A 53,437-nucleotide genomic window follows, 5' to 3' on the forward strand; every position below is an offset into this window, starting at 1 on the left:
TGAGTTCGTCCAGGGTGAAGCGCTCCATATAGGCAGGTACCAGGGCATCCTTGTTGGCCTGGGCGACCTTGCCCGCGATGACTTTGGCCGCGTCATTGGCAAATTTGGAAAGTTCCGCATTGACTTCGTCCGCGGTTTTGGCCTGCTTGGCTTTCGGGACGGTCTCCAGCCGTGGTTCCCAGTTGGAGGCCAGATCACGGGTCGCGCTGGCTGCAATCTGTTCGACGAGGCCGTCAAGCTCCGGGCCTTGCTGCAAGGCCACGAGGCGGGTGGCCCATTCCAGTTTGGGGTCAGCCGGCTGGGCCTGACTGGTGGTTGAAAAAGCGCAGGCGGCCAGCAGTAGTGCTGTCAGTGTTTTATTCATCAAAGGGGTTCCGTATTGGAGGCAGGAGTGCCTGAATCGTTTTCAACATCATTGTCGTCCAGGCTGGCATCGTTTTCGACGATCCGCTGCAGGCCGCTGAGTTGTGAGCCCTCGTCGAGCCCGATCAATGTCACGCCCTGGGTGGCACGTCCCATTTCACGGATCTCGCTGACCCGGGTGCGCACCAACACACCCTTGTCGGTGATCAGCATGATTTCATCGTCGGTATGCACCAGGGTGGCGGCAACAACTTTGCCGTTGCGCTCGCTCTGCTGGATGGCAATCATGCCCTTGGTGCCACGGCCATGGCGCGTGTATTCCTGAATGGAAGTGCGCTTGCCGAAGCCGTGCTGGGTGGCGGTGAGCACGCTTTGCTGCTCGTCTTCTGCAACCAGCATGGCGATCACGCCCTGACCGTCGTCGAGCATCATGCCGCGGACTCCGCGGGCATTGCGCCCCATGGGGCGCACGTCGTTTTCATCAAAACGCACAGCTTTGCCGCCATCGGAGAACAGCATCACATCGTGCTTGCCATCAGTCAGAGCGGCGCCAATCAGGTAGTCGCCGTCATCAAGATCAACTGCGATGATGCCGGCCTTGCGCGGATTGCTGAAATCTTCCAGCGGGGTCTTTTTGACCGTGCCCATGCTCGTGGCCATGAACACGTACTGGTCTGCCGGAAAGCTCCGTTTTTCCCCCGTCAGCGGAAGGACCACGGTGATCTTTTCGCCTTCCTGCAACGGAAACATATTGACGATCGGCCGGCCGCGCGAGCCACGCGAACCCGCGGGGACCTCCCAGACCTTGAGCCAGTAGAGCCGGCCACGGTTGGAAAAACACAGGATGTAGTCGTGTGTATTGGCGATGAAGAGCTGGTCTACCCAGTCGTCTTCCTTGGTGGCTGTGGCCAGCTTGCCCCGGCCTCCGCGTTTTTGCGCACGGTATTCAGACAATGGCTGGCTTTTGATGTAGCCCGTGTGCGACAGCGTGACCACCATGTCGGTCGGCGTGATCAGGTCCTCGGTGCTTAGGTCGAACGAGCTGTGCTCGACCTGGCTACGGCGCAACCCCAGTTTGGTCTGGCCGAACTCCTGGCGGATGACTGCCAGCTCTTCGCCGATGATGGTCGAGACGCGTTCGGGACGCGCCAGGATGTCCAGCAAGTCATCGATTTCTGCCATGACTTCCTTGTACTCGGCGACGATCTTGTCTTGCTCGAGGCCGGTCAGGCGCTGCAGGCGCATCTGCAGGATTTCCTGGGCCTGGGTTTCGGACAGCCGGTACAGGCCGTCGTTGCCCATGCCGAACTCCTTCTCCAGCCCGTCCGGGCGGTAGTCGTCGGCATTGACCACGCCACCGTCGGCGCGGGTTCGCGTGAGCATTTCGCGCACCAGGCTGCTGTCCCAGGGCCTGAGCATCAACTCGGCCTTGGCGACCGGCGGGGTTGGGGCATTGCGAATGATGGCAATGAAGTCATCGATGTTGGCCAGGGCGACGGCCAAGCCCTCGAGCACATGACCGCGCTCGCGGGCCTTGCGCAAAGTGAATACGGTGCGGCGGGTTACCACTTCGCGGCGGTGCGACAAGAAGACCTGGATCAGATCCTTCAGGTTGCACAGCTTGGGCTGGCCATTGACCAACGCCACCATGTTGATGCCGAAGGTATCCTGCAACTGCGTTTGCTTGTACAGGTTGTTCAGTACCACCTCGGGCACTTCACCTCGCTTGAGTTCGATGACCAGGCGCATGCCGGATTTGTCACTCTCGTCCTGGATGTGGCTGATGCCTTCAATCTTCTTCTCGTGGACCAGTTCTGCCATGCGTTCCTGCAGGGTTTTCTTGTTGACCTGGTATGGAAGTTCATCGACGATGATGGACTGACGCTGACCCTTGTCGATGTCTTCGAAATGGCAGCGGGCGCGCATGACCACCTTGCCGCGGCCGGTACGGTAGCCGTCCTTGACGCCATTGATGCCATAGATGATGCCGCCCGTGGGAAAGTCGGGCGAGGGGATGATCTCCATGAGTTCGTCAATGCTGGCCTGCGGGTTTTTTAGCAGGTGCAGGCAGGCATCAACGACTTCGTTGATGTTGTGTGGAGGAATGTTGGTGGCCATGCCAACCGCAATGCCGCCGGAGCCATTGATCAGCAGATTCGGAATGCGCGATGGCAGGACCAGAGGTTCTTTTTCGCTGCCGTCGTAGTTGGGGCCAAAGTCGACGGTTTCCTTGTCGATATCTGCCAGCATTTCCTGGGCAATTTTGGCGAGGCGGACCTCGGTGTAACGCATGGCCGCTGCGCTGTCGCCATCGACCGAGCCGAAGTTTCCCTGACCATCCACCAGCATGTGGCGCATGGAAAAATCCTGGGCCATCCGGACGATCGCGTCGTAGACCGACTGATCGCCATGGGGGTGGTACTTGCCGATCACGTCGCCAACGATACGGGCCGACTTTTTGTAGGGCCGGTTCCAGTCGTTATTGAGCTCGTGCATGGCAAACAGCACGCGCCTGTGAACCGGCTTGAGACCGTCGCGAGCATCCGGCAAGGCGCGCCCTACGATCACGCTCATCGCGTAATCCAGGTAGCTGCGCCGCATTTCCTCTTCAAGACTGATGGGCAGGGTTTCTTTGGCAAACTGGGTCATGAGAGGCCTGAATTGGATATTGCGATGCGCGGGGAGATAAGCCTGCTGATTTTAAGGCCTGTGCAGGCCTTGTTCGGGGTGTGGCAAGTCCGCAACAAAAAACAAAGAATCTCGATTCTGTGTCAGACGAAGCCTCTACACGGCTTGAACGCCCAATGAGCTATGGCACAATAACTGTAACGCTTTGAGTGATGGTCACTCACGGCGTGTATTTAATCGCAGCGAGTCTGCGGCTTTTCTCTAGAGGAGAACCATGAAGAAACTCAACAAAGTGGCAATGTTGTTTGCTTCCGCAGCGCTTGCAACCGCCGCTGGTGCACAAACAATCGATAACTGGAAAAACGGCACCAATGAGCTGGTCTGGAAAAACGGTACCAACGAACTGTGCTGGCGTGATGCATTCTGGACCCCGGCTACTGCCGCTCCAGGTTGTGACGGCGCTATCGTTCCGGCCAAAGCCCCTATGGCTGGAGCGACTGCACCAACACCAGCTCGCCCTGGCGCTGCACCGGTAGCTCCTCCCGCAGCGACCAAAGTCACGTATGCCGCTGATGCTTTCTTCGACTTCGACAAGTCTGTGCTGAAGCCTGAAGGCAAAGCCAAGCTTGACGATCTGGTTGGCAAGATCAAGGGTATCAACCTCGAAGTCATCATTGCCGTGGGCCACACCGATGCTGTCGGTAGCGACTCTTACAACCAGAAGTTGTCTGTGAAACGCTCTGAAGCAGTCAAGGCTTATCTGGTGTCCAAAGGCATCGAGAAAAACCGCGTCTACACTGAAGGCAAGGGCGAGAAACAGCCAGTTGCTGACAACAAGACCAGCGAAGGCCGTGCGAAAAATCGTCGCGTGGAAATCGAAGTGGTTGGCACTCGCGCCAACAAGTAATCCTTCCGGGTCGCTTAAAAAACCGCGCTACGGCGCGGTTTTTTTATGTGCGGGCGATAATCGCAAACATGCATACAACTGAAAACGCAGACCCGGCCGAGCTGGCCAAATTTTCCGATCTGGCGCACCGCTGGTGGGATACCGAGAGTGAGTTTCGTCCCCTCCATCAGATCAATCCCTTGCGGCTTGGCTGGATTGAGGGCTTGATGCCGCTGAAAGGAAAGCGGGTCCTCGATATCGGCTGCGGCGGTGGCATTTTGGCCGATGCGATGGCACGCCAGGGCGCGCAGGTTTTGGGTATTGATCTGGCAACCAAGGCGCTCAAGGTCGCGCGGCTTCATGCGCTGGAGGCCAATACCCAGGGCGTCGAATACCGGGAAATCAGTGCGGAAGCGCTGGCGGCCGAGCAGCCGGGCAGTTTCGATGTGGTGACCTGCATGGAAATGTTGGAACACGTGCCGGATCCGTCATCGGTCGTGCGTGCCTGCGCGACGCTGGTCAGGCCGGGTGGCCAGGTGTTTTTCTCGACGATCAACCGCAACGCCAAGGCCTTTCTGTTCGCCATCGTTGGTGCGGAATACATGTTGAGCCTGCTGCCGCGCGGCACCCACGAGTACGCCAAATTCATCAAGCCCAGTGAACTGGCTGCCTATTGTCGGGACGCTGGGCTCAATTTGCATCAGACCAAAGGCATGGAATACAACCCCTTGAGCCGGAACTACTGGCTGAGCAGTAACACCAGCGTCAACTACATGCTGGCCACGCAGAAACCCTGAGGTAGTTTGGCCGATGTTTAACGATATTGAGGCGGTGCTGTTTGACCTTGACGGCACGTTGATTGACAGTGCCCCGGACTTGGGTGCTGCAGCTGACAAGATGCGCACCGACAGAGGCCTGATTTCCCTCCCGCTGGCCGAATACAGGCCCATGGCTGGCGCTGGCGCCAGGGGCATGATAGGCGTGGCTTTTGGCTTCACGCCAGACCACGCTGACTATGGCGCCTTGAAAGAAGAGTTTTTCACGAACTACGAGGCCTGTATGACCGAGCGGACATACGCCTTTGACGGTGTGGCCGAGTTGATCGCCCAAATAAACAGCGTCGGACTCAAATGGGGTGTCGTCACGAATAAATCGGAGCGCTTCACCTTGCCGCTGACCCGCCAGATGCCTTTGTTCGTTACGGCGCAAACCATTGTTAGTGGTGATACAACGCCTCATGCCAAACCGCACCCAGCCCCGCTTTTGGAGGCTGCCCGCCAACTCGGGCTTGTGCCGGGCCGTTGTGTCTACGTGGGAGACGACGAACGCGACATTGTTGCTGGCCGTGCAGCCGGCATGCCAACGGTGGCAGCTGCCTATGGCTATTTGGGAGCGCTGGCGGACACCGAGCGCTGGAACGCTGATGCCACCATTGTTTCTCCAGCTTCTCTCTTGAATTTTCTGCGAATGGCTTAAACTAGTCCGCTTGGGGCTGCATTGGTTTCGACGTGGGTTCGGACGCGGTGTGGTGCATGTCGAGCTGAGTGTGCTCGTAAAACTGATTCAAACAAACTAACTGCAAACGACGAACGTTTCGCACTCGCTGCTTAATTGCCAGTGAGCTTTACAACAGCAGGCCGATGGGCTGGGCAAGGGGTTTTTAGCGCAAGTTAAACGCTCCCGGCTGTAAAGATAATTTCATCGGCTGGCTCCTGGCTGGGTACCTTAACCCGGGGCGAGAAAATAGGGTGCTGGCGTCCTGTGTAGCGTGCGACTGCGCGACACAGGTGGCGAGACCTAAATCAGACCGCTAAACATGTAGATCTGCCCGAACAAGGCTTGCGGACGGGGGTTCAAATCCCCCCAGCTCCACCATATGCCAGTACAAAGGCCGCTAACTAGAGATAGTCAGCGGCCTTTTTTATGGAGAACTAACGGATTACAGTGTTGCAGCCTGCCCAGGCTCCTAGGCTGTTCTTGGTAGCCGAACGGCCAGAGTTCAGGTCGAGGGACAGATAGTGAGAACGATTTTTCACCTGTCCCCCATTTGGGTATCCCTGGCCGTTAACGCGTTAAAAATCCATCGGCTGCGGTTTTTGCCTAGCCGTTTATATGGTGGCAAGCTCGGCCACTGGCTTTTCGACGTTGAGAGCCGGCGCTGCTGCCGCATCAGCTGACATTTCTCCCCCCAAAGCCTCCAGAAGGTCAGGAATCAGGGCTGTCAACTCGCCGGTCAAGATGGCAGCATCGGCATCAAAGCCGTCGTCGTCCTTCCCTTTGTCCTGCACCCCATCCAGAACGACATCAAGCAGCTTCAGTTTGCGTACTTGGGCTGCATCAGTCAGTACAAACGATATCCGGTCATTCCATGTCATCGCCAGCTGTGTGGGTACCTTGCCCGCCGCAATGTGTTCGGCAACTTCGTCGATTTCGAGTGTGTGGCGCGAATAACGGACGGTCGATTTCTGATCGTCAGGCATTTTCAGTTCGCAGTCCCTGTCGATGGTGAAGTTGACGGGAGCTTCGCGGCTTGAGAGCCAGTGAGCCATGGCGGTGGCCGCCGCCATGGTGGTCTGCACCGGCCTTGCCATCAGGCCCGTGGTAGACCCAGGAATTTCGCTGAGCGCTTCAATCAACTGGCTCACCACTTTGTCGGCCCCGGTGAGGCTTCCTGAGTCCACAACCAGGAATTTGTTGACCGGATCTATCCATAGCGTGGTGGCGGAACGCTTGACGAAGGCACGCGGCAGTAGGTCGAGAATCACCTCTTCCTTGAACTCCTTCTTGATTTTCGAACCTACGCGTTCATGCCCGGTTTCCTGCTTGTATTGCTCAATGCGTTGCTCCACGGCGTCCTTGATGGCGGACGCCGGCAGAGGGCGTCGCTCGGTACCAAGGCGCAAGATCAGTTGCTGTCCAACGCTTTCAGCGAGCACCGTGCTCTTGTTGCCGCGTGGCGCGACCCAGCCGCTGGATTCCGCTTGCGTAGCGCCGCAGGGCAGGAAGCGGCTGGTCTGAAGGGCCTCTTCAAGCGCATCCAGTGGGGGCAGGGTGAAGTCGTCGGCAATTCGGAAAAAGGAAGCAGCTTTGAACATGAAATCCAGGGAGGTGAGGTGTCGGAAAGGAGGAGGGAAAAACCGCTGGTGAAGGCGGCGTTACGGGCAGGCCAGGCTGCAGAAATTCTAAGTGACGCACAGGCCAAATGCCGCACTTGCTTACCTTGCTGTCAGCTTCGCCCGCACACTCATTCGATGTCGATCACATGAATGCCGTAAGCGCCTTTGCGGCGATCAGAAAAATAGCAAACCAGGGTTTCTTTCACGGTTTTGAAGGCCAACTCATCCCAGGGGATTTCGGCCTCGGTAAACAGCCTGGCTTCTATCGTTTCATGCCCGGGATTGAATTTTTCGCTGAGCAAGCGGGCGCGGTAATAGAGGTGAACCTGGCCGACACGCTCGACGTTCATCACGCTGAACAGGTCTTCCATTTCGAACTGTGCACCGGCTTCCTCGTCAGTTTCCCGTGCGGCGCCCTGCGAGGTGGTTTCATCAAGCTCCATGAAACCCGCGGGCAATGTCCACTTTCCCCAGCGCGGCTCAATGTTGCGCTTGCACAGCAACACCCTGTCACCCCAATGCGGCACCGTACCGACCACATTGAGCGGGTTTTCGTAGTGGATGGTGCCGCAGGCGGGGCAGACGGCGCGTTCCCGCGTGTCGCCGTCATCCGGCAACCGGTAAAGCACGGTAGTGCCGCAATTTTTGCAGTGTTTGATGGGGCTGCGGTGCATCGCATGCAGTGTAAATTGAAAGCAAAAAGGCTCCCGAGAGAGCCTTTTTGCTTCATGCCCGTACTCAGGCTTTGGTGGTCTTGCTGTGCTTCTCGATCAGGCTGCGTGCGGTGTCGAGGAGCTTTTTGCCGTCGAACCCTTTTTTGTTCATGTCCTCGACCCATTCAACTTCCACGGTACGTGACTTGCGGCGGAAGTCCTGCGCCTCAGCGGCGCTGACGGTGTAGATGGTGTTGCCGCGGTCGCTGGCGGTTTTGCGGCCGGGGACGTCGTTGCCCTGCTGAACCTTGCCCAGCCAGGCAGACGTGGCCATGCCGGAGTTGTTGTCGATGACTTTTTTCAGGTCTGGTGCCAGCGAGTTGTATTTGGCCTTGTTCATGGCCATGACGAAGGTCGTGGTGTAGAGGCTGCCGCCCGCCGGGTCAAACTCGGCATGGAACTTTGTGAGTTCGTTGACCTTGACCGAAGGCACAACTTCCCAGGGAATCACGCAACCATTGATGGTGCCTTTGCTCAGCGCATCGGTGATGGCCGGCAAGGGCATGCCGACCGGGGTGGCGCCGAGCATGCCCATCAACTTGGTGACCTGGCGGGTGGGCGCGCGCATTTTGAGGCCACGCATGTCGGCGATGGACCTGACCGGTTTGTCCACGGTATGAATCACGCCAGGGCCGTGCACGTGAAGCGCGAGGACCTGGGTATCCTTGAACTCGTCCGGAGCCATGGTCTGCACGTATTCCCAATAGGCCTTGGAAGTGGCTTCGGCGTTGGACATCATGAACGGCAGTTCAAACGCCTCTATGCGGGGGAAGCGGCCCGCCGTGTTGCCAGGCAGGGTCCACACCACGTCAACAACACCGTCCTTGGCCTGGTCGTACAACTGCACCGGCGTGCCACCCAGCTGCATGGCCGGATAGGCCTCGAACTTGATGCGGCCACCCGATTCCTTTTCAATCTTTTCCATCCAGGGTTTGTGCATGCCCAGCCAGACATTTGATGCCGGAGACATGAAGGTATGAAATTTCAGGGTGACAGCCTGCTGGGCCAGGCTGGAGAGGGAAGGTGCGCCCAGCGCAGCCGCTGCGCCGGTTTTCAGAAGGGTACGTCGCTGAATCATGTGTTGTCTCCGGTGGGTATGGTTAGAAAGTAATGCACGATGAGTTGTTTGAGAACCGGTAATAGCCCTGATGAGAGGGGGTTAACTGACGTACGAGCAGGGTGGCATCTGTCCACAAGCGGTTTGTGGAACCCGCAACGGAGTTGGCTGAGCATGATCAAGAGAGTGCCTGCGCGGAAATTGCACAGGCGCCTCGGCGCGGGTTCAGGCCACTTTCACCGACAGGGTGCCCAGGCCTTTGACTTCGCCGACCATGGTGTCACCCGACACCACGGCCGCCACACCTTCGGGTGTGCCTGTGTAAATCAGGTCACCGGGCTGTAATTCCCACGCGGCCGACAGGTGCTCAATGGTTTCGGCTATGTTCCAGATCAGCTTGGAGACATGGCTGCGCTGGCGGTCCTTGCCATTGACCTGCAGATACAGCTCGGCATTGATCACATCGCCGGCCTGTGCTGCAGGAGTGATGGGCCCGATTGGGGCGGAGTGGTCATAGGCTTTGCCGATGCACCACGGGCGCCCCTGCTTTTTCATTTCTCCCTGCAGGTCGCGGCGCGTCATGTCCAGACCTACGGCGTAACCGTAGACGTGCTTGTAGGCGTCGGCGGCCTTGATGTTCTTGCCGCCCTTGCCAATGGCCGCCACGAGTTCGATTTCGTGGTGCAGGTTTTTGGTCAAGCTGGGATAGGGAATGGTGCCGGTCTGGCCGGCCTCCACCACCACCACCGCATCGGCGGGTTTCAGAAAGAAAAAAGGCGGCTCGCGGCCGGTGAACCCCATCTCCTTGGCGTGTTCTTCGTAGTTGCGTCCCACGCAATAGACGCGGTGAACGGGGAAGCGCTCGGTCGTGCCGACAACGGGCACGGAGACTGTTGCGGGTGGGGGAAATACAAAGCTCATGACAACCTCTCTTCTCTGTGTATGCCCAATGCCTGATGCACGGGACGGTCTGAAAAACTGAACAGCACGCAGCCCTGCGCAGAGCGCAGGCTGGCCGTGTGCCACGACGGAATCACAAAATGGTCGCGCGGACCGAACTCAAAGGCCTGCTGCTGGCCGGCTTCTCCGATCAGCACGGTACCGTGCCCTTCGACGACGCTGAACACCGCGCCATCGGTTTGCCGCCAGGCCTGACCATTAAAACCGGCCGGCAGGCGCTGCATGAAGGTGCCCATGGTCGGCATCGGCCAGCCGCCGGTGGCCGGGTTCACGTAGCGCAGCTTGACGCCGTCCCAGGCGTCGATGGGTGCCTGCTGTTCAAGCGTGTGCAAGGCTTCGCGCGTGCGTTCGTACGGGTAGCTGAAGATCGGCGACGTCTGGCCAAACGGTGCGTCATAGCGCACCGGCAGCATGTTGGCACCGTAGCGTTGATAGCTGGTGCCCTCGGTCCGGGTAACGGGCTGTGAGCGCTCGGTGTGATTCTCGGCAAAACCGGCATCGAAAAAACGCAGCATGGGAATGTCCAGACCATCGAGCCAGACCACCGGTTCACCGCCTTCCAGCGCCTCCCGGTTGCCATGGTCATGCCAGGTCCAACTGGGTGTGATGATGAAGTCGCCAGGCGTCATGGTGGTGCGTTCGCCGTCGACCGCGGTGTAGGCGCCGCGTCCTTCCACCACAAACCGCAGCGCGCTTTGGGTATGGCGGTGGCTGGGCGCAATTTCGCCCGGCAAGATCAGCTGCAGCCCGGCATACAGCGACTGTGTGATGCACGACTGGCCCTGCAATGCAGGGTTTTCAAGAATGAGTACGCGGCGGACTGCTTCTTCCGCTGTGATGAGTTCGCCCGACTGCATCAGGTAGGGCCGCACCTTGTTGTAGGCCCAGAAGGCCGGCACACAGGGCGTCGCTGGTTGCTGAGGCACCAAGGCGTGCAGCACCTCCCATAACGGTGCCATGTGCTGCGCGGCAATGGCGTCGTAAAAAGCCTTGCGTGGATGATCTGGAGGCGGGGTCATGTCCATGGATTGCTCCTGCTCGGGGGATCACCCCAAATAAACGCCATCATTCAACAGCACCTGCTGCAGGCGGGGCAAATCAGTGTTGGCGAAAGCTGTCCCGGCTGCCAGCGTCGCTGCCGCGGTGCCCGCCGCCTGGCCCATGACAAAACAACCACCACTGGCACGCGCTGCCGATTGCCCCTCATGCGTCATGGACGCGCAGCGTCCCGCCACCAGCAGGTTGTCCACTTCGTGCGTCACCAGCATGCGCCAGGGGAGATCGTTGTATGCCCGGTTTCCGTTGCGTGGAAAGCCCCAGCTGATGGCGCCGTCTACATGCATTTCCATCGGCCAGGCGTTGATGCCAATGACGTCATCAAAACGAGCAGACGAGAGGATGTCTTCTCCGCTGAGCGAATAGGCACCGCTGATACGCCGTGTTTCGCGAATGCCGACTTGGGGTGCGATGTCTATGATGGCCGACGCTTCAAACCCAGGCACCTCGTTTTTAAGGAAACGAAAGTACTCGGTGATCTGCCGTCGTCCTTCAAGTTCACCCTCGCTGAGCTGAGTGGCGTCGGTCGCGTCCATCGCATTGCCTTGGGCATTGCGGATTTGCGTGACGTTGGCGCGCCATTCAGCGGGATTTTTTTGCGGCCGGAGGATGGCCCCCTTGCGCGGAAATTTGTATTTCCCGGGGCTACGGGCCTCGCTTTGCTCCATCAGGTCGTTGATGGCCTTGAACTCACCGACGGCGGCGAGTGCACGCGGAGCATCGACATGGCCCACGCGAAACATGGTGGAGGGGAAAAGTGCGCTGCCATGCCCATCGCCCAGCTCAAAGGGAACACCGGCGAAGTGGGCGACGTCGGCATCGCCGGAGCAGTCAATAAACCTGCGCGCCCTGATCGCCTGGCGTCCGGACTTTGTTTCAACCACCAGGGCTTCGATCGCCTTGCCGTTCATCACGACCGCGGCCGCCCACGCGTGAAAGAGAATCTGCACGCCGGCAGACAGCAACAGCTGGTCGGCGGCGCATTTGTACGCAGACACGTCATAGGAGCGAACCCGGATGCGCCCCTGCATGCCGTCCTGCGGCTGGTTCAACCCCCCCAGCGCATCAATGCGTGCCAGCAAGTCGTCCACCACACCATGCACCAGCTGCTGCATCTCGCCATCCTTGCGGCCATACAGCCCTGCAAAGTTGGTGACGCCGCCAGCCGTGCCCATGCCTCCCAGAAAACCGTAGCGCTCGACCAGCAGAGTGCGCGCGCCATGCTGCGCGGCGCTGACGCTGGCAGCCAGACCAGCCGGTCCGCCACCGATCACGACCACGTCGAACTCACCGTACACCGGCAGTGTGCGGGCGGGCTCAGTAACGGTTCGCATGGTCATGAGGATTCTTTAGTCAAGCAGGGGCCGCGGGTCCGGCTCCGCCGGCCCGCAGGCGCAGCGGCCCCTTTCCCAGTGCAAGGGGCAGGGAGCCGCCGCAGGCTCGAAGTGAGCGACCGTGGGGGCTCATTCAATCTTTATGCCACGTATGGCGATGATGCCGCCCATGATGGATGTTTCATTGCGGATACGGCTGGTCAGGCCTTCGGGTGAAGTGCCCACGGCTTGCCAGCCCTGGTTGAACAGTTTCTGGCGGGTGTCGTTGTCGCGGATGATGCGCGGCACTTCCTGGGCGAGGCGGGTTTGCGCTGCTTTGGACAATTTGGCCGGGCCAACCAGCGCGGTCCAGACTTCAAGGTTGAAGTTGCGTATTTCCGCGTCGGCCAGTGACGGGATTTCACTCGCCAGTGCACTGCGCCCGCTGGTCAAGCCGATGGCCTTGAGTTTGCCGGCCTTGATTTGCGGCAGGGCGATGCCGGGTGGCACCAGGGCCATCTGGATCTGGCCGCCAAGCAGTGCGGTGACGACTTGCGGGTTGCCCTGATAGGGAACGTGCACCGCAGCGAGGTTGCCGGCGCTGGACTTCAGCAGCTCCATGCCCAGGTGGCCGACCGAGCCGTTACCGACAGAGCCGTAATTCCATTTGTCGCCGCCGTTGCGGGCCGCCAGGAAGAAGGCGTTGCCCGAAGGCTGGTTCACCGGAGCCACCAGTACCAGCGGCGCTGTGGTCAGCAGCGAGATCGGTGCGAAGTCCTTGGCGGGGTCGTAAGGCAGCTTGGAATACAGCATCTTGGCCGAAGTCAGGTTGCCGTTGATCACAACGCCCAGCGTGTGATCGTCGGTGGCTTTGGAAACCAGATCGGCGGCAATGTTGCCCGAGGCGCCGGGGCGGTTTTCAACAATGACCGGTTGGCCCAGTGCGCGGGACAGGGGCTCGGCCAGTATGCGGGCAGCCATGTCGGGCGTGGAGCCGCCAGGGAAACCCACAAGCAGTTTGACGGGCCGGGTGGGCCAGTTCGTGACCACCGGTGCGGCTTCCTTGGCAGCCGGTTTTTTCGGTGCATTTTGGGCTGTAGCCAGCATGGGTAATGCGAGTACAGCCATCAGAAGCGTAGCTCGTTTGAAAACTTTCATGCGAATCTCCAAAATTGAAAGGGCTTATTTGAACAGCTTTGAGGGCTCGATCCCGTCGTACATCCATTGAAGACCGGCAAAACCCGCGCTTTCGTTGCCGCCCTGAAACAGCTGGTTGCGCAGCTCGCGCTGAACGCCCGCAGCGTGGTAGATATCGCCGTAAAAACGTGCAGTCAATTGCACCCTGCCGGTGCGCAGATACCTGGCCCGCTGGTACTCCTGGAAAGCCAGCGGCACATCGCCGCGCGCAAAGCGCAAGGCTTCGCGCAGCACCACGGCGTCTTCAATCGCCTGTCCCGCGCCCTGGGCCAGGTACTGCAGCATCGGGTGGGCCGCATCGCCGAGCAGCGTGACGCGCCGGTCGGTCCAGTTCTTCACCGGCTCGCGGTCGCACAGCACCCACATTTTCCAGGTTTGTATCTTGTCCAGCAGTTCCCGCACCTGGGGGCAGGCATGGCTGAAACGTTCGGTCAGTTCGGCTGTATCCCCGAAGGTGTTCCAGCCCTCGTCGTACTTGCTGCTGTGAAATACCGCGACCAGGTTGAACAGCTCGCCGCGGCGCAACGGGTAATGCACCAGATGGGTTTTTTCGCCGCCCCAGAGCAGCACGTCATCACTCCACAAATGGGCCGGCACCTCTTCGCGCTTCAGAACGGCGCGATAGGCAATGTGGCCGGACACCCGCGGCTTGCCGTCGCCGACCACCGCCTCGCGCACCTTGCTCCACAGTCCGTCTGCACCAATCAGTGCAGAGCCTGGCAGCGTTTCACCGCCGGCCAGCTGGACGCGCACGCTGTCCGCCGTCTGCTCGAACGACTCGAGCTTGGCCTGGGTGCGCAGCGTGATGTTGGGCAGTGCCTGGCAGGCGTCGAGAAACACCTGGTGCAGGTCGGCGCGGTAAATCACGCCATAGGGGAATCCGTAGGTCGCGCGGGCCATGTCGCCCAGTGGCACACGTACTACTTTTTCTCCCGTGCGTACATCGTTCATGCCCATACCGGGCGGAAAAAACGAGACCTTGCTGACCACATCGGTCAGGCCCAGCCAGGCAAACATCCGGAAGATGTTCGGACCGAGCTGGATGCCGGCACCGATCTCGCCGAAGCTTGCGGCCTGCTCCAGCACCGTTACGGCGTGGCCGTCCCGCGCCAGAACCAGGGCGGTGGCCAGGCCGCCTATGCCGCCGCCGGCGATGAGGATGGGGTGGGGAGATGTCACGGTGATTCAGGGCTGCAGAAAGAGGGGGCTTCAACCAGATGATAAGTATACTTATCATCTGGCGCCATGGTGAATACCCTGAACCTGAGGAGCGCCGAACAAGTCCTCTGCGGCGTGTGGTCAGCGCTCCCTTAAACTCCGGCCATGCCAAAAAGCTTTAATTTCAGCGAAGCCCCCGGGCATCAGATCCGGCGCGCCCACCAGCTGTCGATTGCCCTCTTCATGGAGGAGACGGCCGGGTTTGATGTGACGCCGGTGCAGTTTGCCATCCTGAACGCCCTGATGGATGACCCCGGCGAAGACCAGATCACGCTGGCGGGACGGGTTGCCTTCGATGCCGCGACGTCCGGCTCGGTGATCGGCCGGCTCGAGGCCAAAGGCTGGGTGCGGCGCGAGGCCGATCCTGCGGACAGGCGCCGAAAACTGCTCTGGGTAACGCCTGAAGGGGAAAGGGTGGCCCTGGAGATGAAGCGGGCCGTCAGCACGGTTCAATCGCGTTTGTTAGAGCCGTTGAAGAAGGCCGAGCGCGAGCAACTTGGCTTTTTGCTGGGCAAGCTCATTGCCGGCCACGAGGATATGGCCTGACCGGCCATTGCCTCTCCTCTTGGGCTCAGGCCGACTTCGTCAGCAGGCTGAAGTGTTCGACCACCGGCGGGCTGGCAAAAAATGGCCCGACGATGGCGCGCCACTGCGCAAACGCCGGTGACTCGCGGAAACCCACCGTGTGGTCTTCCAGCGTTTCCCAGAAAATCTGCAGGATGTAGCGCTCGGGGTTTTCAATGCCCTTGTTGACCTTGAAGCCCTGGAATCCCTTGGCGTTCTGGATCACTGTCGTCAGGCCGCGCTGGATGGCCTCGTCAAAAGAGGCTTGCTGGCCGGGAGCAATGCGGATGTCGGCGAGTTCGAGAATCATGGTTGTCCTGTGCTTGATGGAATAGGTGTCAATACTGGCTGGCAGGCAACTCTACCGTCAAACCGTCCAGCGCGGCGGTCAGCTTGATCTGGCAGCTCAGCCGGCTGGCGGGCGAGGCAGGGGTAGCCGTAAAGGCCAGCATGGCGAGTTCCTCGCCGTCGGCGGCCGGCAACTGGCTCGAAAACGGCTCGCACACCATCACATGGCAGGTGGCGCAGGTCAACAGCCCGCCGCAGTCGGCTGCGATGCCTTCAATGCCTGCAGCCACGGCTGCCTCCATCAGGCTTTGGCCAATTTTGCCTTTAGCCCTTATCGGTTGTGCTTCAGTAGCTATGAAATTAATAGTAATCATTGTTCTTTTGAAAATCAGATGCGGCTGAAATATTCGCGCCGCTGCCAGTCATCCTTGTCTTCGGCCTGCTCGTGGCGCGAGATTTCTGTCTGCTTGATGCGCGTGAAATAGTTGATGAAGGTCTCGCCGAACGCCTGCACCAGCACCGGGTCGGCTTGCAACGTCGCCAGTGCTTCACCGAGGCTGGTTGGAATGCGGGTGCCGGCCTCGCCATAAGGTGCATCTGTGGCCACCGGAGCCTTGAGCTTGCGCCGGATGCCGTCCAGCCCGGCGTAAATCTGCGAGGCCAAATAAAGGTAAGGGTTGGCGGCCGGCTCACCAATGCGGTTTTCAATGCGTGTGGCCTTGTCCCGGCACTGGCCCACCACGCGCAGCATGGCGCCGCGGTTGTCACGCCCCCACAGCACCGACTGGGGCGCCAGCGCATTCGGCCGGAAGCGGCCAAAGCCGTTGATCGTCGGTGTGCAGAACACCGTCATGCCGCGTGCGTGTTCCAGCAGGCCGGCGAGGTAATGCTCGCCAAGCGCTGAGAGCGTGTATTGCGCGTCGGTTGGCTGCGTACCTTTGGCCGGCGTCTCGCGCTGGAACAGGTTGGCACCGGTTTGCAGGTCCACCAGCGACTGGTGCAAATGCCAGCCGCTGGACATGATGTTCGGAAAAGGCGGGCGGCACATGAAGGTGGCGTGGTAGCCGGCGCGGCGCAGCGCCTGCTTGACCGCGCTGCGAAACAGCACCATGTTGTCGGCGGCCGTCAAAGCGTCGGTGGCATCGAACACGGCTTCAACCTGGCTGGGGCCAAGCTCTATTTCCAGCGATTGCAGGGGTAGCCCCAGCGCCTGCGCGGTGTGCTGCACGATGCGCAGTGGCTCCTCCGCCATGTCGAACAGATTTTCCGCCAGCAGGTTGTAGCCGGGGTGAATCATGGCGACCTTGGGCGGCAAGCCAGGCCAGGCAGCCTGCTCCGGGTCAAGCTGGTCCTGCGCGCCTTCGTCGGTGATGCGGTAGATATGAAACTCGATTTCGAGCCCGCATTTCATGCCGTAACCGGCCTCGGCCAGCTGTGCAAGCGCACGCTGCAGAATGCGCCGTGTGTCCAGCTCGACTGCCGTGCCGTCCTGCATCCACGGCTGGGCCTGGACCCAGCCGGTACTCGGTGCCCACGGCAGTTGCCTGAAGCTGGCCGGGTCTGCCAGCAGCAGCAGGTTGCTCGCAAATTCAAAGCCCGGAAGTTCGGCCGTACCGCCGGCCTCGAACACCTTGAAGGCGGTGCGGTCCGATGTGTCCTTGAGGAGCAGCGTGCTGACCATGCCCACACCGTCCTGCATGGCCTGGGCGGCCGCACCGGCGGTCAGCGTCTTGCCGCGCAAGGCGCCATGCAGATCACACCATGCAAACCGCACCAGCTCGATGCCGCTGGCATCTATCAGCTGCGCGGTGTGTTTCAGTGCTTGCTGGCGTGCAGCATCGTGCATGCCGCATTGTTCGGCGAAGCTGCTCATGCGCTTGCAACCTGCTTCACGTCCTTCGTTTTCCAGGGTGCGTTCTCCTGCTTGGCCCGGGCCTGCGCCTGCCACCAGGCCGGCCATTCGCCCGTCGGTGCAATACCGTCCACCGTGTCCGGGCCACGCATCAGTTCAGCTTGCGCGGCATCGGCAATGCCCGGCGCTACGCCGCCTTCCTGCACCGTGGCAATGGCTTTGATCAGCACCCGGCGATTCGCCATGATGACCTTGTCGCTGGTACCGAGGTGCTCACGCGTGCGGTCCTGGATGGCGCCCATGCTTTCCACCGCCCACTGGTCATGCACATTGATGTCTTCCTCGCCCATGCCCAGGTAGGTCTGGGTGCGCTGTTCCTCGGCGTTGAAGCCCCAGTTGTTGTGGCGCCCGGCATTGGGAATGTAATCGGGCAGTGAGATGAACTTCTGGCGCTGTGCGCGCATGCTTTCCTTGTCCAGCGGGCCGGCAAAGCTCGTGAAAAACGAGTACCAGTAGGTATGGGTGTCGTCCACCGGCACATGCATCTGCGTGATGGTCATGGTTTCCGAGAGGGGAATCACGAAGGTGGCCGGGAAGACGGCGTTGGTCACGCGCACATGCGTGAGCTTGTCGTTCATGGGCCGCAGCGCGGTGAGCTGCATGCCCCAGGGCTTATTTTCGAAGCTGATCTCTGGCTGGGCAAACTCGCGCATGATGCGCGTCATCGGCCACTGCTCGCCGTCGATGGCGCCGGCACTGGCGCTGCGGAACTGCTTGCCGGCTGCGTTTTGACCTATGTCTTCAAGCGCCTCGTCCTGCAGAAATCGGTGCAAAAAGGAGGGGTGGGCGGGATCTATACCGACTTCAAAAGCCTGCAGCCAGTTGGCATGCCACAAGCCCTTGAAAGCGAAGCTGTGGGTGGGCGGCGCATTGAAGCAGTCAAAAGCGGGGAAGGGCGGCGGAGTCGAGCCTTCCGGGCCCAGCCAGGCGAAAAGCACACCGCTTTTTTCCAGCACCGGGTAGCTGCGCTGCTTGACGCGTTCGCACAGCTTGCTGCCCGCAGGTTCGGCTGGTGTTTCGAGGCACTGGCCCGATACATCGAACTTCCATCCATGAAACGGGCAGCGCAGGCCATCGCCTTCGGTGCGGCCGAAAGACAGGTCGGCACCGCGATGCGGGCAGTCGCGGTCCAGCAGGCCGTAGTTGCCTTGGTCGTCCCTGAACAGAACGAAGTCCTGGCCCAGAAGGCGCACCGCCTTGACCGGCCGCTTGTCCATGCGCGGATCCAGCGCAGGGTCGAATTCAGCTATCAGCGCCGCCGGCTGCCAATAGCTGCGCAGTAACGCGCCGCACGGGGTGCCGGGACCAATCCGGGTGATCAGATCGTTTTGCTCTGCGTTCATGATTTGTCTTCCTAAAACGGTATACCGAAATTTAAATTCAGTGTACAGTTCTGTTCATGAGCTTGCAAGAGACGGTGTTGATCCAGCTGCGGGACCTGATCCTGCGTGGCGAATTTGAGCCCGGCCAGCGCCTGGCCGAGCAGCAACTGGCTGAGCGTCTGGGTGCTTCCCGCACGCCCGTGCGGGCCGCGCTGGTCACGCTGGAGCAGGAAGGGCTGGTCGAAGCCAACGAAACCGGCAAATTCCTGGTGCGCCAATTCACGCCGCGCGAAGTTGCCGATGCGATTGCCGTGCGCGGTCATCTGGAAGGCATGGCCGCGCGCCTGGTGGCTGAACACGGCGTGTCGCGCCAGCTGCAGGCAGACCTGCAGGCTTGCCTCGATGAAGGTGACAGCGTTCTTGCAGCCAACCCGCTCACCTACGAAAGCTATGCAGCCTACGCAGCCATGAACGACCGTTTTCATGCGGTGGTGCTGGAGGCCTGCGGCAACCGGGCCTTGCAGCGCGCCGTGACGCTTAATGACAAGCTGCCATTTGCGCCCGCGTCCGCCATGCTGCCTATGCAGGGCACGGTGACCCTGGATCGCGACTGGATGCTGTACGCCCACCGCCAGCACCACATGCTGTTCGCCGCGCTCAAGGCAGGCGAGGGCGCACGCGCGCAGGCGCTGGCCACCGAACACGTCGAAGTGGCCCAGATGAACATGCGCATGGCGCTGGAACGCCGCGCCGAAACCGAGCGCGTGTTGCCCGCCATTCGCCTGGTGGTGGGGCGTTGACAACCAACGCGGTGAGCTTCACGGCCGCCGGCGTGCGCCGCGGTTTTTTTGCTGCCCAGGTGCTCGCGCCCGGGGTGATTCTTTACGCCATGGTGTTCGGCGTGCTGGCCAGCGAACGCGGCATGTCCTGGTTGCAGGCCATGCTGATGAGCGCCGTGGTTTATTCAGGCAGTGCGCAGCTGGCGGCGCTGCAGGGTTGGACGGCAACGGCCGTGATCACGCCGGTCATCGTCACCATCCTGGTCATGAATGCGCGCTATGTGCTTTACGGCGCGGCCATCCAGCCGTGGCTGGCCGGCCTGCCGCGCCACCAGAGCTGGGGCTCGCTGTTTTTCCTGGGCGACGGCAGCTGGGCCATGGCCATGCGCGAATACGAAACCGGCTACCGTGACGCCGGGTATGTGTTGGGCTCCGGCGTGGCGATGTTTGTGCCCTGGGTGGGTGGCACGCTGGTCGGGCACCTGCTGGCCGGCAGTGTGCCCAACCCCGCTGCATTCGGGCTGGACTTCATGCTGGTCGCATTTGCAGCGGCCATCGGCATGGTGCTGTGGCGTGGCAAGTCTGATTGGTGGCCCGCCATCGCCGCAGGCCTGGTGGCGCTGCTGTTGCACCGGCTGCTGCCGGGCGCCTGGTACATCGTGGGGGCAGGCCTTGCGGGTGGCCTGATGGGAGCGTGGCGCCATGGCCGTTGAAAGCGCTTTCCTGCTGGCGCTGGTCGGCATGGCGCTCGCCTCGTTCGCCTGCCGCATCAGCGGCTTCCTGCTCATGGGTTATGTGCGCATCACGCCGCGGGTTGAGTCCGCGCTCAAGGCCATCCCGCTGTCGGTCATGGTTGGCATCGTGACGCCGGCGGCCACCTCGGGCAAGTTGCCCGAGTTGCTGGCCCTGCTGGCGGTGGGTGCGGTCATGAAACTGGTGCGCAACGACCTGGCAGCTGCCGTGGCCGGCGCTGCCACGGTGGCCATTGCGCGCTGGGCTCTGGGTTGAGGTCTAGTCTTTCGCCACCTGCAAAACCAGCTTGCCGAAGTTCTCGCCGTTGAAGAGCTTGAGCAGGGTTTCCGGGAAATTCTCCAGCCCTTCCACTACATCTTCCTTGCTCTTCATCTTGCCGTCTTTGAGGTAGCCGGCCATTTCGGCAATCGCCACGGGGTAGCGGTCGGCGTAGTCGAACACCACGATGCCTTCCATGCGCGCACGGTTGACCAGCAGCGACAGGTAGTTGGCGGGGCCCTTGACCGGAGTGGTGTTGTTGTACTGGCTGATGGCACCGCAGATGATGATGCGGGCGCCGCGCGTGATGCGCGTCAGCACAGCGTCGAGAATGTCGCCGCCCACGTTGTCGAAGTAAATGTCCACGCCCTTGGGGCAGTGCTCTTTCAGGCCGGCTTTGACATCGCCGGCCTTGTAGTCGATGCAGGCGTCGAAACCCAGCTCCTTGACGACCCAGTCACACTTGGCCTTGCCGCCGGCAATGCCGACCACGCGGCAGCCTTTGAGTTTGGCGATCTGGCCGACCGTCTGGCCGACGGCGCCGGCCGCGCCCGAGACCACCACGGTTTCGCCGGCTTTGGGCTGGCCCACGTCCATCAGGCCGAAGTAGCCGGTCATGCCGGGCATGCCCAACACGTTGAGCCAGGAGGTGAGGCCCATGCGCGGGTCAATCTTGAACATGCCGCTGCGCTTGATGTTCGCCTCGGGGATCAGGCAGTATTCCTGCACGTCCAGCCCGGCGTTGACGTAGTCGCCCACGGCAAACGCGGCGTTGTTGGAGGCAATCACCTTGCCGACGCCGCCGGCGCGCATGACGGCGCCGATTTCCACCGGCGGAATATAACTTTTGCCTTCGTTCATCCAGCCGCGCATGGCCGGATCAAGTGAGAGGCTCAGGGTTTTGACGAGAACGCCGCCTGGGCCGGGTTCGGCCACCGGCTCGGTGGTAAAGCTCCAGTTGTCGCGGGTGGGCAGTCCGACAGGGCGGCTGGCCAGGCGAACCTGGTGGTTGGTCAGGGAAGTGATGGCGCTCATGGGGGTCTCCGGGAAAGTGGCTGTAAGGCAAAAGACAATGGTAGGTCCGGTCAGCCTGCTTGGCAGTCGCGCAGGCGATTGCGTACCCCGCAATAGAGAGGTCACCCCAGTGCTCAACCGTGAGGGCCGTTGGTTTATGCTTTAACTCATGAAACTCCACAACTATTTCCGATCTTCAGCCTCTTTTCGCGTGCGTATCGCACTGGAACTAAAAGGCCTGAGCTACGAGTACATTCCCGTCCATATTGCCAAGGGTGATCACAAAAAAGCACCTTATGCTGCGCTCTCGGCCGACACCCTGGTGCCCATGCTGGAAGTCGATGGCCAAAAGCTGTCGCAATCCATGGCCATCATTGAATACCTGGACGAAAAACACCCCGCACCAGCATTGCTGCCGACTGATGCCATGGGCCGCGCCAAGGTGCGCGCGTTGGCGCAGTCGATTGCCTGCGAAATCCACCCGCTGAACAACCTGCGCGTGCTCAAGTACCTGGTGCGGGAGCTCAAACTCGACGAAGAAGCCAAAGGCACCTGGTACCGTCATTGGTGCCGCGAAGGGCTGGAAGCTTTCGAGCGGCAACTGAACCAGCTGCCGCCATCCACTTACTGCTACGGCGATACACCCACCCTGGCTGACTGCTGCCTGGTTCCGCAAATCTTCAATGCCAAGCGTTTCGACGTGAATTTTGAGGGGCTGCCCCGAACCATGGCGGCATTCGACGCCTGCATGGCACTGCCTGCCGTCCAGAAGGCTCAGCCCTCAGCCTGCCCGGACAACGAAGCATAAGGAAGACTTTGCACCCGGACTGGCTGATTCCCGACTGGCCTGCACCAGCTGGTGTGCGCGCGGTCTTCACCACGCGCGCGGGCGGTACGTCAGCAGTGCCGTATGACAGCATGAACCTGGGTGACCACGTTGGCGACGTGCCCCAACGGGTGGACGCCAATCGTGCCCTGCTAGGCCAGTCCATGGGGGCGGCCCCGGTTTTCCTGCAACAGGTACACGGCACCGCTGTGCTGAATATTGGCGTTGAAACCGCGCATGGACAACCAGCCGATGCCGCCTCCACCACGCAGCACGGGGTCGCATGCACCATCATGGTTGCCGACTGCCTGCCCGTGCTGTTCAGTACAGCCGACGGCGCTGCCGTGGCCGCAGCCCACGCAGGGTGGCGCGGGCTGGCCGGAAAGCAGGGCAGGGGCATTCTCGAAGAGACTTATGAGTCTTTTAGGGCTATAGCCCTTATGGAGCGGGCACAAGCAGCTATCAATACAATAGCATGGCTGGGCCCATGCATCGGGCCTTCTGCATTCGAAGTGGGTGCAGAAGTCAGGGCTACGTTCACCGATGACCACCCGGAGGCTGCTGATTGCTTCAGGCCCCTGGCTTCAGGCAAGTTCCTCGCTGACCTGGCCGGTCTGGCCCGCTTGCGACTTCAGGCGATGGGTGTCACGCAAATTTATGGCAACGACAGCAGCGCACCATGGTGCACGGCGGGCAATGCCTCAAGGTTTTTTTCGCACAGGCGCGACGCCGGTGTCTCCGGCAATGGGTTCCACACCACCGGCCGCATGGCGGCCTGCATCTGGCGAGAGTGATTCCCGTTCGAACAGGCTTGGGGAAAGTGTGGTGGCCTCAGCTGCTTCGGCTGCCTCTGCCGCTTCGCGCGCCTTGATGGCCTTCCGCCGGGCGGGCGCGCGCATCAGGTAAACCACCAATGCCAGGGGCCCCACGCCATAGAGTACAAAGGTAATCATTGCACCCAGCAGCGTGCCCGTGGGATGGGTGGCTTCAGCAACACTCATCATGAGCACCACGTACATCCAGGCAATGACAATCAAATACATAAAACTTTGCGGCGCGTCACGAGTTGGATGTGGTTTTCCACGATACTAAGCAAGACCTTCTGCGGGTATAAAAGCTCGATACAGACCGAACAACAAGAGCCTGCTGATACCCGGGAAGACAAGCATGAATTCTGACGCAAACCTGGCCCAAGCAGCCCAACAGATGCAAGAGACCTTTGCACAGGGCCTCCAACAAATGATGGGCGCCATGGCTGGCGCCGGCCTTGGCGCCGCACCGGGCTTTCCCCAGCTGGCCATGCCGGCCATTCCAGCCGCCGCGCCACCCCTGCAGCTTGACCCCGCCAAGCTGATCGAAATCCAGCAGTCCTACCTGAAAGACATCGCCACCCTCTGGAACAGCGGTCTCCAATCCGGCACCGCTGTTAGCGTGCCATCTGACCGCCGGTTTGCCGACGAGGCCTGGCGCAGCAACCCGGTGGCCCAGTTTGCCGCTTCCGCCTACCTGCTCAACGCCCGCACCCTGATGGGCCTGGCCGAAGCGGTGGAGGGCGACGAAAAAACCAAAGCCCGTGTGCGCTTCGCTGTCGAGCAGGCACTTGCTGCCACAGCGCCCAGCAACTTCCTGGCGCTCAATGCTGAAGCACAGAAAAAAGCCATCGAAACCCAGGGCGAAAGCATTGCCCAGGGCCTGACCAACCTGCTGCACGACATGAAGCAGGGCCATGTGTCGATGACGGACGAGAGCATTTTCGAAGTCGGCAAAAACGTTGCCACCACCGAAGGCGCGGTGGTTTTTGAAAACGAATTTTTCCAGCTGCTCGAATACAAGCCGCTCACCGCCAAAGTGCACGAGCGGCCTTTCCTGCTGGTGCCGCCCTGCATCAACAAGTTCTACATTCTTGACCTGCAGCCCGAGAACTCACTGATCCGCTACGCCGTGGCCCAGGGCCACCGTACCTTTGTTGTGAGCTGGCGCAACCCCGACGAGTCCATGTCCGGCAAAACCTGGGATGACTACATCGAGCAGGCCGCCATCAAGGCCATCAATGTGGTGCAGGAAATCACCGGCGCCAAAACCATCAACGCTTTGGGCTTCTGTGTAGGCGGAACCATTCTTGCCACCGCACTGGCTGTTCTCGCTGCGCGTGGCGAAAAGCCAGTGGCCAGCGCCACCTTCCTGACCTCGCTGCTTGACTTCAGCGACACCGGCATCCTTGACATCTTCATCGACGAACAATCAGTCAAGTTCCGTGAAATGCAGATGGGCAATGGCGGCCTGCTCAAGGGGCAAGACCTGGCATCGACCTTCAGCTTTCTGCGCCCGAACGATCTGGTGTGGAACTACGTTGTTGGCAACTACCTCAAGGGTGAAACACCACCGCCTTTTGACCTGCTTTACTGGAATAGCGACTCCACCAACCTACCCGGGCCGTTTTACGCCTGGTACCTGCGCAACACCTACTTCGAGAACAACCTGGCCAAACCAGGCAAGCTGACGGTGTGCGGTCAGAAGGTCGATCTGGGCAAACTGGACATGCCGACCTACATTTATGGTTCCCGCGAAGACCATATCGTTCCCGTCGGCGGTGCCTACGCCTCTACCCAGGTGCTGCCGGGCAAGAAGCGTTTTGTCATGGGTGCCTCCGGCCACATTGCCGGCGTCATCAACCCACCCGCCAAGAAAAAACGTAGCTACTGGACCAACGACAAACTGCCGCAGGGCAAGTTTCCCGCCAGCCAGGGCGACTGGCTCAAAGGCGCAACCGAGCACCCCGGTAGCTGGTGGACCGACTGGTCGAACTGGCTTGAAAGTCATGCCGGTAAGCAGATCGCCGCACCCAAAACTTATGGCAGCCGCAAGTACAAGGCCATCGAGCCTGCACCCGGCCGCTACGTCAAGGCCAGGGCCTGAATGGAAAACGTTGTCATCCCGGGCTTGACCCGGGATCCATGCCGCGATGAAGCAGCGCATCGACATGGATTGCGGGTCAAGCCCGCAATGACAGGCAGCTGAGGTTTTACTGGAGAGAAACTTATGGAAGACATCGTTATCGTTTCAGCCGCGCGCACCGCTGTCGGCAAGTTCGGCGGAACCCTCGCCAAGACACCCGCTACTGAACTGGGCGCGGCCATCATCAAGGCCGTCGCTGAGCGCTCCGGCCTGTCGCCTGACCTGGTTGGTGAAGTCATCATGGGCCAGGTGCTGGCAGCCGGCGTGGGGCAGAACCCCGCGCGGCAAACGGTGGTGAAAGCCGGTTTCCCGCACGGCATTCCCGGCCTGACGATCAACGCCGTTTGCGGCTCCGGCCTGAAAGCCGTCATGCTGGCAGCGCAGGCTGTGGCCACAGGCGACAGCGAGATTGTGATTGCCGGCGGACAAGAAAACATGAGCGCCGCGCCGCACGTGCTTAACGGTTCACGTGATGGCCAGCGCATGGGCGACTGGAAGATGATCGACTCCATGATCGTTGACGGCCTGTGGGACGTCTACAACCAGTACCACATGGGCATCACCGCAGAAAACGTCGCCAAGAAATACGGCGTCACCCGCGAGCAGCAGGACGCGCTGGCCCTGGCCAGCCAGACCAAGGCCATGGCTGCGCAAGATGCCGGCAAGTTCAAGGACGAGATTGTTCCGTTCTCCATCGCCCAGAAAAAAGGCGACCCCATCGTTTTTGCCGCGGACGAATTCATCAACCGCAAAACCAGCGCCGAAGGCCTGGCTGGCCTGCGCCCTGCGTTTGACAAAGCTGGCGGCGTCACCGCTGGCAACGCCTCAGGCATCAACGACGGCGCTGCTGCCGTCATGGTCATGACTGCCAAGAAGGCCGCCTCACTGGGCCTCAAACCCCTGGCCCGCATTGCCAGCTACGCCACCAGCGGGCTGGACCCCGCCTTCATGGGCATGGGCCCCGTGCCTGCATCCACCAAGGCACTGCAGCGCGCCGGCTGGAAAGCGCAAGACCTGGACCTGCTGGAAATCAACGAAGCCTTTGCCGCACAAGCCTGCGCCGTCAACAAAGAGATGGGCTGGGACACCAGCAAGGTCAACGTCAACGGCGGCGCCATCGCCATCGGTCACCCAATTGGTGCATCAGGTTGCCGCATTCTCGTCACACTGATTCACGAGATGGTTCGCCGCGATGCCAAAAAGGGTATCGCCAGCCTGTGTATTGGCGGCGGCATGGGGGTTGCCCTGACGCTGGAACGATAAATTTGAGGTAAAAAGAGCTTGTGGCCCTTGCAGAATGCGCGTAACCAGCTATTTATTTGATAGCAAATTGCAAACATCGGCAAGGTCACCGAAGCTTCTTTTCAACGACTTTCAGAACCAATAATTCAAGGAGCAAGACATGGCAAAACGAGTAGCTTACGTAACCGGCGGCATGGGTGGCATTGGTACCGCCATCTGCCAGCGCCTGCATAAAGACGGTTTCACCGTGGTCGCAGGTTGCGGCCCCACGCGTGACTTCACCAAGTGGATCGACGAGCAAAAAGCACTCGGCTACACCTTCTACACCTCCGTCGGCAACGTCGGCGACTGGGACTCCACCGTCGCCGCGTTTGACAAAGTCAAGGCCGAGCATGGCCCAGTGAGTGTGCTGGTCAACAACGCCGGCATCACGCGCGACGGCCAGTTCCGCAAGATGAGCAAGGCCGACTGGGACGCCGTCATCTCCACCAACCTCGACAGCATGTTCAACGTCACCAAGCAGGTGATCGAAGGCATGATCGAAGGCGGCTACGGGCGCATCATCAACATCTCTTCCGTCAATGGCCAGAAGGGCCAGTTCGGCCAGGTCAACTACTCCACCGCCAAGGCCGGCCTGCACGGCTTCACCATGGCGCTGGCGCAAGAAGTGGCCAGCAAAGGCGTCACAGTCAACACCGTGAGCCCCGGCTACATCGGCACCGACATGGTCAAGGCCATCCGCCCCGACGTGCTTGAGAAAATCGTTGCCGGCGTGCCAGCCAAACGCCTGGGCACCCCGGAAGAAATCGCCTCCATCATTTCGTGGATCGCATCCGACGAAGGTGGCTATGCCACCGGCGCCGACTTCTCGCTCAATGGTGGTTTGCACATGGGTTAATGCGCAAGCATTAACTTCGTAAAAAAAACCCGCTTCGGCGGGTTTTTTTATACGTTGGAGGCAAAGTGGTTTCATCCAAAATCACCGCTATGACCATTCTTCAATCAGCGAATGAATACGCGTTGCGAAAGCCAGGTCAAGTGGCGTGGATGCTGCCTTGGTTTCTTCTTATGTTGCCGCTGGCCTGTTTACCTTCCAGCGCAGCGAATTGGCTTTGGGCGAAGGAGCTGGTACGCGTAGCCACTGAGTGGATTCCGATGATTAATAGCATGTCGTCGAAAGCGACAGATCCGCCATGGGCTAGATTTGCGTTGAGCTGTTTGTGGGCAAGTGCGCCAATTTGGATTGTTACCGCCGCAATATGTGCAATCCGAACGCTGAAAGCAGGAATTTACAAGCAGGAGCCTTTAGGCTTTAGTTATTTTTTGAAAGTGTTTTTGGTGTTCGGGGGGGGCGATATTGATTCTCGCGACCATGGAGCCGCGTCCTTGGAAGAGGACTGACATGCTGACATACTTTTTGTCGGAAAGATTTGGTCTTCTTTGCGTTGGATGGTTGTTGCTTACCTCACTGTTTGTTTTTATCGGATTGGCAATTGCTGTGCCGTTGAGTCGACTGTTTGGCTATAAATACGACTGATGAGGCAGCCTTGTGGTAGCTACTGCAAGGATGAGTTTTGAGTTGAAGCAACCCGGTGTTCCATAGCCAGACGGCGCAAGCCAGAATTTCCAGAAGAATCAATTAAATGTTCTCTCCCTGCTTTTTGCACCTGCCCACTCGTTTGAAATCATTCTTTCAGGCAACGCTTGTTGTTGGAGGTTTATGGACCACTTTCGCGCATGCCAAGTTAATAGAAGAAGTCATCAAGGTACCCGTCAAGGTGGCCGACAACTATGGCAAAGAGGTGGCGCAGGACATCGTCGTCACGCTCTTTTATGACGACGCTGCACCCAAGCCCTATCCCCTGCTGGTGTTGGGGCACGGCAGAGATGGCGAGGCCGCAGGCCGGGCCGCCATGGGGCGCGCCAGATACTCAGTCAACTCAAGATGGTTCACCCGCCTTGGCTTTATGGTGGCCGTGCCCACCCGCGTTGGTTATGGTGAAAGCGGTGGTGAAGATGTTGAATACACAGGCGAGTGCAACCGAAAAAATTACCCGCCTGGTTATGCGGCCGCAGCTGAACAGACATTGAAGGTTCTTGACACCATGCGCCAGCGCCCTGACGCGTCCAAAGACCGAGCGGTCATCGTGGGCCAGTCTTTTGGCGGCGCTACCGCCATCACGGTAGCCGCTCAAAACCCGCCCGGGGTACAAGCCACCATCAACTTTGCCGGTGGCGGTGGCGGCAACCCGAAGACCAAGCCGCAAGACCCTTGCGCTGCGCCGCTGCTTGAACGCATGTTCGCCAACTATGGGAAAACAGCGCGCACGCCCAGTCTCTGGATCTACACCCAGAACGACATGTACTCCGGCCCCAAGCTTCCCAAGGAGTGGTTTGATGCCTTTAAGGCGGCTGGTGGCATAGGCGAATACACACTGTACCCACCTCTCGGTGACGATGGACACGGTTTGTTCAGCAAGGCTCCGGAAGTGTGGCATTCGCGTGTGCTGGAGTTTCTACGCGCCAACGGCTACCCAGATATTCGCGCACCGGAAGTCAAAAAATGAAGCTGGTGTATTTTTCTTCACCGCATCGGTTGCGCTCAGCGACAGTTTTTTAGATTGCACGCAGATACTTCTTCAAACCCGCTTCGGCGGGTTTTTTGTTCTTTGGTTCTATCCCGAAGCTGCGCGATAACCCCTTGTTAGTAGCAGCGGCAATTTAAGTCCCGGTAGGCCATGAAGATCGCCTAACATGGCGAAAAATTCAAGGGAGGACTTCATCATGCGGTTTTTCTTCATGGTGCTTATCGCGACAGTTTGTGCAGCATCCTCGGTGTGGGCCAAGGCGTACGGCAACTACGACGCGCGCCGAATTCTCACCGTCACCGAAACCCCGACGGGCAAGCGCCATGGCATTGACCTGCAGTATCTCGACACCATGCTCGATGACTTGGGGACGCACGCCAAAAACTACCCGCCATCCTTCGACTCCGACCAGGACAAGCAGCGCGCCACCCGAGACGCCACTCTGCTGGCTGGCATGTTGGGCATGCTGACACAGGATGCTGGTGCTCACCCCGAGATCCTGTTTCGCGCGGCCACGGTCAACAGCATGGGCCACAACCTCCAGATCGCCGGTGCTGCTGAAAAGGCCGATGCACTCTTTCAGCGGCTGCTGGTCCTCATGCCAGATCACCCGCGCAGCAACTACGCGTATGGTGTCTTTCTCGCCGGTGCTGCAAAGCCTGCTGCAAGCCTTCCCTATCTTGAAAAAGCGCTGGCGGCAGGCGTGGTTGATGCGGGCTATTCCTTGGGCTTGGTGCACCTGAGCCTTGGCGACAAAACCCGGGCGCTGGAATACCTCGACGCGTACAAGGCAAAAACCCCCGCTGACAAGAATGCCGCCATTCTCATCGATGCGATCCGCAGCAGTAGGGCCACGGTAAGGCGGGAAGCTCAATAAGTTCTCGCGTGTGGCGAAGGCGCGCTTACCGCGTCAAGCAGTGCTTCACATGGTCAGCACAGACTGCGAGCCAAGTTCGCGAAGGCGATAACCCGCTTCGCGGGATGCCTGACTTGTATTTCTATAGTGATCATCGGCTAGAAGCCCTGGATCATCTTCCCTTCAGCGTCATTGCCACATCCGACACCCTCAACGTGCGGCAGATGGTCAACACCGCGCGCCCCCTCAACTCCGCCATAGAAATTGTGGTGCGCACTCACAACGAGGCAGAAGCCAAACTACTCGAAAGCGAAAACGTTGGGGCGATCCTTCTGGGTGAGCAGGAGTTGGCGCAGGCTATGACGCGCCATGTGTTGGAGAGGTCTACCGCAGGTAGTGCGCACCTTTAGAACGGCTTTCAAAGAAATTCGCAGATTTTCTTGGTATCGACAATATGCAGTTATCAATGGTTGGCAACATTGCTAACGACCCGCGACTGGGGTTAGCAAAGGCGTCGACGAGCAAACCACGACACGCCTTGCGCCTCTTGTGAGAGCCACGTAGAGATGCTGCGCAGTCATGCGTTCGGGTTCAAGAATGACCACGACGTCAGCCTCCAGTCCTTTCAGAAGAAGGGTGCTTCCGACGGCGCGCCGGCCCAGCGGCCGCCCCAGATGGCGGTTTCGCTCGCGGGCTTGCATCGCTGCGCCGATGAATCCGCCTTCGCCCCCTGTTGCTCTCAGCGCCGAGATACAGCAGTGCAGCACTTCGGGTCGGTAGACGCGCGCACCGTGTTGGTCTGCCAGCGACTGGAGCAGGTTAACCGAGGTCGTGTGACTGGGCGCCGCTACGAACGTCACGGCTGCGGCTTCTGCAGGTGTCGCGGGCGTGCGGGCTCTGCCGCGCTGTATCGTTTCGACCCGTGCGAGTAAGTTGGCAGTTCCCACACCTGTCATCAGTGAGGTGGCGAACTCTGCAAGTTGTCGCAGCGCGTCGGGACTCGCTACATCGAACTGGCGGGCGAAGTTCACCAGGTCTTTTAGATCTACCGCCTCGACAGACGTGGCGCCCGGCGTCTGCATCGTGAGTTGATTCCGTGCATTGACATTGATGGAGTCGCCAATGATAAGAACGCGGCCGTCTCGGTTTGGCGCTGCTGTCCGGGCGGCGGCCAGTCGCTGCTGCAGTTCCATGCCTTGGGCTAGTTGAACCCATTCGACGCCCCCAGGCGCTCCACGAAGGTCTACCGGTTGGCCGGCTTGCAATAATGCGCGAACCTGAAGTAGCCAAACGCCTAGTGCTTCCATGCCGACGAGGCGCCATCGCCAGGGAGTTTGTAGCGCTCCGATGGGCGGGAATGCTACCTGCGCTTGGTTCTCCCAGTGAACCAAGGGGTCCCGGAAGCCAAATATCGCCTGCATCGGGTCACCAAGAATGCAAGTAGGGAGTGTCTGAGCAATGGAGCAGACGATAGCGTGCTGCGCAGTATTGCAGTCCTGATACTCATCCACCAGCAAGCGCGAGTAAGTTGAGGCAATGGGGTCAACAATGTGACCTGCCTGTAGGAGCTGTTGCACGGCGCCTCGAATCGCTGGGTAGTCGGTGTTCGGGTTGGCCAACTCAAGTACACGCGCATTAAGGCCTGCGCGAAGCGGAAACTTGGTCGCAAGCCGCATCGCGAAACCGTCGATGGTGGACACCCTATATGCCGAACTGGGGACGCTGCCGCGCTGAAGCCTGGCGCGTAGAGCCGTGACTCCAGCGTTGGTGTGCGTCAGCACCAAGACTGGCTTAGCGTCTATGTGCTGGCTGATCGCATCAGCGATGATCTGGGTCTTGCCGCAGCCGGCTGGGGCGGTAACGGAGCCTAGGCGTGCCTGAAAGATGTCGATTTCAGGTGGCGGCACTCGTCCACCTCCACAGCACATTCATAATTTCGACGAAGCCCGGTTCGGCACCTGCTATGTGAGGGCCGACGATATCCTTGGCGATTTCCTGGAAACTGCTCACTGACTTGAACCAGCCGTTCTTGTTGTTGCGAGCGGCAAGTCCCAGCAATGCTCGGCTCGCGGGTGTGTAGCCGCCATTGAGTCGTTCGGCTTCTATGGCATCCAAGGTGACTTGCCCATGCGACTTCGACATGACGTGCTCAGCCATGAGTTCGCGGCCCACCATCTCGTCGGCCTTATTGAGCAGCGCATGCACTGCGTCATTGCTTGAATGGATGAATAACTCATCCTCAAGCGCTAAGCCGGGTCTCCAAGTTAGGTACTGGCCGCCGGCCGCAACGAATCTCTCCACAAGTCCAACGGTTGCAACTGGCTTGTCCGCGTCAACGAAGACGAGGACGCGATAGCCCAACTTGAGGAACACCTCCCCTCGCGTAAAGCATTGATCGGGGCTCCCCCCGCCCGAGTCCACGTATGAGCCTCCGTTTGCCAGGAATGACGTCGCGCCACAGTGAACCCACCATTGGTCCATCCCGCGAGCGAATCCGACTTCGCTAGCACCTTCGCAGACGATCACCGACTTGGACAGGAAGGCTTCAGCCGCCTTGCGCAGCGTGCCCTGGATGCCGTCATCCGCACCAGCGCATGTCGCCGTGTGCGAGCCCAAACCCTGGCGCAAGACAAAAAGCTGGTTACCGGCGAGTTCCCTAAGCGCCACCGGCGAATGGGTTGTCATAAAGACCTGCAGTGGCTCGGCCTCGTCCTTAGCACCGAGTGAGTCGAGCAATCGCATGAGCCGGTGTGGCTCAAGTCCGTATTCGACCTCGTCTACTAGGGCGACCGTGGCTGCCGCCGCTGCGGCCCTTTGCAACCCCGCGACAAGAAGTCGTCCCGAGCCGGTGCCCAGCGACCGCAGAGGAATGCCCGTTGCGCTGTGAAGTGCGATAGCACCATCGCCAATCGACACTGAGTGAGCATCAAGTAGCGCCTGAGCGCTTGCACCGACGGCCACGCCTAAGCCGGTAGCTGTCTGGGTGACCACTTGCAACGTTTGGGCGAGTTGAGGACCAGCCTGCGCACCAAAGGCGGCCCGGGCGGCGCGTCCCGCGCCTGCGAGCTCCAAGCCAAGGTTCGCACGTTCTTCAGTGAGCCGATTCAACACAGAGCCCCTAGCCCAGGAAAGGTTCGTGTTTGCGTAGGTGCCGATTCTGGCTGGTGCCAGGAGACTGCGATCCTTCCATGCCAAAGACCGCTCCAGTTGCTGATGGGCTGCGCGGTCGGAATAGAGCAACCAACTGGGCTCTAGGTCGCTCTTGACCTCGAGCTTCAGCGTCAGAGCCGTTTCCAGGCCCGCGCGCGGCTCGTCTTCAATCTGCCCGGTACCGAAGTTAAATCCGCGAAGGAACTCTCCGTAGGTGTCGATGTTCTTCAGCGCGTCAGGTAGTGCGCCGAGCGTGACCGCAATCACAATGGTCTGGCTGACGTCCAAGCCGAAGAAGTCCGTGTCGCCGAAAGGTGCGCTCCTCCTAGCGCCAAGACATAAATCGATCGCATCGAGGATGGTGGACTTGCCGCTGTCTCCCGGGCCAATAAGACAGTTCACGCCGTTGGACGGTGTCCAGTCGAGCAACTGTATAGATCGGAAATTTCGGATTTCCAGTCGACGGATGCGCGTCATGATTGCTCCCCGTTATTCTTGCAAGCATCCTAACCCGACAGGGAGCTGCCAAACAGATGCGCTGGCACCTTCGGGCTAAAAAGCGAGGTCTTTATCGCTTAAGTAACTGACTATCGATAAGTCAATATTTGCGCTAGTCAGTATTTACGAGTTGTCTTCTGTCGCTTCAATACCATAATTTGCTCTAAAATTGATAGCTGCTCGCGCCCGTGCAATAAGGGCCAATAGCCAAAATGACCAAGAGAAATCCGCCGAGGCGTGTTTTCTGAGACAGCTTGGCTGACTATTTCACATGGACGCAATCCTCAGAGTAGGCAGAGCGACGGGCGGATTCACTATGGATTGAAGAGCCCCCGCGCGGGGTCGAAAGCGATTTTCTTCGTGAAGTCCACCCGGATAGCGCCGGTCTTCAGTTGTTCTTCAAAACGGACAAGTCTCTCGTCCGACCACTGCGACAGCATCGCATTGATGGCGTCCGCGTACGCTTGCTTCTCCGCTTCCGAGAAGTTCGCAGCCACCGAACCATCGATTCCGATAAAGGCTGATGCGCCGAGCACCCTCACGACCGAAGGGTAAAGCCATGCAAAAACTCGGCACTGGGGCCGGTTCTTGTTGAAGTTAACCAGGTCGGTCAAAAAACCTCCATCACAAATTTCACGTCGAGCTTTGGCTGCGATGCGAAGTGCATTGAACTTTGTGCCATCGCACTCGTTCTGCCTGTACAAATCTCCACCTTTTTCGCAGCGCAAGTATTCGCACTGCGGCTTGTCCGACAGCACCGCATTTACGCATACGCCATAGCAGATGTCATGGCGGTCGCAGGAAGCCTTGAATTCGCATGCCAATGGTTTGATCCTGTCCGGAACCAGATAGCTGTTCCATCCGGAGCCGCACCCGTTCGTCATGGGCACGGAAAGGGGCGCGGGTTGTTGAGCTTGCGCGCTCGCACAGACATACAGCATGAAACCGACTACCAGCAAGACCCTTGTGCCCCCTAGCGCGTTGAGGTCCGTAAATAGCTTTCCGAACAGTCTCATATACGTCTTCTCCATAAATTCAGTTTGAATATTGCGTGCTCAAGGTCACCTTATTTGGCGCTGAGCGTCTTTGCGAAAGCTTCCAAGAGCTTCATGGTTCGCGGACTGGGTTCAAACTTTGGCACGCGATTCTCGCAACTCTCCTTACCTGCCGAGGAGACAAATCTTCCTAACTCTTTCATGCCATCTTCCAGCTCGGCGGCTCCCTTCAATCCAGCGACGGCGGCCAATGCTTGATCGACCGCCGTTGAAGTGGTTGACTGCAGCGCGAAGAGCTGATCGAGATATGGCGCGACTCTACACAGGGTGTGCGGATGGGTCTTATGGAAGATGAACTCTCCTTGAGGGCTGAATCCGTTCATCATCAGTACCTGAAAGCCGACTGTCGCATACTCCGTGTCATATCCGGCGGCCTTCAGGCGGTCCTTGGCACACTGATCAGCAAGTGCTTCATTTGCTCGGGCGACCTCGGCTTTTACTTCTCCAAAGGGACGGTGCCTCAAGACGAAGTGACAAATCTCGTGGCCGACGATAAAGGCAAAAGCCTGGTGAACTTCACTGATGTCGTTTGCCACGCTAATGTACTTCGCTCGAACGGGTCGTTGTGTTGCCCTCGCATAGTCCAGGAACTCGAAGAACAAACTTGTGTCCGCACGTGTGGCCCGATCTCGTGTCCTTTCCAGCGCGAGCATTGGCCAAGCGAACATATGTTTAGCAAGGTCTTCGTATTCGCGAATCCAGTGTAGCGCCGACATAAAGTCGTAAAGGGCTCTGACTAGGCCGGTGGTGACCACGATCTCGCTTTCTGAAATGTTGGCGTAGGCTGACGGTTGATTCTCGACGACAACGCGAATTCTTAGCTTTTCCACAAGATGCTTCTCGGCATCCGTCATCTGGTTCCGAAGGCTAGGGAGGATCTGGTTGTTTGCCCAATATCGTGCGATGTTCTGCCATCGTTGGTCGTACGCACCTAGCAGGAACTTCGCCGCTGTCAACTCGTTGCTACTTAGCGGGTCACCCCACGACTTGGTCTGCCGTGTTTGCGCGAGCAGATCCAATGCCTTGCGAATGTCCGCCGGGTTTGGGATCACTCCGATCTGGTCAACTCTGGGAAGTGTTGACGTATTCGGTGGCCGCACGACTAGGCCCATACCTTTAGATGTATCTAGCGGACTGGCGTATAACTGGTAATCGTCTTCCCGCCAACGATCAACGATCGGAAGTAACTGGCCCATCAGGTACCGGTCGATTTCAGCGTACCGCTTTTGAACCGACTTCAATGCTTCTCCCCGCAGCGACTCACCCTGCGGCAGAGAGCGCTGCAGTCGGCCCACTTCTTCCCTGTAGTAGGTAGCAAGTCGGAGCATCTGCTGCTGAAGTTCCTCCTCGTCCACCGTAAACGAGAGTGCGTCTGACGGTTCTCGTCTTTGACTTGTATCGGAAGAGTTGCGCAGCAGCATCAGTACGCGCTCTGCCTCCACGATACGGCCACTGGCAATGAGTAAATCAGCCAAGCCGTCATAAGTGATCTTCAAACGCTCGTCGTATTCACGAAGGATTTGTGAGCTTGGATTCTTGATTTGCTTCCGCCGCACCTCCTCGAGTTGGATCCCCTGCTTGTAGAACAGGCGCGCAATGAATGTGCGTGGGGACCGTTTCCCGCTCTCCTTCCAATGAGAAAACGAGTACCCCAAGTTGGTTGCGGCGTGTGAGTAATCCGGCTGAGCCGCGTAAAACTTGAATCGCTGTAGCAGCGCTTGGTCTTGCTGGCCGCCTGCTTCGAAGAAATAGATGCGGCTGTCGTTCCACGCAGTCAGTTCGTGTACATCCCGGGCCAGTGCCTGCACCAGACCTTCAGCGGTGTTGTAATGCAGCGCAGCTTTTGGAGATTGATTGAGCTGCTGTTGGTAGAGCTGGGCCAGGGAGGTGTGGGAGATGAGTAAGGCCCTGTCCAACGCCATGCTGGACTGGGTCTGCGAGTTGCGAATATTCAACGCTTCGAGGTACTTTCGCTCGGCTTCTGTGTAATTCTTCAATCTCAGCTGAACGAAGCCCTCGGCCTGAAGTACCTCAGCAACCGCAAGCCCCGTCGGCCCTTGCACGGCGATCCGGGCCAAACGGGCCTTTTCATACCACGAGAGAGCCTCGTCGTATTGGTAGAGATTGCTCACGAGAACACCTGCAAGAAGCATCCACTGGACATCCATGGGTTCTGCGCTCGTGAGTTGCTCCCGCAGCTTCAGCGACTGCTTCCAATAGTCCGCTACCTTTGCATCGAGCCCGAACTGTGCGTATGTTTCGCCGATATCCCACAGAAGATCGGCTACCAGCCGGTAATCCGGAGGAGTGGCCGTGCGCGCCACTTCCAGTGCCTTTAGAGAAAAGGCGACTGCTTCATCGAGCTCACCGATGTTTCGGTGCAAGTGCGCGACCGTGCGCAACCGGAGCGGATCCTTGGTTTCGCCCAACTGCTGAGCGACGCGCAGCGCTTCTCGGTTTGTTTGCTGCTTGCCCGCTTGGTCGCCGCGATTGCTTTGCGCGGCAGCCAGCGTGACTAGCGTTGCAAAGACTTCGTTTCGCTGGGCGTCTCCATGAAGCTTATAGATATCGATGGCCTCTGTGAGGCTGGTTGCGCTGAGTTCAAAGTTGCCGAGCGGCCAACCCTCGAGAGTTCCTTTATGACGCAGCGAGCCGGCCAAGCTCAAGTCCTTCGCGCCAAAGAGTTCGCGGCGGATGGCAATTGCTTCTTCGATTTGTTTTAACGCTACTAGCGCACTGCTCCGGCGGTCCGGGGAGTCAATGTGGTGGTTCTCGGACAACCAGTGAAGCAGCCGCGCCATTTGTGCGTTGCGACCAGCGCCCGCTGCGCGCGCATCAACCAGCGCCTTCTCCAGAATTTTTTTTGCGCCTGAGTAGTCGCGCCGGCCTGCCAGTTCGCCCGCTTCCAGAAACGCCTTTTCGACGCGCGCGGTGGCGGCTCCCTCTTGGGCATTGGCAGGTGCAGCCAGGAACAAGGCCAGGCAGACAGCAAATGCATATTTTTTATTCATGTGGCACCCCCTCTTCGCGGCATTATGAGATGGGGGCTGAGGGCGAGCAACAGACGGTTGCCGACGCTTAGTGATAGGGGAACACCGCGCTAATAAGTACTACTACCCGAGGTACGCGGCTTCGCTAATGGAGAAGCGGCTCTCAAATTGATAGCTGCTGGCACCCGTGGAATAAGGGCCAGTGGCAAAAAATCACAAAGACAACTCGCCAAATTGAGTTTGTAAGGACGAAAAGAGATATTGCCGCTCTTAAATTGATAGCTGCTCGCGCCCGTGAAATAAGGGAAAGTGACCAAAACGATTAAGGAAAAGCTCGCCTCGTTCATGAGTCAACCCGACTGCCGAAAGCGGCGCAGCTTTCACTGCTGGCGAATTGCAAGCTTTTACCGCATTGGCCCAGGAGCAAGCCAAAGCCATGCTCAAAAAAGTCCCGCTGCTGGGAGCCATCACCTGGCTCATGATGCAGCAGAGTGGGACAAGGCATACCTTGCTTAGCGAATTGGAGTGGCGCGTTATGCCTGCTCTGATGCTGGAGCAGGCCAAACTTTATCTGCGCGACGAAGCTCCGTTGGCCTATGTATCCTGGGCTAGGCTGTCGGAAGATGCGGCCACTCGTTATCGCACTGCACCGCACCATTTGACGCCTGCCGACTGGAAATCTGGTGAGCAAATCTGGCTGGTCGACGTTTTTACCCCTTTTGGCGGCGCCCAGGAATTGCTTGCAGATATCCGAAAGAACGTCTTCCCGGGGCAGCCTGTATTCCAGCTGGCACCGTCCATGGCGGGCCTGGCCAAAATTCAGCGTTGGGAGCCGATAGGGGGATAGGGCACTTCGCATATTCATGCGAATTTTTGGCAAATTTTCCCGGAATTCGCATCGGCTTTGCCCGTCTGGGCAGGGTTCTTCAGGCTAAGGGAAGCAAGTCCTAACCTGCTTGGTGGCCCTGTGCTTGAGGCTGGGGTTTCGCATTCCCGGTTTTTTCCGACCAAATGGGCGGAAACCGTGCTTGTGCCTAAACAACACATCTGCTTTTTAGCGTTTGTAACTATTTGCACTCAGTTTAGACTTAGAGTAAATTTGCAGCTTCACTTCATAGCGTATTGATTTAATTGGAGAAAACTCTCCCCCCCATCCCCGCCAAGCGTTATTTCACCATCGGTGAAGTCGGCGATTTGTGTGGTGTCAAACCTCATGTGCTCCGTTATTGGGAGCAAGAGTTCACGCAGCTGCGCCCGATGAAGAGGCGTGGCAACCGCCGTTATTACCAGCACCACGAAGTTTTGATGATCCGGCGGATCCGGGATTTGCTGTATGACCAGGGGTTCACGATCAGCGGTGCGCGCAACAAACTGCAGGAAATTGTGCAGTCCGAGCGCGACAAGCGGCGCAACGGTGAGGTCATGCTTGAAGGCGTTGACGTGCTGGAAGGCGGCGACTCCATTCTTGATGACTTTGGGGATTCTGTGGATTTTGAGGACAGCGGATCTGACGCGACGGTAACGCCGGCGGCTGAAGGAAGTTCTGCTCAGCTGCGCTTGCAGCTGCTGCGCCGTGAATTGTTTGAAATTCGGGATTTGCTGAGCTCGACCTACTGAGAGGCCTCCGGCGGGCAAGCTATAATTCGAAGCTCGACGGTGTGTGGCGCAGCCTGGTAGCGCACTTGCATGGGGTGCAAGGGGTCGAAGGTTCGAATCCTTTCACACCGACCAAGAGACAATCTAAAGGCCTTTAAGGAGCGATTCTTAGAGGCCTTTTTCATTGGTAAATCAACCCTCTGTCCTCTAAGAACGTACAAGGGTGTATGTTGACAGGCAGGGGGAACAGGGGGAACATCCGGGGGAACTGCGCAGCCTGCGCGGCCTTTTGGGGGTAAATGTTCCCCCGCTTCCCAGCGTCACGCTTGGCAAGTTGCTACCGCTATCTGCGCGCCGGTCGGTTTGCTTGTCGCAAATGCCAGCGAATAACGTCGCAGTATGGAGCAACGTCTGCACTGGTCCCCATTGGTGGACGCTATCGCAGGCCAGCGAAGCGCTAATCAGACCATGAAGGAGCACTGGGTCTGGCTGGTTGAGAGTAGTTGTACCCTGACAACTAGAATCGAACTCGGCTCGCAGGGAACTGATTCTCGGCGGGATTTAACCAACAAAACGTTTGGCCGGGACGATTTCAGTGACCTTTTCTTTTCTGACGACGTGGAAGCCTCGTTACCTCTTTCAGAACAAAGTTGGAGCATCCCATCCGAAATACCGTCCGGACATAGACGGGCTTCGGGCCATCGCTGTTTCGCTCGTCGTCGCCTTTCACGCCTTCCCTTCAATGGTTGCAGGCGGCTTCATCGGCGTTGACATCTTTTTTGTCATCTCAGGTTTTCTGATATCCACGGTGATTTTTGAGGATCTGGAACAAAGGCGTTTCAGCTTCACGGATTTTTTTGGCCGGCGGATAAGGCGCATTTTTCCCGCGCTCATTCTTACTATGGCGTTATGTCTTGGGGTAGGGTGGTTTTCTCTTTTTGCCAATGAGTATCAGCAACTTGGCAAGCATGTCGCTGGCGGGGCGGGGTTTATATCCAACTACCTGCTCTGGGACGAAAAGGGCTATTTTGACAACGCATCCAATACCAAGTTTTTGCTGCACCTTTGGTCTCTTGGAATCGAAGAACAGTTCTATATCGTGTGGCCGTTGCTGCTTTGGGGGCTCTGGAAGTGCAGGTTCAATGCACAAATTGTCATTGTTTCGCTTGCGGTGATTTCCTTCTACTTGAATACCAAGCAGGTAACGAATGACCTTACAGCGGCGTTTTATTCGCCGCAGACGCGTTTTTGGGAACTGATCGCTGGCGCGGGGTTGGCCTACTTTTGTCTGTATCAAAAGCATCCCCTATTAGCCCGATTTGAGACCGTCAGGGGCCTGTTACGCGAGAAATGGAGCTTGGTGTTACCAGTTTCATTGCCCGTTGTACTGAGTCATCTTCAGTCACTTGTGGGCGTTGCCCTTGTTTGTACAGGCGTTTACTACATCACCGAGAAAGACCTTTTCCCTGGAAAGTGGGCGCTGCTTCCGGTAGTTGGTTGCGTCTTGATAATCGCAGCGGGACCCAAGGCGGTTGTGAACCGGTGGGTGCTTGCAAACCCGCTTCTGGTTTGGATTGGTTTGATAAGTTTCCCGATCTACCTCTTCCACTGGCCTTTATTGACGTTTGCCCGCGTTCTTGCTGAGGGCACACCTCCTATCTGGGTTCGAATTGTCGCGATAGTGGCGTCATTCATTCTTGCGATGCTGACTTATCACTTTGTTGAGAAGCCAGTCCGGCACGGGACCCGACAAAAACCGACCCTTTTGGCATTGACCTTATTGATGCTTGTTTTGGGGGGGATTGGTTATGGAATATTCAAGGCGAATGGCGTTCCCTCAAGGTACTTGAACTCCCCGAACGAGCAGCCCAACCGGTCATGGAAGCTTGAAGGGCCGGGGGTCACCTCTTGCGGTAATTTGGTCGCCTCGGGAAAAGTGACATTTTTTTGTGCAACCACCCCCGAACCCACCGTAGCACTTATCGGAGACAGTCACGCCGGCCACCTCTTTTACGGATTTACGACCAGCCAGCACCCCGTCTATTCGAAGGCCGTTATCGTAGGTGCAGGGGCATGTCAGGCAAGCCTGGGAATGGAATCAACGGACGGCTGCACGGAGCCTGTTGAGGCAGCAGTCAATCTGGCGAAAAATACACCCTCCGTCAAGTTCGCGATTATCGGAGGCTACTTCGGTTTTGTAGACTCATCGGGGTCAGAAAGAAGCGACGAATTCCTAAGAGGGTTTCAGCGCACTATTGATGGTCTAAAACGCGCCAGCAAGCAGGTGGTTTTTATCGTTGATGGTCCGACCTTCAAAGAATCTGCGGAGAAGTGCTACCACCCAGCCATCAAAGTGCGTGAGTGGGCGCGGGATTACCCAAGCTTCTGCAAGGGGGCCACAGCCGCAGACCTCAAAGACAATACGGAATATCTTAAATTTGTTGAACTGCTGCGCCGACGCAACCCTGATGTTTTCTTTTACTCACCCCAAGATGTTTTGTGCCCTGGCGGCGTTTGTATGATCTCTAAAGACACCCAAATACTCTTCGGTGACGACAACCACTTGTCAACATTTGGAAGCAAACTGGTAGCGTCCGACTTGATAAGGCATCTCGAAGCAATACGCAAAAATTGACTCCCGACTACGGGTCTCCGGGGCATTGCGGGGGTACAAACGGGGGTACAAATACGACTTTGATTTTCCGGAAACTAGTATCCATGCGGGTTTCAAGCCATCATTCAAGCGGTTTCACAAAACACAAGTTTGCTAACCCTTTTTTGCTTTCTGCGCTGCCTTGATTGACGTTGCCGTCAAGTTGCGCCGCTACGGCGACAATAGGCCGATGGCAAAAAAAATGCAGTTGCAGAACATTCTTTTTTCTCAGGGCTTTGGCACGCGGCGCGTTTGTGCGGGGCTGGTTCAGCAGGGGTTTGTGGCTGTAGCCGGTGTCTCGTGTGACGATCCTGCTACGGAGTTTGTAGCAGAAGGCTTGCGCTTCACGGTGCAGGGCGTTGACTGGGAATATCACGAGAAGGCTTACCTGATGCTGCACAAGCCGGCCGGGTACGAGTGTTCGCAAAAACCCAGTACCTACCCGAGCATTTACACCTTGCTGCCGGCGCCGATTCGCCAGCGTGGTGGTGGCGCGGCTGCGGGGGTGCAGGCGGTGGGCCGGCTGGACCAGGACACCACCGGTTTGCTGCTGCTCTCGGATGACGGCAAGTTCATTCACCGCATGAGTTCACCCAAGCACCATGTGCCCAAGGTGTATGAGGTAACAGCGAAACACGCGGTGGACGACAAGCAGGTGAGCAAACTGCTGGGCGGTGTGGTGCTGGACGACGATCCGAAACCTGTTCGCGCGGCAGCCTGCGAAAAGACGGGCGAAAACCAGTTGAGCCTGACGCTGACTGAAGGCAAGTACCACCAGGTCAAGCGCATGATTGCCGCCGTGGGCAACCGGGTGGAAGATGTCGGCGGTTTGCACCGCTCGCGCATCGGCTCGCTGGATTTGCCTGCTGACCTGAAGCCCGGCCAATGGCGCTGGCTGACGCCGGAAGACCTGGTCAGTATTTCGGCCTGAGCGTCACTCGGTGCCAAGTGCCGTTTGGGTGACGCGTCAGGGTTTTGTATTCCTTGGTTGATGCGGAGAGCTTGGCACGACTATGCCTTTGCCTATCGCAGTTCGGCTGGGCGGCTGTTGGCCTGTATGAGAAACGAGTCATGCCAGTGATTGGGCATGCTGCTGTGCTCCTCGTTGCTGAGTGTGCGTATGTGGCGCTGTTGCGCAAGCGTTTTTTTCAGGCTGATGCGAGCGACTTCGAGGACCGCTGCTTCGCGTTTGAGGTGCCGGGCTTTTGTAGCTGCTTCGCCGAGAAATTCATTGCGGAGTACCTCCGGGCTCGGCAACATGGAAGGATTGAGCACGGCGTAGGAAATGCCGCATTGCGCCAGTAAACTGGTTTTGAAGCTTCTGACCTTGAGGGGAAGGCCAAAAGACTTGGGAATGTCCACGCAGCCAATTACGTGGCCGTCGGAGGCGCAGACTGAAAATGTGCAGGTGGTGTGCTGGAGCATTTCATACCAATGCAGGCTGTCTTCACTGGCATTGGGCCTGGTGAAACGGGTCACCGGCATCTTGACCAAAACATGGTGATCTTCAAAGGTGTTGATCATCCAGTGCCACACTCGCAGTTCTTCGCTATTCATCAACACTCGTGCGTGCAGGGGCCAGTGTTTGGGAATGCGGCGTTTGCCAAGCTTCATCCATCGCGACCACAATCTGTACCATTCAGATAGACCAGATAGACGTCCTATCTGGGACTGCTCTGCCGGTGACCATTCTGAGTTGCTGAGCATGACGAACTCCTTTGGTTGTTACGAGTTATTACAATATGCGCCTTTTTGGGTACTTTGGCTTGAGATTTCTCAAGATTTTTTGGGATTTGTTACTAAATTAGTTTTGAAGCAGCGTGTAAAACTAGCGGAAAAGAGGAGATAGATCATGGATAGACGAGCACTTATGGGTGTGGCCGCATGGGGCGCTGTCGCTTTGCCTGAGTTGGCGCAAGCCGTGCCGGCCTCCAAGGCTCTTCGCGGCCCGATCCTGTTGACCGTCAGCGGGCAGATCGGCGCCGGCAATCGCGGTGCGTTTGATCCTGCGTTCGACCAGATGATGGGCAAGCAGAAAATCTCGTTCGACAGGGCGCAGGTGTTTGACTTTGTCGCGCTCACGGCCCTGCCGGCGGTCACCATCGAGCCGACGCTGGAATACGACGCCAAGCCGCACCGCCTCAAAGGCCCTTTGCTGATGGACGTGATGAAGGCCAGTGGCGTGAAGGTCACCAGCAAGACGACCTTGTTTTTGCGTGCGGTGGATGGTTACGCTGCCCAGGTTTCTGCCTCCGATGTCGCCAAATACCGCTTCATCGTCGCCACTCACCTTGACGGCCGGCCCATGGCGCTGGGTGGCCTGGGGCCGCTCTGGGCGGTCTATGACGCGGACCGCTTCGCCGACATGGCGGCCAAACCGTTGCCCGCCCGTTTTGCCTGGTGCCCCTGGGCCACCTACCATATCGAGGTGAAGGAGGGCTGAGTGCGTTGGCTCGAATTTCTTCGAGTCAATTCAGCCTCTGGCCAACGCGTAATGGCTATTGTTTGCTATCAAAAGCAGAGCATTCAGGCGATGCGTTGAAGGAAGCCGGCGACGGCTTTCAGCGTTTCCTCGGGTTGGTCGCGTTGTGGCGAGTGCCCGCACACTGGCAGCCTGAGCTGTTCCGCGTGCGGCACCGCAAGCGCAAGCTCGTCGAGTTGTGCCATGGTGCCGTATTCGTCGTCCAGCCCCTGAATGGCCAGCAATGGCGCGCTGATGCGGCTGCACTCGCGCCGAATGTCAAAGCTTCTGAAAGCCTGCGATAACCAGACGTCGTTCCACTGCCAGAAGGCACTGTCGACGTCCGCGTGGTGCCGGGCCAGGCGCTCACGCAGGCCGCCTGACTCGAATGCAACGGTGGCCTCAGCGATGGCTTGCACCGCCACGTCTTCCACCCTCAGGTGAGGCGCCATGACAATCGCCGCGCTGACCGGATGCCGGCTCGCGTGCAGCAAAGCGATGGTCGCGCCGTCTGAATGGCCGAGCAGCACGGGCTTTTCGATACTGTGGGCGGAGAGCAAAGCCGGCAGCACCTCCCAAGCCTCGTCGTGCATATAGTCAGGCAGAAGGCGCCCGGCGCCTCTCACTTCGGGAACGCTGTCCGAGCGCCCATAACCGCGCCGTGAATAAACCAGGCCGGCCCGGCCAGTTGCCGCGCAAACGGCTGCCGGCCAGTTTTGGCCGCGCTGGGTCCACAGGCTGACCGAACCCAGGCCTTCGTGCAAAAACACAATCGGCGCGAGGGCAGTCGAACCAGCGATGGACTGCAGCTCCAGGCGGGTGCCGGAAATCTCGACGAAATGCATCAGGCCATCGTAAGGGATGTAAGCGCGCGGGGATGCTGGCGCGTTAGGAAGTGCCCCCCCGCTACACTTGCCGGTTGCCTGAAGAAAGTCGTTTCGTGAATTCCCCCCTTCGTTTTTTTGTTTTTGCGCTGTGTTTGCATCTTGGCGCGGCGGCCGTGCCAGTCCGGGCCCAACCGACACCGCTTTTTGTGCTCAATTCCCTGGACGCCAGTGTCAGCGTGATCGACCCCGTGAAGTGGCTTGAAGTCAAGCGCTTCGCCACGGGCAAGGAGCCGCACCACCTGTACCTGACACCCGACGAAAAGTCGATGATCGTGGCCAATGCACTGTCGGATACCTTGACCTTTGTCGACCCCAAGACGGCGGAAATTCAGCGTGTGGTGCGCGGCATTGTCGATCCTTACCAGCTACGCTTTTCGCCCGACATGAAGTGGTTTGTCACGGCGGCCAACCGGCTCAACCACATTGACGTTTACCGCTGGGACGGGACTGACATCACGCTGGTCAAACGCGTTGCCACCGGAAAAACCCCCAGCCATTTGTGGATAGACAGCAAAAGCACCACGGTGTACGCCACCATGCAGGACAGCGATGAGCTGATCGCCCTTGACCTGGCGAGCCAGACCCTCAAATGGCGCACCGCTACCGGATCGCTTCCAGCTGATGTGTATGGCACCGCTGACGACAAGTTCATGCTGGTGGCCCTGACGGGCGGCGACGCGGTCGAGGTCTACGACGTCAGCGGCAAGCAACCGCTGCGAAGCCGGGTAATCAAGACCGGCGCGGGCGCGCACGCATTCCGCGCGCTCGGCGACGGGCGCCACCTGCTGGTGAGCAACCGCGTGGCTAACAGCATCAGCAAGATCGACCTGCAAACCTTCGCCGTGGTGGACAGCTTCCCGGCGCCGGGCGGGCCGGATTGCATCGAGGTCTCGCGCGATGGCAAGCTGATTTACGTCACCTCGCGCTGGGCCCGCAAACTCACGGTGATCGACGTCGCCAGCCGCAAGGTGGTGCAGCAGGTCAAAGTTGGAAAAAGCCCCCATGGCGTCTGGACACTTGATCACGCCAAGAGACAGTGAGCCCCTAGGGTTGGAGCCCCCACGGTCGCTCACTGCGAGCCTGCGGCGGCTCCCTGCCCCTTGCACGGTAAAAGGGGCCGCTGCGCCTGCGGCCCGGCAAAGCCGGTTCCGCGGCCCCTGCTTGACGGGGCGCTCATTGCGAGTGCTTCTCGCTATTGTTTTGGTAGCTGCTAGCGCCCGTACGGTGTGGGCAAATGGCTGTTTTGATGCTCAAGGTCAACCGGGAAAGCCGATTTACCTGACACTGGACACCGGCCACATGGAAGTTGCGCCGCTGATGGCGGACATCCTGAACAAACATCAGGTGAAGGTCACTTTTTTTGCCGCCAACGAGCGCACAAAAACCGGTGACGGCAGCCTGGGTAGTCATTGGGCGCCATGGTGGAAGGCGCGCGCGGCCGAGGGCCATGAATTCGCCTCCCACACCTGGGACCACAGCTACTGGCGAGCCGACCTGCGGCCGGCGGCAGGCGGGCCGACGCAGTTCCGGATCAAACCCTCGGCCGGCCCATCTGAAGGCCGGGAGTTCACATGGACGGCCGCGCAATACTGCGAGGAGGTCGGCCGTGCCAGCGCGCGGCTGGAGGCCATCACGGGCAAGAAGCCGCTGCCGTTGTTCCGGGCACCGGGCGGCAAGACCTCGCCTGCCTTGCTGGCAGCAACCAAAGCCTGCGGTTATGAGCATGTGGGCTGGTCGCCCGCCGGTTTTCTGGGTGATGAATTGCCTAGCGATAAATACCCCAACGACGCGCTGCTGAAAAAAGCATTGCTGGGCATCCGGCCCGGCGACATCCTGCTGGCCCACCTGGGCATCTGGTCGCGCCAGGACCCGTGGGCACCCGCCGTGCTGGAGCCGCTGATTGTGGGGCTGAAAGCGCGCGGCTTCTGCTTTGAAACGCTGCGTGAGCATCCCCGGTACAAGGCGTGGATTGTTAATGCCGCGGGCGCATCGGCTCCGGCCCGGACGGCAAAATAAACATCATGGACGTCCTGACAGACCTTTTTTCAACGGCGCAGCAGTGGCTATTCGAGGCAGCGGTACAGCCGGTGCTGTTTGCGCTGGGCATGGGCAACTTGCTGGAAGACGGCTACGAAGCCACGGCCTGGTTCATGGTCGGCGTCATCCAAATCGCAATACTTCTGGCTGTGGTCGGTCCGCTGCAGCGCTGGCGGCCCGTCGAGCCAGTGACCGACCGCGCCACCATCCGTACGGACATGCTCTACACCGTGATTCATCGACTCGGCCTGTTTCGCATTGCGCTTTTTTTTACCCTTGATCCGTGGTCTGACGAGGTCTTTGGTGCGCTGAGAACAGCCGGTTACGGCACCTTTCATCTGGACCAGATCTGGCCCGGCGTGACGGACGGCGCGGTGGTGAGCTTCCTGGTTTATCTGGTGGTTTTTGATTTCCTGGGCTACTGGATTCACCGCGGCCAGCACCAATGGTCGCTGTGGTGGCGCCTGCATTCCCTGCACCATGCACAGCGGCAAATGACGATGTGGAGCGACAACCGCAACCATCTGCTTGACGACATCCTGGTCGACACCCTTATGGTGATTGCGGCACAGCTTATTGGTGTGGCGCCCGGCCAGTTCATTGCCCTGGTTGCGCTGACGCAGCTCAGTGAGAGCTTTCAGCACGCCAACCTGCGGCTCTGGTTCGGCCGCATCGGCGAGCACCTGTGGGTCAGCCCGCGCTATCACCGCCTGCACCACAGCATTGGCATTGGCCATGAATCGGCCGGCAAAGGAACGCTGGGCGGCTATAACTTTGGGGTGTTGTTGCCTTGGTGGGACGTGCTTTTTGGCACCGCCAATTTCGAGCATCGCTACGACCCGACGGGCATCCGCGACCAGGTTGAGCAGGGCCGTGACTACGGGAGCGGCTTCTGGGCGCAGCAATGGCTGGGCTTTAAACGCCTGTTTGGTCGTGCTTAAATGATCATTGCCAGTGCGAAGGCTAAGCTTGAGGGCTGGCTTTTCGACGGGCGCTCCGGGGAAAACAACCCTCTCGGGGTACAACGTATGACTTGTAGTGAAAGCGTGGGGGCCACATGAGCAAGCTTCTCGATTCCTTCTGGCGCGCGGTGATGTACTGCATCCACCCCCGGGTGATTGCGTTGTCGGTGCTGCCGCTGGTCATCATGGTGGTCATTTCCCTGGGGCTGGGGTATTTCTACTGGGACGCAGCGCTGGCGGCGGTGCGTTCCGGCCTGGAAAGCTACGAGTTGCTCAACACCATGGTGCGCTGGCTCGAGGGCTTGGGTCTGGGCAACCTGCGCGTGGTTCTGGCGCCGGTTCTGCTGCTGTCGTTGGCCATCCCGGTCATTGTGATTGTTGCGTTGCTGTTTGTTGCGCTGTTGATGACGCCAGCCATGGTGGCCTTGGTCGCCGAGCGCCGCTTTCCGCTGATGGAGCGCAAAAAAGGCGGCTCGCTGATCGCCAGCCTGTTCTGGTCACTCAGCTCCACCGTGCTGGCCGCCATTGCGCTGATCATCTCGATTCCGCTGTGGTTGATTCCACCGCTGATACTGATCCTTCCGCCGCTGATTTGGGGCTGGCTGACTTACCGCGTGATGTCTTACGACGCGCTGGTGGACCACGCAAGCGCCGGGGAGCGTCGCGAGATTTTCCGGCGGCACCGCGCCAGCCTGTTGGGCATCGGCGTGCTCAGCGGCTACCTGGGCGCCGCCCCCAGCCTGATCTGGGCCTCTGGCGCCATGTTTGTGGCGGCGGCGCCTGTTCTGGTGCCGGTGGCCATCTGGATCTACACCCTGGTATTCGCCTTTTCTTCGCTCTGGTTTGCCCACTATTGCCTGGCGGCCCTGGACCAGCTTCGCAAGGAAAATAATGCCCTGGCCCCCGATCCGCTTGCGCAGGATGCTATTGAAACGATAGCGGACGAATTGCTTCCTCAAAACCCACCCGGGCCTGCCCCGCGCTTTGGGGCGCCGGGCTCTTTTTCCTGACCGTTCCGTTTTTCCATGACTCCACACTTCGGCCTCATCATCATCGGCGACGAGATTCTTTCCGGAAAACGCGCCGACAAACACTTGCCCAAAGCCATTGAACTGCTGGCCGCACGCGGACTGCAGCTCAGTTATGCCGACTATGTGGGGGACGATCCTCGGCGCATCACCGCTACGCTTGCGCGCGCTTTCGAGGCGGCGCGCGAATCGGGTGACGTGGTGTTTTCGTGCGGGGGCATAGGTGCCACGCCGGACGACCACACCCGCCAGTGCGCTGCGGATGCGCTGAGTGTCGGCCTGGCGCTGCACCCCGAGGCCGAACGCCTGATCCGTGAACGCATGCAGGACATCGCCAGGGAGCAGGGCGTGCCCTACGAGCCTGACCGGCATGACAACATCCATCGCCTGAACATGGGCGTGTTTCCAGTGGGCGCGGAGATCATTCCCAACCCCTATAACAAGATCCCCGGTTTCAGCTGCTTCGTGGACGCCGAAATCAAGCAGGGGCCGCGGAACGGGCTTCGCCCGGCCGCAGGCGCAGCGGCCCCCCCGGGGGGCAGGGAGCTACACGCAGTGAGCGACCGTGGGGGCGTTCACTTCCTGCCTGGGTTTCCAGTGATGGCCTGGCCGATGATCGAATGGGTGCTGGATACGCACTACGCCGGACTGCACCAAAAATTGGCTTACAGCGAAAAATCTGTGATCGTGATGGGCTCGATGGAGGCGGCGCTGACGCCGCTGATGCTGGACATCGAAGCCCACCACAGCGGCGTCAAGGTGTTCAGCCTGCCCAGCGTGGACCACCCGGACTACGGCCGGCACATCGAGCTGGGTGTCAAAGGCACGCCTGAGGCGGTCAACGCAGCCTATCCGGCGTTGCTTGCCGGCCTGCACACCTTTAATGCCAAGCTCGGCCCTGAATTAGTGCGTTGAAGGATTGCACCAATATGGTGCATTTCATCGTGGCACTTTTATGGTGCCTTGCCTTCCAACTTCTTTTCTGACTTCTTTTCGGGTTTTGCAGGGTTGCCCGCGCGAAATCCGGGCCCGGATGACGGCACAATCCAAGGCTTGGCTGTAAAACACCCCGAAGGGCGTTTGGCACAAAAAGTGCATCCAGCCATGCCGAAACAATTTTTTAACCACCATCCAGCAACAGGAGATTCTGATGGCAAAGACCGTCGCAGACGTCATGAAAATGGTCAAGGAAAACGAAGTCAAGTTTGTTGACTTCCGTTTTACCGATACCCGGGGCAAAGAGCAGCACGTGACCGTGCCGGTGTCCCATTTTGACGAAGATAAATTCACCTCGGGCCACGCGTTCGACGGTTCTTCCGTTGCAGGATGGAAGGGCATTGAAGCTTCCGACATGTTGCTGATGCCTGATCCAAAAACGGCCAACATTGATCCGTTCTTTGAAGAAACCACCGTCTTCATGAGCTGCGACGTGCTTGAGCCCAGCGACGGCAAAGCATATGACCGCGACCCGCGCTCCATTGCGCAGCGCGCCGAGGCTTACCTCAAGTCTTCCGGCCTGGGCGACACCGCTTATTTCGGTCCCGAGCCAGAATTTTTCATCTTCGACGACGTGCGCTGGAACACCGACATGTCGGGCACTTTCTTCAAGATTGAAGAATACGAAGCCCCATGGAATTCGGGTAAAAAACTCGAAGGCGGCAACCGCGGCCATCGTCCCACCGTCAAGGGCGGCTACTTCCCGGTTCCCCCGGTTGACAGCACGCAGGACATGCGCGCCGAGATGTCCCTGATCCTCGAATCCCTGGGCATTCCGGTTGAGGTGTTCCACCACGAAGTGGCCGGCGCCGGCCAGAACGAAATCGGCACCAAGTTCAGCACGCTTGTCCAGCGCGCCGACTGGACGCAGATGCTCAAGTACGTGGTGCAGAACGTCGCCAATGCCTACGGCAAAACAGCGACCTTCATGCCCAAGCCCATCGTTGGCGACAACGGCTCCGGCATGCACGTGCACCAGTCGATCTGGAAAGACGGCAAGAACCTGTTTGCCGGTGACGGTTATGCAGGCCTGTCTGATTTCGCCCTGTACTACATCGGCGGCATCATCAAGCACGCACGCGCACTGAACGCCATCACCAACCCCGGCACCAACAGCTACAAGCGCCTGGTTCCTGGCTATGAGGCGCCAGTCAAGCTGGCTTACTCGGCGAAGAACCGTTCGGCCTCCATCCGCATTCCTTACGTCGCCAATCCAAAAGGCCGTCGCATTGAAGCGCGTTTCCCCGATCCACTGATGAACCCCTACCTCGGCTTCTCTGCCCTGATGATGGCTGGTCTGGACGGCGTGGAAAACAAGATTCATCCCGGCGAAGCCGCAACGAAGGATCTGTACCATCTGCCGCCTGAGGAAGATGCAAAAGTTCCAACCGTTTGCCACAGCCTGGACCAGGCGCTGGACGCACTCGACGTCGGCCGCAGCTTCCTGACCAAGGGCGGTGTGTTCACCGACTCCATGATCGACGCCTACATCGAACTGAAAATGGGTGAAGTGACGCGTCTGCGTCAGGCCACACACCCCATCGAGTTCGAAATGTATTACTCACTGTAAATTTTTACAGTCTGTGGTCAAAAAAGGACGGCTTAGGCCGTCCTTTTTCATTTGCCGGCATGGTTATTTGTTGCCGGATTTTGCTTTTTGACACCTTTGCAGGATACTCACAGACCGTCCTTGCCCTAACAGGCGCTTGGGGTTACGCATGAAACCTACAGTACTTCTTTCAATTTCAGTCGTCTTTTTTGCCAGCAGCGTTTCCAGTGCCTTTGCGCAGGAACGGATCTACCGTTGTGTCGGCAAGGAGGGCAAGACGCCCGAGTACATCAACAACGCCAAGGATGCCCAAGCGCGGGGGTGCAAGCAGATCGAAGGCGGCAACGTCACTGTGGTGTCTGGATCGCTGGGTGCCCGGCCCGCTGCAGTACGTGTTGCAGCGGCGGCGCAGGCGTCGCCTGCATCGAGCAACGAAGAGCAGCGAGCGCGTGACAGCGATACACGTGGCATCCTTGAAACGGAACTGCGCAAAGCCGAAGCCAGGCTTGCCGAGCAGCAAAAAGAGTTCAACAGCGGCCAGCCGGAAAAGCAGGGCATCGAGGGGCGCAACTACCAGCGTTATCTCGACCGCGTCGCCGAGATGAAAGAAAGCATTGCGCGCAACGAGAGCGATATTGCCGGCCTGAAGCGGGAAATCTCTCGTTTACCGCCCAGCACCACACGGCAATAAGCTTTTCTTCCTGCGTTCTGCGTCAGAATAGGTGGCTTGAAAAAGCCCAATCTTTTTGCCTCCGCCCCGGTTTCGGTCGTCTCCCGCTTCCAGTCCTTTGACCTTCTGGCCACGCTGGTCGCCGTGGTGCGCACCAACGGTGTGGTCGTATTTGCCAACGCAGCCCTGGAAGATGCCCTGGGTACCTCGCGCCGGACCATCGAAGGCTCACAACTCCCCGACTGTTTTACCGAGCCGCACATCCTGCACAACGCGCTGGAAGGCGCAGGGAGCAACGAGTTTGCCGCGCTGCGGTATGACGCCTGGCTCAAGCCTCTGAATCGCGAGCCCATGCCTGTGCATGTAGTGGTGGCTCAGACGGATACCCCCGGGGAAGCGATTGTGGAGTTGCTGCCACTGGAGCAGCAAGCCAAGCAGGACCGGGAAGAGCGCCTGATCGACCAGGCCCAGGCCAACAAGGAGTTGATTCGCAACCTGGCGCATGAGATCAAGAACCCGCTGGGCGGCATCCGCGGTGCGGCCCAGTTGCTGCAGATGGAGATTCAATCCCGGGAGTTGACCGAGTACACACAGGTCATCATCCACGAAGCCGACCGCCTGCAATCGCTGGTGGACCGGTTGCTGGCACCGCACCGTCGGCCCCACCTTGTGGGCGACGTCAATATCCACGAGGTATGCGAACGCGTCCGCTCGCTGATTCTGGCGGAGTTTCCCCGTGGCCTGCGCGTGATGCGGGACTACGACATTTCGATTCCCGATTTCCGCGGTGACCGGGAGCAGCTGATCCAGGCGGTCCTCAATATTGCGCATAACGCCGCGCAAGCGCTAGCCGAGCGTATTGCGGGGGGCGACGCGGAGATCATTTTCAGAACAAGAATTGCCCGGCAGGTAACTTTTGGCAAGCAGCGTTATCGCCTGGCATTGGAATTGCATGTTATGGACAATGGACCGGGTGTTCCGGACTCCATCAAGGACCGCATCTTCTATCCCCTGATCTCGGGGCGGGAAGGTGGATCGGGG

Annotated in this window: 52 protein-coding genes, 1 tRNA gene and 1 other RNA gene (1 of these 54 only partly in view); 32 read left to right on the forward strand and 22 right to left on the reverse strand. The window is 59.0% G+C overall.

The window, feature by feature from the left end; all coding sequences use genetic code 11:
• A protein-coding gene (locus B0B52_RS21690; protein ID WP_077595759.1) for a DUF2059 domain-containing protein crosses the window boundary here: on the reverse strand, positions 1–364 show its 5' portion. It extends 194 nt beyond the left edge of the window; 364 of the gene's 558 nt are visible here — the first part of the coding sequence; its start codon is at positions 362–364; the stop codon falls past the left edge of the window.
• Positions 364–3,012, reverse strand: a complete 2,649-nt coding sequence (gyrA, locus tag B0B52_RS21695; RefSeq protein ID WP_077595760.1) for a DNA gyrase subunit A — start codon at positions 3,010–3,012, stop codon at positions 364–366. Before gyrA ends, B0B52_RS21690 begins: the two co-directional genes overlap by 1 nt.
• 253 nt (positions 3,013–3,265) lie before the next feature.
• Here gyrA and ompA point away from each other — a divergent pair, with 253 nt between their 5' ends.
• From ompA to ssrA, 4 genes are all read left to right on the forward strand, one after another.
• Entirely contained in the window at positions 3,266–3,898 is a 633-nt protein-coding gene (ompA, locus tag B0B52_RS21700; protein WP_077595761.1) for an outer membrane protein OmpA, read from the forward strand.
• A 68-nt stretch (positions 3,899–3,966) separates the two neighbouring features.
• Positions 3,967–4,674: a bifunctional 2-polyprenyl-6-hydroxyphenol methylase/3-demethylubiquinol 3-O-methyltransferase UbiG gene (gene ubiG / locus B0B52_RS21705; RefSeq protein ID WP_077595762.1), complete on the forward strand. Its 708-nt coding sequence runs from the start codon at positions 3,967–3,969 to the stop codon at positions 4,672–4,674.
• 13 nt (positions 4,675–4,687) lie between these two features.
• Positions 4,688–5,353 carry an HAD-IA family hydrolase gene (locus tag B0B52_RS21710; RefSeq protein ID WP_077595763.1) on the forward strand — a complete coding sequence of 222 codons (666 nt, stop codon included), beginning with the start codon at positions 4,688–4,690 and terminating at the stop codon, positions 5,351–5,353.
• 12 nt (positions 5,354–5,365) lie between these two features.
• Positions 5,366–5,752, forward strand: a transfer-messenger RNA (tmRNA) gene (gene ssrA, locus B0B52_RS21715).
• 233 nt (positions 5,753–5,985) lie between these two features.
• Here ssrA and B0B52_RS21720 read toward each other — a convergent pair.
• The 8 genes from B0B52_RS21720 to B0B52_RS21755 form a co-directional block, all read right to left on the reverse strand.
• Positions 5,986–6,972, reverse strand: coding sequence for a recombination-associated protein RdgC (locus B0B52_RS21720; RefSeq protein WP_077595764.1), 987 nt, complete (start codon positions 6,970–6,972; stop codon positions 5,986–5,988).
• Between the two features lie 149 nt (positions 6,973–7,121).
• On the reverse strand, positions 7,122–7,667 hold the full coding sequence (locus B0B52_RS21725) for an NUDIX hydrolase (RefSeq protein WP_077595765.1): 546 nt from the start codon (positions 7,665–7,667) through the stop codon (positions 7,122–7,124).
• Between the two features lie 64 nt (positions 7,668–7,731).
• Positions 7,732–8,784 carry a TRAP transporter substrate-binding protein gene (locus B0B52_RS21730; RefSeq protein WP_077595766.1) on the reverse strand — a complete coding sequence of 351 codons (1,053 nt, stop codon included), beginning with the start codon at positions 8,782–8,784 and terminating at the stop codon, positions 7,732–7,734.
• A 204-nt stretch (positions 8,785–8,988) separates the two neighbouring features.
• A complete protein-coding gene (locus B0B52_RS21735) occupies positions 8,989–9,684 on the reverse strand; it encodes a fumarylacetoacetate hydrolase family protein (protein ID WP_077595767.1) in 696 nt (231 codons plus the stop codon).
• The gene (gtdA, locus tag B0B52_RS21740; protein WP_077595768.1) at positions 9,681–10,748 is read right to left on the reverse strand and encodes a gentisate 1,2-dioxygenase; all 1,068 of its coding nucleotides are present in this window, start codon (positions 10,746–10,748) and stop codon (positions 9,681–9,683) included. Before gtdA ends, B0B52_RS21735 begins: the two co-directional genes overlap by 4 nt.
• A 21-nt stretch (positions 10,749–10,769) precedes the next feature.
• The gene (locus B0B52_RS21745) at positions 10,770–12,113 is read right to left on the reverse strand and encodes an FAD-dependent oxidoreductase (RefSeq protein WP_077595809.1); all 1,344 of its coding nucleotides are present in this window, start codon (positions 12,111–12,113) and stop codon (positions 10,770–10,772) included.
• A 129-nt stretch (positions 12,114–12,242) separates the two neighbouring features.
• Positions 12,243–13,250 carry a tripartite tricarboxylate transporter substrate binding protein gene (locus B0B52_RS21750; protein WP_077595769.1) on the reverse strand — a complete coding sequence of 336 codons (1,008 nt, stop codon included), beginning with the start codon at positions 13,248–13,250 and terminating at the stop codon, positions 12,243–12,245.
• Positions 13,251–13,274: 24 nt separating this feature from the next.
• Positions 13,275–14,468, reverse strand: a complete 1,194-nt coding sequence (locus tag B0B52_RS21755) for a 3-hydroxybenzoate 6-monooxygenase (RefSeq protein ID WP_077595770.1) — start codon at positions 14,466–14,468, stop codon at positions 13,275–13,277.
• A gap of 144 nt (positions 14,469–14,612) precedes the next feature.
• On the opposite strand from B0B52_RS21755, the gene B0B52_RS21760 reads away from it, so the two are divergent.
• Positions 14,613–15,053 carry a MarR family winged helix-turn-helix transcriptional regulator gene (locus tag B0B52_RS21760; protein ID WP_077595771.1) on the forward strand — a complete coding sequence of 147 codons (441 nt, stop codon included), beginning with the start codon at positions 14,613–14,615 and terminating at the stop codon, positions 15,051–15,053.
• 25 nt (positions 15,054–15,078) lie between these two features.
• On the opposite strand, the gene B0B52_RS21765 is transcribed toward B0B52_RS21760, so the two are convergent.
• From B0B52_RS21765 to B0B52_RS21780, 4 genes are read right to left on the reverse strand one after another with little or no spacing between them, the layout of a single operon-like run.
• A complete protein-coding gene (locus B0B52_RS21765) occupies positions 15,079–15,381 on the reverse strand; it encodes an antibiotic biosynthesis monooxygenase (protein ID WP_077595772.1) in 303 nt (100 codons plus the stop codon).
• 28 nt (positions 15,382–15,409) lie between these two features.
• The gene (locus tag B0B52_RS21770) at positions 15,410–15,733 is read right to left on the reverse strand and encodes a 2Fe-2S iron-sulfur cluster-binding protein (RefSeq protein ID WP_077595773.1); all 324 of its coding nucleotides are present in this window, start codon (positions 15,731–15,733) and stop codon (positions 15,410–15,412) included.
• 14 nt (positions 15,734–15,747) lie between these two features.
• Complete coding sequence (locus tag B0B52_RS21775; protein ID WP_077595774.1) at positions 15,748–17,232, reverse strand: glutamine synthetase family protein; 1,485 nt, start codon at positions 17,230–17,232, stop codon at positions 15,748–15,750.
• Positions 17,229–18,614, reverse strand: coding sequence for a Rieske 2Fe-2S domain-containing protein (locus tag B0B52_RS21780; protein ID WP_077595775.1), 1,386 nt, complete (start codon positions 18,612–18,614; stop codon positions 17,229–17,231). The genes B0B52_RS21775 and B0B52_RS21780 overlap by 4 nt, the downstream gene beginning before the upstream one ends.
• Positions 18,615–18,670: 56 nt before the next feature.
• Between B0B52_RS21780 and B0B52_RS21785 the strand changes: the two genes are divergently transcribed.
• The 3 genes from B0B52_RS21785 to B0B52_RS21795 are packed head-to-tail and all read left to right on the forward strand — an operon-like array spanning position 18,671 to position 20,380.
• Positions 18,671–19,393 carry a GntR family transcriptional regulator gene (locus B0B52_RS21785; RefSeq protein ID WP_077595776.1) on the forward strand — a complete coding sequence of 241 codons (723 nt, stop codon included), beginning with the start codon at positions 18,671–18,673 and terminating at the stop codon, positions 19,391–19,393.
• The gene (locus B0B52_RS21790; RefSeq protein WP_077595777.1) at positions 19,390–20,085 is read left to right on the forward strand and encodes an AzlC family ABC transporter permease; all 696 of its coding nucleotides are present in this window, start codon (positions 19,390–19,392) and stop codon (positions 20,083–20,085) included. Before B0B52_RS21785 ends, B0B52_RS21790 begins: the two co-directional genes overlap by 4 nt.
• A complete protein-coding gene (locus tag B0B52_RS21795; protein ID WP_077595778.1) occupies positions 20,075–20,380 on the forward strand; it encodes an AzlD family protein in 306 nt (101 codons plus the stop codon). Before B0B52_RS21790 ends, B0B52_RS21795 begins: the two co-directional genes overlap by 11 nt.
• 3 nt (positions 20,381–20,383) lie before the next feature.
• Here the strand turns inward: B0B52_RS21795 and B0B52_RS21800 are convergent, their stop codons facing one another.
• Positions 20,384–21,418, reverse strand: coding sequence for an NADP-dependent oxidoreductase (locus tag B0B52_RS21800; protein ID WP_077595779.1), 1,035 nt, complete (start codon positions 21,416–21,418; stop codon positions 20,384–20,386).
• A gap of 148 nt (positions 21,419–21,566) precedes the next feature.
• Between B0B52_RS21800 and maiA the strand changes: the two genes are divergently transcribed.
• Together maiA and pgeF are read left to right on the forward strand one after the other, a co-directional pair.
• Complete coding sequence (gene maiA, locus B0B52_RS21805) at positions 21,567–22,205, forward strand: maleylacetoacetate isomerase (protein WP_077595780.1); 639 nt, start codon at positions 21,567–21,569, stop codon at positions 22,203–22,205.
• Between the two features lie 8 nt (positions 22,206–22,213).
• On the forward strand, positions 22,214–23,017 hold the full coding sequence (gene pgeF / locus B0B52_RS21810; protein WP_139352062.1) for a peptidoglycan editing factor PgeF: 804 nt from the start codon (positions 22,214–22,216) through the stop codon (positions 23,015–23,017).
• Here the strand turns inward: pgeF and B0B52_RS21815 are convergent.
• On the reverse strand, positions 22,925–23,266 hold the full coding sequence (locus B0B52_RS21815; RefSeq protein ID WP_077595781.1) for a hypothetical protein: 342 nt from the start codon (positions 23,264–23,266) through the stop codon (positions 22,925–22,927). The two genes, pgeF and B0B52_RS21815, sit on opposite strands and share 93 nt — an antisense overlap.
• Before the next feature lie 124 nt (positions 23,267–23,390).
• Here B0B52_RS21815 and phaC point away from each other — a divergent pair, with 124 nt between their 5' ends.
• From phaC to B0B52_RS21850, 7 genes are all read left to right on the forward strand, one after another.
• Entirely contained in the window at positions 23,391–25,139 is a 1,749-nt protein-coding gene (phaC, locus tag B0B52_RS21820; protein ID WP_077595782.1) for a class I poly(R)-hydroxyalkanoic acid synthase, read from the forward strand.
• 123 nt (positions 25,140–25,262) lie between these two features.
• Positions 25,263–26,441, forward strand: coding sequence for an acetyl-CoA C-acetyltransferase (locus tag B0B52_RS21825; protein ID WP_077595783.1), 1,179 nt, complete (start codon positions 25,263–25,265; stop codon positions 26,439–26,441).
• 139 nt (positions 26,442–26,580) lie between these two features.
• Positions 26,581–27,318: an acetoacetyl-CoA reductase gene (gene phbB, locus B0B52_RS21830; protein WP_077595784.1), complete on the forward strand. Its 738-nt coding sequence runs from the start codon at positions 26,581–26,583 to the stop codon at positions 27,316–27,318.
• Between the two features lie 89 nt (positions 27,319–27,407).
• Positions 27,408–27,821, forward strand: coding sequence for a hypothetical protein (locus B0B52_RS21835; protein ID WP_077595785.1), 414 nt, complete (start codon positions 27,408–27,410; stop codon positions 27,819–27,821).
• Between the two features lie 278 nt (positions 27,822–28,099).
• Entirely contained in the window at positions 28,100–28,987 is an 888-nt protein-coding gene (locus B0B52_RS21840; RefSeq protein WP_254425807.1) for a dienelactone hydrolase family protein, read from the forward strand.
• A 217-nt stretch (positions 28,988–29,204) separates the two neighbouring features.
• Positions 29,205–29,885 (forward strand): hypothetical protein, encoded by a 681-nt coding sequence (locus B0B52_RS21845; RefSeq protein WP_077595811.1) that lies wholly within the window; start codon positions 29,205–29,207, stop codon positions 29,883–29,885.
• A gap of 113 nt (positions 29,886–29,998) precedes the next feature.
• On the forward strand, positions 29,999–30,274 hold the full coding sequence (locus B0B52_RS21850; protein WP_371327419.1) for a hypothetical protein: 276 nt from the start codon (positions 29,999–30,001) through the stop codon (positions 30,272–30,274).
• A gap of 72 nt (positions 30,275–30,346) precedes the next feature.
• Here the strand turns inward: B0B52_RS21850 and B0B52_RS21855 are convergent, their stop codons facing one another.
• The 4 genes from B0B52_RS21855 to B0B52_RS21870 form a co-directional block, all read right to left on the reverse strand.
• The gene (locus B0B52_RS21855; RefSeq protein ID WP_077595787.1) at positions 30,347–31,771 is read right to left on the reverse strand and encodes a UvrD-helicase domain-containing protein; all 1,425 of its coding nucleotides are present in this window, start codon (positions 31,769–31,771) and stop codon (positions 30,347–30,349) included.
• Complete coding sequence (locus tag B0B52_RS21860; protein ID WP_077595788.1) at positions 31,758–33,491, reverse strand: ATP-dependent endonuclease; 1,734 nt, start codon at positions 33,489–33,491, stop codon at positions 31,758–31,760. Before B0B52_RS21860 ends, B0B52_RS21855 begins: the two co-directional genes overlap by 14 nt.
• Before the next feature lie 335 nt (positions 33,492–33,826).
• On the reverse strand, positions 33,827–34,528 hold the full coding sequence (locus tag B0B52_RS21865) for a hypothetical protein (protein ID WP_139352063.1): 702 nt from the start codon (positions 34,526–34,528) through the stop codon (positions 33,827–33,829).
• Positions 34,529–34,578: 50 nt separating this feature from the next.
• A complete protein-coding gene (locus B0B52_RS21870) occupies positions 34,579–37,578 on the reverse strand; it encodes a tetratricopeptide repeat protein (protein WP_077595790.1) in 3,000 nt (999 codons plus the stop codon).
• A 373-nt stretch (positions 37,579–37,951) separates the two neighbouring features.
• Here B0B52_RS21870 and B0B52_RS21875 point away from each other — a divergent pair, with 373 nt between their 5' ends.
• The 5 genes from B0B52_RS21875 to B0B52_RS21895 all read left to right on the forward strand — a co-directional run bounded on the left by B0B52_RS21875 (position 37,952) and on the right by B0B52_RS21895 (position 42,737).
• Positions 37,952–38,404: a toxin-activating lysine-acyltransferase gene (locus tag B0B52_RS21875; protein ID WP_254425808.1), complete on the forward strand. Its 453-nt coding sequence runs from the start codon at positions 37,952–37,954 to the stop codon at positions 38,402–38,404.
• A 284-nt stretch (positions 38,405–38,688) separates the two neighbouring features.
• Positions 38,689–39,174, forward strand: coding sequence for a MerR family transcriptional regulator (locus tag B0B52_RS21880; protein ID WP_077595791.1), 486 nt, complete (start codon positions 38,689–38,691; stop codon positions 39,172–39,174).
• Between the two features lie 37 nt (positions 39,175–39,211).
• Positions 39,212–39,288 (forward strand) — tRNA-Pro (locus B0B52_RS21885).
• A 460-nt stretch (positions 39,289–39,748) separates the two neighbouring features.
• A complete protein-coding gene (locus B0B52_RS21890) occupies positions 39,749–41,788 on the forward strand; it encodes an acyltransferase family protein (protein ID WP_168173610.1) in 2,040 nt (679 codons plus the stop codon).
• Between the two features lie 220 nt (positions 41,789–42,008).
• Complete coding sequence (locus B0B52_RS21895; RefSeq protein ID WP_077595813.1) at positions 42,009–42,737, forward strand: pseudouridine synthase; 729 nt, start codon at positions 42,009–42,011, stop codon at positions 42,735–42,737.
• Between the two features lie 92 nt (positions 42,738–42,829).
• Here B0B52_RS21895 and B0B52_RS21900 read toward each other — a convergent pair whose 3' ends face one another.
• Positions 42,830–43,363 (reverse strand): hypothetical protein, encoded by a 534-nt coding sequence (locus B0B52_RS21900; RefSeq protein ID WP_254425809.1) that lies wholly within the window; start codon positions 43,361–43,363, stop codon positions 42,830–42,832.
• A gap of 295 nt (positions 43,364–43,658) precedes the next feature.
• Here B0B52_RS21900 and B0B52_RS21905 point away from each other — a divergent pair, with 295 nt between their 5' ends.
• Positions 43,659–44,249, forward strand: coding sequence for a molybdopterin-dependent oxidoreductase (locus B0B52_RS21905; RefSeq protein ID WP_077595794.1), 591 nt, complete (start codon positions 43,659–43,661; stop codon positions 44,247–44,249).
• An 83-nt stretch (positions 44,250–44,332) separates the two neighbouring features.
• Here B0B52_RS21905 and B0B52_RS21910 read toward each other — a convergent pair whose 3' ends face one another.
• Positions 44,333–45,112: an alpha/beta fold hydrolase gene (locus B0B52_RS21910; RefSeq protein ID WP_077595795.1), complete on the reverse strand. Its 780-nt coding sequence runs from the start codon at positions 45,110–45,112 to the stop codon at positions 44,333–44,335.
• Between the two features lie 128 nt (positions 45,113–45,240).
• Here B0B52_RS21910 and B0B52_RS21915 point away from each other — a divergent pair, with 128 nt between their 5' ends.
• The 9 genes from B0B52_RS21915 to glnL all read left to right on the forward strand — a co-directional run.
• On the forward strand, positions 45,241–46,194 hold the full coding sequence (locus B0B52_RS21915) for a YncE family protein (RefSeq protein ID WP_254425813.1): 954 nt from the start codon (positions 45,241–45,243) through the stop codon (positions 46,192–46,194).
• Between the two features lie 136 nt (positions 46,195–46,330).
• On the forward strand, positions 46,331–47,170 hold the full coding sequence (locus B0B52_RS21920; RefSeq protein ID WP_139352064.1) for a polysaccharide deacetylase family protein: 840 nt from the start codon (positions 46,331–46,333) through the stop codon (positions 47,168–47,170).
• Between the two features lie 5 nt (positions 47,171–47,175).
• Complete coding sequence (locus B0B52_RS21925; RefSeq protein ID WP_174575514.1) at positions 47,176–48,132, forward strand: sterol desaturase family protein; 957 nt, start codon at positions 47,176–47,178, stop codon at positions 48,130–48,132.
• 116 nt (positions 48,133–48,248) lie between these two features.
• Positions 48,249–49,163: an EI24 domain-containing protein gene (locus B0B52_RS21930; RefSeq protein ID WP_077595797.1), complete on the forward strand. Its 915-nt coding sequence runs from the start codon at positions 48,249–48,251 to the stop codon at positions 49,161–49,163.
• Between the two features lie 15 nt (positions 49,164–49,178).
• Entirely contained in the window at positions 49,179–50,096 is a 918-nt protein-coding gene (locus tag B0B52_RS21935) for a molybdopterin-binding protein (protein WP_077595798.1), read from the forward strand.
• A gap of 48 nt (positions 50,097–50,144) precedes the next feature.
• Entirely contained in the window at positions 50,145–50,393 is a 249-nt protein-coding gene (locus B0B52_RS22620) for a hypothetical protein (protein WP_139352065.1), read from the forward strand.
• Positions 50,332–51,747, forward strand: a complete 1,416-nt coding sequence (glnA, locus tag B0B52_RS21940) for a type I glutamate--ammonia ligase (RefSeq protein ID WP_077595799.1) — start codon at positions 50,332–50,334, stop codon at positions 51,745–51,747. Before B0B52_RS22620 ends, glnA begins: the two co-directional genes overlap by 62 nt.
• A gap of 148 nt (positions 51,748–51,895) precedes the next feature.
• Positions 51,896–52,417, forward strand: coding sequence for a hypothetical protein (locus tag B0B52_RS21945; protein WP_077595800.1), 522 nt, complete (start codon positions 51,896–51,898; stop codon positions 52,415–52,417).
• 27 nt (positions 52,418–52,444) lie between these two features.
• Positions 52,445–53,437, forward strand: a 993-nt coding sequence (gene glnL, locus B0B52_RS21950) for a nitrogen regulation protein NR(II) (RefSeq protein WP_077595816.1), incomplete at its 3' end; no start/stop codon positions are given.

This window comes from Polaromonas sp. A23, from assembly GCF_002001015.1.
Lineage (GTDB): Bacteria > Pseudomonadota > Gammaproteobacteria > Burkholderiales > Burkholderiaceae_C > Polaromonas.

Coding starts and splice junctions, on each gene's coding strand:
- gyrA (WP_077595760.1), bottom strand. CDS start 3,012: ATGACCCAGTTTGCCAAAGAAACCCTGCCCATCAGTCTTGAAGAGGAA.
- ompA (WP_077595761.1), top strand. CDS start 3,266: ATGAAGAAACTCAACAAAGTGGCAATGTTGTTTGCTTCCGCAGCGCTT.
- ubiG (WP_077595762.1), top strand. CDS start 3,967: ATGCATACAACTGAAAACGCAGACCCGGCCGAGCTGGCCAAATTTTCC.
- B0B52_RS21710 (WP_077595763.1), top strand. CDS start 4,688: ATGTTTAACGATATTGAGGCGGTGCTGTTTGACCTTGACGGCACGTTG.
- B0B52_RS21720 (WP_077595764.1), bottom strand. CDS start 6,972: ATGTTCAAAGCTGCTTCCTTTTTCCGAATTGCCGACGACTTCACCCTG.
- B0B52_RS21725 (WP_077595765.1), bottom strand. CDS start 7,667: ATGCACCGCAGCCCCATCAAACACTGCAAAAATTGCGGCACTACCGTG.
- B0B52_RS21730 (WP_077595766.1), bottom strand. CDS start 8,784: ATGATTCAGCGACGTACCCTTCTGAAAACCGGCGCAGCGGCTGCGCTG.
- B0B52_RS21735 (WP_077595767.1), bottom strand. CDS start 9,684: ATGAGCTTTGTATTTCCCCCACCCGCAACAGTCTCCGTGCCCGTTGTC.
- gtdA (WP_077595768.1), bottom strand. CDS start 10,748: ATGGACATGACCCCGCCTCCAGATCATCCACGCAAGGCTTTTTACGAC.
- B0B52_RS21745 (WP_077595809.1), bottom strand. CDS start 12,113: ATGCGAACCGTTACTGAGCCCGCCCGCACACTGCCGGTGTACGGTGAG.
- B0B52_RS21750 (WP_077595769.1), bottom strand. CDS start 13,250: ATGAAAGTTTTCAAACGAGCTACGCTTCTGATGGCTGTACTCGCATTA.
- B0B52_RS21760 (WP_077595771.1), top strand. CDS start 14,613: ATGCCAAAAAGCTTTAATTTCAGCGAAGCCCCCGGGCATCAGATCCGG.
- B0B52_RS21765 (WP_077595772.1), bottom strand. CDS start 15,381: ATGATTCTCGAACTCGCCGACATCCGCATTGCTCCCGGCCAGCAAGCC.
- B0B52_RS21770 (WP_077595773.1), bottom strand. CDS start 15,733: ATGATTACTATTAATTTCATAGCTACTGAAGCACAACCGATAAGGGCT.
- B0B52_RS21775 (WP_077595774.1), bottom strand. CDS start 17,232: ATGAGCAGCTTCGCCGAACAATGCGGCATGCACGATGCTGCACGCCAG.
- B0B52_RS21780 (WP_077595775.1), bottom strand. CDS start 18,614: ATGAACGCAGAGCAAAACGATCTGATCACCCGGATTGGTCCCGGCACC.
- B0B52_RS21785 (WP_077595776.1), top strand. CDS start 18,671: ATGAGCTTGCAAGAGACGGTGTTGATCCAGCTGCGGGACCTGATCCTG.
- B0B52_RS21795 (WP_077595778.1), top strand. CDS start 20,075: ATGGCCGTTGAAAGCGCTTTCCTGCTGGCGCTGGTCGGCATGGCGCTC.
- B0B52_RS21800 (WP_077595779.1), bottom strand. CDS start 21,418: ATGAGCGCCATCACTTCCCTGACCAACCACCAGGTTCGCCTGGCCAGC.
- maiA (WP_077595780.1), top strand. CDS start 21,567: ATGAAACTCCACAACTATTTCCGATCTTCAGCCTCTTTTCGCGTGCGT.
- B0B52_RS21815 (WP_077595781.1), bottom strand. CDS start 23,266: ATGTATTTGATTGTCATTGCCTGGATGTACGTGGTGCTCATGATGAGT.
- phaC (WP_077595782.1), top strand. CDS start 23,391: ATGAATTCTGACGCAAACCTGGCCCAAGCAGCCCAACAGATGCAAGAG.
- B0B52_RS21825 (WP_077595783.1), top strand. CDS start 25,263: ATGGAAGACATCGTTATCGTTTCAGCCGCGCGCACCGCTGTCGGCAAG.
- phbB (WP_077595784.1), top strand. CDS start 26,581: ATGGCAAAACGAGTAGCTTACGTAACCGGCGGCATGGGTGGCATTGGT.
- B0B52_RS21835 (WP_077595785.1), top strand. CDS start 27,408: ATGACCATTCTTCAATCAGCGAATGAATACGCGTTGCGAAAGCCAGGT.
- B0B52_RS21845 (WP_077595811.1), top strand. CDS start 29,205: ATGCGGTTTTTCTTCATGGTGCTTATCGCGACAGTTTGTGCAGCATCC.
- B0B52_RS21860 (WP_077595788.1), bottom strand. CDS start 33,491: ATGACGCGCATCCGTCGACTGGAAATCCGAAATTTCCGATCTATACAG.
- B0B52_RS21865 (WP_139352063.1), bottom strand. CDS start 34,528: ATGAGACTGTTCGGAAAGCTATTTACGGACCTCAACGCGCTAGGGGGC.
- B0B52_RS21870 (WP_077595790.1), bottom strand. CDS start 37,578: ATGAATAAAAAATATGCATTTGCTGTCTGCCTGGCCTTGTTCCTGGCT.
- B0B52_RS21895 (WP_077595813.1), top strand. CDS start 42,009: ATGCAGTTGCAGAACATTCTTTTTTCTCAGGGCTTTGGCACGCGGCGC.
- B0B52_RS21900 (WP_254425809.1), bottom strand. CDS start 43,363: ATGAATAGCGAAGAACTGCGAGTGTGGCACTGGATGATCAACACCTTT.
- B0B52_RS21905 (WP_077595794.1), top strand. CDS start 43,659: ATGGATAGACGAGCACTTATGGGTGTGGCCGCATGGGGCGCTGTCGCT.
- B0B52_RS21910 (WP_077595795.1), bottom strand. CDS start 45,112: ATGCATTTCGTCGAGATTTCCGGCACCCGCCTGGAGCTGCAGTCCATC.
- B0B52_RS21925 (WP_174575514.1), top strand. CDS start 47,176: ATGGACGTCCTGACAGACCTTTTTTCAACGGCGCAGCAGTGGCTATTC.
- B0B52_RS21930 (WP_077595797.1), top strand. CDS start 48,249: ATGAGCAAGCTTCTCGATTCCTTCTGGCGCGCGGTGATGTACTGCATC.
- B0B52_RS21935 (WP_077595798.1), top strand. CDS start 49,179: ATGACTCCACACTTCGGCCTCATCATCATCGGCGACGAGATTCTTTCC.
- glnA (WP_077595799.1), top strand. CDS start 50,332: ATGGCAAAGACCGTCGCAGACGTCATGAAAATGGTCAAGGAAAACGAA.
- B0B52_RS21945 (WP_077595800.1), top strand. CDS start 51,896: ATGAAACCTACAGTACTTCTTTCAATTTCAGTCGTCTTTTTTGCCAGC.